Source organism: Alteromonas sp. ASW11-130 (assembly GCF_026183735.1).
Taxonomy (GTDB): domain Bacteria; phylum Pseudomonadota; class Gammaproteobacteria; order Enterobacterales; family Alteromonadaceae; genus Alteromonas.
Genome location: NZ_JAPFRE010000032.1, coordinates 1 through 57456 on the forward strand (window position 1 = coordinate 1; position 57456 = coordinate 57456).

At 42.9% G+C, this 57456-nt stretch carries 61 protein-coding genes and 1 other annotated feature (1 of these 62 only partly in view); of the genes, 40 read left to right on the forward strand and 21 right to left on the reverse strand.

Annotation, left to right across the window (positions count from 1 at the left end):
• Positions 1–219: hypothetical protein (locus OPS28_RS11845; RefSeq protein WP_265609676.1), on the forward strand; the 219-nt coding region annotated here is incomplete at its 5' end.
• A 200-nt stretch (positions 220–419) separates the two neighbouring features.
• Here the strand turns inward: OPS28_RS11845 and OPS28_RS11850 are convergent.
• Together OPS28_RS11850 and OPS28_RS11855 are read right to left on the reverse strand one after the other, a co-directional pair.
• On the reverse strand, positions 420–788 hold the full coding sequence (locus OPS28_RS11850; RefSeq protein ID WP_265609677.1) for a hypothetical protein: 369 nt from the start codon (positions 786–788) through the stop codon (positions 420–422).
• Positions 789–1127: 339 nt separating this feature from the next.
• Positions 1128–1703 (reverse strand): hypothetical protein, encoded by a 576-nt coding sequence (locus OPS28_RS11855; RefSeq protein WP_265609678.1) that lies wholly within the window; start codon positions 1701–1703, stop codon positions 1128–1130.
• Positions 1704–1984: 281 nt separating this feature from the next.
• Here OPS28_RS11855 and OPS28_RS11860 point away from each other — a divergent pair, with 281 nt between their 5' ends.
• The 16 genes from OPS28_RS11860 (at position 1985) to soxR (ending at position 15490) form a co-directional block, all read left to right on the forward strand.
• Positions 1985–2359, forward strand: coding sequence for an HvfA family oxazolone/thioamide-modified RiPP metallophore (locus tag OPS28_RS11860; protein WP_265609679.1), 375 nt, complete (start codon positions 1985–1987; stop codon positions 2357–2359).
• Between the two features lie 39 nt (positions 2360–2398).
• On the forward strand, positions 2399–3247 hold the full coding sequence (locus OPS28_RS11865; RefSeq protein WP_265609680.1) for an HvfB family MNIO-type RiPP peptide maturase: 849 nt from the start codon (positions 2399–2401) through the stop codon (positions 3245–3247).
• A complete protein-coding gene (locus tag OPS28_RS11870) occupies positions 3244–3981 on the forward strand; it encodes an HvfC family RiPP maturation protein (protein WP_265609681.1) in 738 nt (245 codons plus the stop codon). The genes OPS28_RS11865 and OPS28_RS11870 overlap by 4 nt, the downstream gene beginning before the upstream one ends.
• Positions 3982–4116: 135 nt before the next feature.
• Positions 4117–4239 (forward strand): hypothetical protein, encoded by a 123-nt coding sequence (locus OPS28_RS11875; protein WP_265609682.1) that lies wholly within the window; start codon positions 4117–4119, stop codon positions 4237–4239.
• 34 nt (positions 4240–4273) lie between these two features.
• The gene (apt, locus tag OPS28_RS11880) at positions 4274–4810 is read left to right on the forward strand and encodes an adenine phosphoribosyltransferase (protein WP_265609683.1); all 537 of its coding nucleotides are present in this window, start codon (positions 4274–4276) and stop codon (positions 4808–4810) included.
• 15 nt (positions 4811–4825) lie between these two features.
• The gene (gene dnaX / locus OPS28_RS11885; RefSeq protein WP_265609684.1) at positions 4826–7066 is read left to right on the forward strand and encodes a DNA polymerase III subunit gamma/tau; all 2241 of its coding nucleotides are present in this window, start codon (positions 4826–4828) and stop codon (positions 7064–7066) included.
• 37 nt (positions 7067–7103) lie between these two features.
• Positions 7104–7430 (forward strand): YbaB/EbfC family nucleoid-associated protein, encoded by a 327-nt coding sequence (locus OPS28_RS11890; RefSeq protein ID WP_265609685.1) that lies wholly within the window; start codon positions 7104–7106, stop codon positions 7428–7430.
• A 3-nt stretch (positions 7431–7433) separates the two neighbouring features.
• Positions 7434–8033: a recombination mediator RecR gene (recR, locus tag OPS28_RS11895; RefSeq protein WP_265609686.1), complete on the forward strand. Its 600-nt coding sequence runs from the start codon at positions 7434–7436 to the stop codon at positions 8031–8033.
• 430 nt (positions 8034–8463) lie between these two features.
• On the forward strand, positions 8464–9114 hold the full coding sequence (locus OPS28_RS11900; RefSeq protein WP_265609687.1) for a hypothetical protein: 651 nt from the start codon (positions 8464–8466) through the stop codon (positions 9112–9114).
• 155 nt (positions 9115–9269) lie between these two features.
• Positions 9270–9833, forward strand: coding sequence for a S41 family peptidase (locus OPS28_RS11905; protein ID WP_265609688.1), 564 nt, complete (start codon positions 9270–9272; stop codon positions 9831–9833).
• 346 nt (positions 9834–10179) lie between these two features.
• Positions 10180–10311 (forward strand): hypothetical protein, encoded by a 132-nt coding sequence (locus tag OPS28_RS11910; RefSeq protein ID WP_265609689.1) that lies wholly within the window; start codon positions 10180–10182, stop codon positions 10309–10311.
• 110 nt (positions 10312–10421) lie between these two features.
• The gene (gene htpG, locus OPS28_RS11915; RefSeq protein ID WP_265609690.1) at positions 10422–12344 is read left to right on the forward strand and encodes a molecular chaperone HtpG; all 1923 of its coding nucleotides are present in this window, start codon (positions 10422–10424) and stop codon (positions 12342–12344) included.
• Positions 12345–12534: 190 nt separating this feature from the next.
• Positions 12535–13182, forward strand: coding sequence for an adenylate kinase (adk, locus tag OPS28_RS11920; protein WP_265609691.1), 648 nt, complete (start codon positions 12535–12537; stop codon positions 13180–13182).
• A 112-nt stretch (positions 13183–13294) separates the two neighbouring features.
• Positions 13295–13693 (forward strand): MAPEG family protein, encoded by a 399-nt coding sequence (locus OPS28_RS11925; protein WP_265609692.1) that lies wholly within the window; start codon positions 13295–13297, stop codon positions 13691–13693.
• Positions 13693–14823, forward strand: coding sequence for an alanine racemase (locus tag OPS28_RS11930; RefSeq protein WP_265609693.1), 1131 nt, complete (start codon positions 13693–13695; stop codon positions 14821–14823). The genes OPS28_RS11925 and OPS28_RS11930 overlap by 1 nt, the downstream gene beginning before the upstream one ends.
• Positions 14824–15052: 229 nt before the next feature.
• Positions 15053–15490, forward strand: a complete 438-nt coding sequence (soxR, locus tag OPS28_RS11935; RefSeq protein WP_265609694.1) for a redox-sensitive transcriptional activator SoxR — start codon at positions 15053–15055, stop codon at positions 15488–15490.
• Between the two features lie 280 nt (positions 15491–15770).
• Here soxR and lepB read toward each other — a convergent pair whose 3' ends face one another.
• The 9 genes from lepB to hisG form a co-directional block, all read right to left on the reverse strand.
• Positions 15771–16409: a signal peptidase I gene (lepB, locus tag OPS28_RS11940; protein ID WP_265609695.1), complete on the reverse strand. Its 639-nt coding sequence runs from the start codon at positions 16407–16409 to the stop codon at positions 15771–15773.
• 106 nt (positions 16410–16515) lie between these two features.
• A complete protein-coding gene (hisIE, locus tag OPS28_RS11945) occupies positions 16516–17145 on the reverse strand; it encodes a bifunctional phosphoribosyl-AMP cyclohydrolase/phosphoribosyl-ATP diphosphatase HisIE (RefSeq protein WP_265609696.1) in 630 nt (209 codons plus the stop codon).
• Positions 17146–17940: an imidazole glycerol phosphate synthase subunit HisF gene (hisF, locus tag OPS28_RS11950; protein ID WP_265609697.1), complete on the reverse strand. Its 795-nt coding sequence runs from the start codon at positions 17938–17940 to the stop codon at positions 17146–17148.
• Positions 17910–18659 carry a 1-(5-phosphoribosyl)-5-[(5-phosphoribosylamino)methylideneamino]imidazole-4-carboxamide isomerase gene (hisA, locus tag OPS28_RS11955; protein WP_265609698.1) on the reverse strand — a complete coding sequence of 250 codons (750 nt, stop codon included), beginning with the start codon at positions 18657–18659 and terminating at the stop codon, positions 17910–17912. The genes hisF and hisA overlap by 31 nt, the downstream gene beginning before the upstream one ends.
• Positions 18656–19258 carry an imidazole glycerol phosphate synthase subunit HisH gene (hisH, locus tag OPS28_RS11960; RefSeq protein ID WP_265609699.1) on the reverse strand — a complete coding sequence of 201 codons (603 nt, stop codon included), beginning with the start codon at positions 19256–19258 and terminating at the stop codon, positions 18656–18658. The genes hisA and hisH overlap by 4 nt, the downstream gene beginning before the upstream one ends.
• Positions 19258–20328 carry a bifunctional histidinol-phosphatase/imidazoleglycerol-phosphate dehydratase HisB gene (gene hisB, locus OPS28_RS11965; RefSeq protein WP_265609700.1) on the reverse strand — a complete coding sequence of 357 codons (1071 nt, stop codon included), beginning with the start codon at positions 20326–20328 and terminating at the stop codon, positions 19258–19260. Before hisB ends, hisH begins: the two co-directional genes overlap by 1 nt.
• Positions 20325–21407 (reverse strand): histidinol-phosphate transaminase, encoded by a 1083-nt coding sequence (gene hisC / locus OPS28_RS11970; protein ID WP_265609701.1) that lies wholly within the window; start codon positions 21405–21407, stop codon positions 20325–20327. Before hisC ends, hisB begins: the two co-directional genes overlap by 4 nt.
• On the reverse strand, positions 21404–22708 hold the full coding sequence (gene hisD, locus OPS28_RS11975) for a histidinol dehydrogenase (protein WP_265609774.1): 1305 nt from the start codon (positions 22706–22708) through the stop codon (positions 21404–21406). Before hisD ends, hisC begins: the two co-directional genes overlap by 4 nt.
• Positions 22709–22717: 9 nt before the next feature.
• Positions 22718–23620 (reverse strand): ATP phosphoribosyltransferase, encoded by a 903-nt coding sequence (hisG, locus tag OPS28_RS11980; protein WP_265609702.1) that lies wholly within the window; start codon positions 23618–23620, stop codon positions 22718–22720.
• Positions 23621–23654: 34 nt separating this feature from the next.
• Positions 23655–23778, reverse strand: a sequence feature (His leader region).
• Between the two features lie 198 nt (positions 23779–23976).
• On the opposite strand from hisG, the gene OPS28_RS11985 reads away from it, so the two are divergent.
• The 6 genes from OPS28_RS11985 to OPS28_RS12010 all read left to right on the forward strand — a co-directional run bounded on the left by OPS28_RS11985 (position 23977) and on the right by OPS28_RS12010 (position 29971).
• Positions 23977–24309: a hypothetical protein gene (locus OPS28_RS11985; RefSeq protein ID WP_265609703.1), complete on the forward strand. Its 333-nt coding sequence runs from the start codon at positions 23977–23979 to the stop codon at positions 24307–24309.
• Positions 24310–24598: 289 nt separating this feature from the next.
• The gene (locus OPS28_RS11990; RefSeq protein ID WP_265609704.1) at positions 24599–25063 is read left to right on the forward strand and encodes a CreA family protein; all 465 of its coding nucleotides are present in this window, start codon (positions 24599–24601) and stop codon (positions 25061–25063) included.
• 511 nt (positions 25064–25574) lie between these two features.
• Positions 25575–26183 (forward strand): acyl carrier protein phosphodiesterase, encoded by a 609-nt coding sequence (locus OPS28_RS11995; RefSeq protein ID WP_265609705.1) that lies wholly within the window; start codon positions 25575–25577, stop codon positions 26181–26183.
• A gap of 431 nt (positions 26184–26614) precedes the next feature.
• Complete coding sequence (locus OPS28_RS12000) at positions 26615–27088, forward strand: hypothetical protein (protein WP_265609706.1); 474 nt, start codon at positions 26615–26617, stop codon at positions 27086–27088.
• A 388-nt stretch (positions 27089–27476) separates the two neighbouring features.
• Positions 27477–29300, forward strand: a complete 1824-nt coding sequence (locus OPS28_RS12005) for a DUF885 domain-containing protein (protein ID WP_265609707.1) — start codon at positions 27477–27479, stop codon at positions 29298–29300.
• 137 nt (positions 29301–29437) lie between these two features.
• On the forward strand, positions 29438–29971 hold the full coding sequence (locus tag OPS28_RS12010; RefSeq protein WP_265609708.1) for a protein tyrosine phosphatase family protein: 534 nt from the start codon (positions 29438–29440) through the stop codon (positions 29969–29971).
• A gap of 434 nt (positions 29972–30405) precedes the next feature.
• On the opposite strand, the gene OPS28_RS12015 is transcribed toward OPS28_RS12010, so the two are convergent.
• The 5 genes from OPS28_RS12015 to OPS28_RS12035 all read right to left on the reverse strand — a co-directional run bounded on the left by OPS28_RS12015 (position 30406) and on the right by OPS28_RS12035 (position 34849).
• Positions 30406–30885: an AAA family ATPase gene (locus tag OPS28_RS12015; RefSeq protein WP_265609709.1), complete on the reverse strand. Its 480-nt coding sequence runs from the start codon at positions 30883–30885 to the stop codon at positions 30406–30408.
• 361 nt (positions 30886–31246) lie between these two features.
• Positions 31247–31816, reverse strand: coding sequence for a YSC84-related protein (locus OPS28_RS12020; RefSeq protein ID WP_265609710.1), 570 nt, complete (start codon positions 31814–31816; stop codon positions 31247–31249).
• Positions 31817–31957: 141 nt separating this feature from the next.
• A complete protein-coding gene (locus OPS28_RS12025; RefSeq protein ID WP_265609711.1) occupies positions 31958–32824 on the reverse strand; it encodes a TraB/GumN family protein in 867 nt (288 codons plus the stop codon).
• A gap of 248 nt (positions 32825–33072) precedes the next feature.
• Positions 33073–34335, reverse strand: a complete 1263-nt coding sequence (locus OPS28_RS12030; protein ID WP_265609712.1) for a saccharopine dehydrogenase family protein — start codon at positions 34333–34335, stop codon at positions 33073–33075.
• A gap of 19 nt (positions 34336–34354) precedes the next feature.
• Positions 34355–34849, reverse strand: coding sequence for a DUF2244 domain-containing protein (locus tag OPS28_RS12035; RefSeq protein WP_265609713.1), 495 nt, complete (start codon positions 34847–34849; stop codon positions 34355–34357).
• A gap of 125 nt (positions 34850–34974) precedes the next feature.
• Here OPS28_RS12035 and OPS28_RS12040 point away from each other — a divergent pair, with 125 nt between their 5' ends.
• The 13 genes from OPS28_RS12040 (at position 34975) to OPS28_RS12100 (ending at position 47850) form a co-directional block, all read left to right on the forward strand.
• Complete coding sequence (locus OPS28_RS12040; RefSeq protein ID WP_442863994.1) at positions 34975–35868, forward strand: sulfite exporter TauE/SafE family protein; 894 nt, start codon at positions 34975–34977, stop codon at positions 35866–35868.
• A 71-nt stretch (positions 35869–35939) separates the two neighbouring features.
• On the forward strand, positions 35940–37265 hold the full coding sequence (locus tag OPS28_RS12045) for an alpha-amylase family glycosyl hydrolase (RefSeq protein WP_265609715.1): 1326 nt from the start codon (positions 35940–35942) through the stop codon (positions 37263–37265).
• A gap of 62 nt (positions 37266–37327) precedes the next feature.
• A complete protein-coding gene (locus OPS28_RS12050) occupies positions 37328–39241 on the forward strand; it encodes an ATP-dependent DNA helicase (protein WP_265609716.1) in 1914 nt (637 codons plus the stop codon).
• A 20-nt stretch (positions 39242–39261) separates the two neighbouring features.
• On the forward strand, positions 39262–39945 hold the full coding sequence (gene tsaB, locus OPS28_RS12055; RefSeq protein WP_265609717.1) for a tRNA (adenosine(37)-N6)-threonylcarbamoyltransferase complex dimerization subunit type 1 TsaB: 684 nt from the start codon (positions 39262–39264) through the stop codon (positions 39943–39945).
• Between the two features lie 177 nt (positions 39946–40122).
• Positions 40123–40440 carry a hypothetical protein gene (locus tag OPS28_RS12060; RefSeq protein WP_265609718.1) on the forward strand — a complete coding sequence of 106 codons (318 nt, stop codon included), beginning with the start codon at positions 40123–40125 and terminating at the stop codon, positions 40438–40440.
• 91 nt (positions 40441–40531) lie between these two features.
• Positions 40532–41236: a Slp family lipoprotein gene (locus tag OPS28_RS12065; RefSeq protein WP_265609719.1), complete on the forward strand. Its 705-nt coding sequence runs from the start codon at positions 40532–40534 to the stop codon at positions 41234–41236.
• Between the two features lie 67 nt (positions 41237–41303).
• Positions 41304–42143: an alpha/beta fold hydrolase gene (locus OPS28_RS12070; protein ID WP_265609775.1), complete on the forward strand. Its 840-nt coding sequence runs from the start codon at positions 41304–41306 to the stop codon at positions 42141–42143.
• A gap of 159 nt (positions 42144–42302) precedes the next feature.
• Positions 42303–43955, forward strand: coding sequence for a long-chain-fatty-acid--CoA ligase FadD (fadD, locus tag OPS28_RS12075; RefSeq protein WP_265609720.1), 1653 nt, complete (start codon positions 42303–42305; stop codon positions 43953–43955).
• Positions 43956–44157: 202 nt separating this feature from the next.
• The gene (rnd, locus tag OPS28_RS12080; RefSeq protein ID WP_265609721.1) at positions 44158–45348 is read left to right on the forward strand and encodes a ribonuclease D; all 1191 of its coding nucleotides are present in this window, start codon (positions 44158–44160) and stop codon (positions 45346–45348) included.
• 33 nt (positions 45349–45381) lie between these two features.
• On the forward strand, positions 45382–45672 hold the full coding sequence (locus OPS28_RS12085) for a YcgL domain-containing protein (RefSeq protein WP_265609722.1): 291 nt from the start codon (positions 45382–45384) through the stop codon (positions 45670–45672).
• Between the two features lie 11 nt (positions 45673–45683).
• The gene (locus OPS28_RS12090) at positions 45684–46676 is read left to right on the forward strand and encodes a lytic murein transglycosylase (protein ID WP_265609723.1); all 993 of its coding nucleotides are present in this window, start codon (positions 45684–45686) and stop codon (positions 46674–46676) included.
• Positions 46677–46678: 2 nt separating this feature from the next.
• Positions 46679–47356, forward strand: a complete 678-nt coding sequence (locus OPS28_RS12095; RefSeq protein WP_265609776.1) for a fumarylacetoacetate hydrolase family protein — start codon at positions 46679–46681, stop codon at positions 47354–47356.
• Complete coding sequence (locus tag OPS28_RS12100) at positions 47356–47850, forward strand: YcgN family cysteine cluster protein (protein WP_265609724.1); 495 nt, start codon at positions 47356–47358, stop codon at positions 47848–47850. The genes OPS28_RS12095 and OPS28_RS12100 overlap by 1 nt, the downstream gene beginning before the upstream one ends.
• 782 nt (positions 47851–48632) lie before the next feature.
• Here the strand turns inward: OPS28_RS12100 and OPS28_RS12105 are convergent.
• From OPS28_RS12105 to nhaB, 3 genes are read right to left on the reverse strand one after another with little or no spacing between them, the layout of a single operon-like run.
• Positions 48633–49181 (reverse strand): GNAT family N-acetyltransferase, encoded by a 549-nt coding sequence (locus tag OPS28_RS12105; protein WP_265609725.1) that lies wholly within the window; start codon positions 49179–49181, stop codon positions 48633–48635.
• A complete protein-coding gene (gene dsbB, locus OPS28_RS12110; protein WP_265609726.1) occupies positions 49178–49696 on the reverse strand; it encodes a disulfide bond formation protein DsbB in 519 nt (172 codons plus the stop codon). The genes OPS28_RS12105 and dsbB overlap by 4 nt, the downstream gene beginning before the upstream one ends.
• Positions 49697–49712: 16 nt before the next feature.
• A complete protein-coding gene (nhaB, locus tag OPS28_RS12115; protein WP_265609727.1) occupies positions 49713–51299 on the reverse strand; it encodes a sodium/proton antiporter NhaB in 1587 nt (528 codons plus the stop codon).
• Between the two features lie 381 nt (positions 51300–51680).
• On the opposite strand from nhaB, the gene fadR reads away from it, so the two are divergent.
• From fadR to OPS28_RS12135, 4 genes are all read left to right on the forward strand, one after another.
• Positions 51681–52391, forward strand: coding sequence for a fatty acid metabolism transcriptional regulator FadR (gene fadR, locus OPS28_RS12120; RefSeq protein ID WP_265609728.1), 711 nt, complete (start codon positions 51681–51683; stop codon positions 52389–52391).
• A 99-nt stretch (positions 52392–52490) separates the two neighbouring features.
• Complete coding sequence (locus OPS28_RS12125; protein WP_265609729.1) at positions 52491–52871, forward strand: VOC family protein; 381 nt, start codon at positions 52491–52493, stop codon at positions 52869–52871.
• A 91-nt stretch (positions 52872–52962) separates the two neighbouring features.
• Positions 52963–53322: a phasin-related domain-containing protein gene (locus tag OPS28_RS12130; protein WP_265609730.1), complete on the forward strand. Its 360-nt coding sequence runs from the start codon at positions 52963–52965 to the stop codon at positions 53320–53322.
• Between the two features lie 64 nt (positions 53323–53386).
• Positions 53387–54010: a hypothetical protein gene (locus tag OPS28_RS12135; protein WP_265609731.1), complete on the forward strand. Its 624-nt coding sequence runs from the start codon at positions 53387–53389 to the stop codon at positions 54008–54010.
• A gap of 504 nt (positions 54011–54514) precedes the next feature.
• Here the strand turns inward: OPS28_RS12135 and OPS28_RS12140 are convergent.
• Both OPS28_RS12140 and OPS28_RS12145 read right to left on the reverse strand, forming a co-directional pair.
• Entirely contained in the window at positions 54515–55963 is a 1449-nt protein-coding gene (locus tag OPS28_RS12140) for a hypothetical protein (RefSeq protein ID WP_332017853.1), read from the reverse strand.
• A 113-nt stretch (positions 55964–56076) separates the two neighbouring features.
• Positions 56077–57456, reverse strand: the 3' portion of a protein-coding gene (locus OPS28_RS12145; RefSeq protein WP_265609732.1) for a DUF3336 domain-containing protein. It continues 72 nt past the right edge of the window; the window shows 1380 of its 1452 coding nt (coding positions 73–1452); its start codon lies beyond the right edge, outside the window; the stop codon is at positions 56077–56079.

The window sequence follows — 57456 nt, forward strand, 5'->3', positions numbered from 1 at the left end:
TCTCCCCATGTGAGAGTAGCACACCGCCAAACTCCCATTAAGAGAAAAGGCTATCCATATGGATGGCCTTTTTTCGTATTTGTGGGTGATACATCCGAGTATTATCTCGTGCTAGGCGACTCTTGCCGGATTTTTACAATATGCGTTGTGGTCAGACGAATAGATCTTATTTCACGCCGGTTAAAACAACGCACTTTCTTAACACCAATTCGTACTTAATCATAGCCTAAATCTGTACAATTAAGTCCGACGTGTCGTGCAAACTAACTACAGCTTCTAATACCTACAAAAAAAGCGCTAATAGTGAATAAAATAGGTTAGATTCCTGCCTCACACTCACGCTCTTCTAAAGTAGTGAAGCCATAATTACCGACTAAAACTAGCCAAAGATGCGTTCTGTTATGTATCAATCCTACAGATTAATGACCAGACTCGTAATGTGCTCGTGCTTCGACATATTCATAACTACCGTCAGTTTTCAGCACCAACGCGCGGACTTTATTCGGTCCATATGCTCTGATCGTTGTTGAACATGACATTGCACCATCCGGAGCACTACATCCTTCAAGCCACAGGACGTCGTCTATAGCTTCACCTTGAGGAAGGATGTCAAACGTACCGTTGGTTGAATTACGGAAAGAATAATCAAACCCAAAACAACCACCATCCCATGATTGTGAAGAACTCTGACTACCAGTAACTGAAACTTCGCACGTCATAGATGCAGCGTTAGCATTAAACGCAGCGCCAGCGGATAGTAATAAAGCACAAGCTAATAATTTTTTCATACTCTCTTCCTTAATATAGATGGTATTTATGATTGATATGCTAATCATATCGAAAAAAGATTACTAACTAATTAACATAAATTCAACAAGTGAATTAAAAAATATTTAAGCATAAAGAGCGCGTATGGGTTTTACCCATTGCGACTGTTGGAAAGGAGACGTGTCGGGGACAAATGCACTTATCTTTTAAAATACGGACTTAGATGGGGTGTTCGAGGTGCTCAAACTATATGCAAATTTGGAGTAAAGTACTTAAATCAAAATAGCCAGTGATTTTTTCAAAAATGTAAAATATAACTGGCCATTTGACTTAGCATTAAAAGCCTAAATAGTGGGTGTCTAATCAAAAATAACAATACCTTGATTAGGAATCACGGTAAAATCATTTTTACCAAAGCCTTCCAAATGGGGACAATTGTTAACCTGTCCTTCTAACATAATTGTCCCGCTTGTCAGGTTACCGTAGATTCCTGAGGCTGATACAAGGTTAACTTGTTCTTTGACTTGCATAGGTTCACCTGAAGAACAGAATGGGTCCCCAGAAATAGGTATTAACTGATCACCATCGCTGCGTATAACATAGTCTCTATTATCACCAACCATGATATGTCTTGCGGTGAAATCCCGTGGATTGACTAGTCCACGTAATGTACCACGTAAGCGAATGATGTATTTCGAACGCATTTTTTCCTCAGCGGATAAGTTTTTCCAGTTAGCTTTAACCAGCCAAACTGAAAAGCGCCCGATTTGCTCTGGTGATTCTCCTGCAACCGGGTTTGAAACTTCCATCGTTTTTACATGACCATACACTACCTTGTATTCTCCCGTTACGCTCGACTCTGCCGAAAATGCAGTAGAAGTACAAAAAAACGTTGCCAAAAAAGTGGTAGAGCGAACGATCTTTTTTAAACTCATGGAACTGACTCCTTTGTTTACAATTCATTGCTAGCGATTTCACCGAAGCGTTAAATACACGCCTCAGAAGTTAAATGTTACTATTGAATGGTTCGTATAAGATAAATTCACAATCTGAATTTAAGCAAGGTTCTTTTCACAAATTTAATAATGTTATCGCATCAGGCAGCTCACCTAGCCGGTAAATAATAAATTTTTCGAAAAATGAATTATTGTGAAATATAAAAGTCGTCGGAGCGGTCTTTTGATTGACGCCCATAAATTAATTGTCCGGAGAAAGAATGATGAAGCAAAATTCAAAGATAGCTGCAAGCGCGTTTGGTTTAGCGGCATTGACCTCACTAAGTGGTGGCCAGGTTTTAGCGGATGAAAATCCATTTGGTATGGAACATTTGTCCTCAGGTTATGTTCAAGAAGCCCCTGAAGGAAAATGCGGTGAAGGTAAGTGCGGCGGAGACAAAGCGAAACACGAAGGGAAATGTGGTGAAGGCAAGTGCGGCGGAGATAAAGCAAAACATGAAGGGAAGTGTGGTGAAGGTAAATGTGGAGGCGATAAGCATAAGCATGTAGGGAAAGATGGAGAAGGTAAGCACAAACAAAAAAGCAAAGATAAACATGAAGGAAAATGTGGTGAAGGTAAATGTGGCGGGATATAGTCATTTGTTACCCCCGAAACGTTTAATGTTGGAGAAAATGTGAAGCATATTGAAGGGGCTGGATTAGGTTTGCGGCGCGAGATGTTGGATCAGCTATTACCAGAAGTTCCATCTCAAGTAGATTTTTTAGAAGTTGCTCCGGAGAATTGGATCCCCATTGGAGGGCGGTTTAAACAGCAGTTCCAACAATGTGCGTCACAACGACCTATTACTACTCATGGGCTGTCTTTATCTATCGGCAGCCCAGATCCTCTTGATATCGATTTTGTAAAATCAATAAAAGAATTTTTACACACCTATGATATCTCGCTATATAGCGAGCATTTGAGCTACTGTTCGTTAGAAGGTCATCTTTATGACTTAATGCCTATTCCATTCACTGATGATGCCGTCAACTATGTGGCTGAACGAATTAAAGTTGTGCAGGATATTATAGAAAGGCCACTTGTATTAGAAAACGTTTCATACTATCTGGCTCCAGAGCCTCGTTTGTCTGAGCTTGAATTTATCAACGCTGTGATAGCAGAAACAGGTTGTCAGTTATTGTTGGACGTAAACAATGTCTATGTAAACAGTATTAATCATTGCTATGACCCCTATCAGTTTATAGAAGCTTTACCTTCAGAAAAAATTGTATATGGGCATATCGCGGGCCATTATGATGAAGCCGATGATTTAAAGGTCGATACCCATGGGGCGGATGTAATTGAACCAGTGTGGGAGCTTTTACACTTTGCTTATAAAACGCATGGAGTATTTCCCACTTTACTGGAACGGGACTTCAATATTCCACCTTTATCTCAGTTGCTTAGCGAAGTAAACAGAATAAAACTATTACAGGAACGTTTTGTTAAAGCTAAAATGACCAATGAAGTCGATTTGTTATGACGTTAGCCTTTCAGCAGATTCAGCATAAATTCGTATCTTCTGTGCGTTCAGGAGTGCCGATTAAAGGTGATCATGAGCTCTACCGCAGGGTAGGTATCTATCAGTCTCTGTTATTCAACAATATTCTGAATTTTGTCGATAGCGGCTTTCCTGTATTGAAAAGTATTATTGATAACAAAAAGTGGCGAGAGTTGGTAAGGGATTTTTTCCAAACATGGGAATGTAAATCGCCTTATTTTATAGCTATTAGTGAAGCGTTTTTAAATTATCTCATTGAACTTGATTTAGAAAAACACCAATTACCTATTTTTACAGTGAGCTTGGCCCATTATGAGTGGTTAGAGTTAGCTATTAGCATTCGAGATGTTGAAGTTAGATTTGCTAAAAGCAACGAAAAAGTCAGTAGCGTTAAATTATCTCCACTTGCTACTCTGGTAAGTTATCCATTTCCTGTACATCAAATCTCATCAATGAATCAACCGAGGAAATCATCAGAACTTCACTATTATGTAGTGTATCGGGATAAATCTTGTGATGTTCAATTCAGTAAGCTGGCGCCTGCTACGGCTTATGTTTTGCAGATACTAATAGAAAGCGAAACAGGAACAAGCCTGCAATCTTTAAAAAACAAGGCTATTAAAGCAATGCCATCTGTTGATCCAGCGACGATTGCAGCCGGCATGGAGCTAACTATTGCCGACATGCTAGAAAAAGGTATTTTACTTCCGGTTTAAATTGTATTTTTATTCTTCAACTATATCTGTAAATGAAAGGAAAAAGGCACTATCTTTGATAGAAGGGCTGTCAATCCTGTGAGGTTTCGATTACCATTCACAGTCTTTTGTTTTATCAACTTTCGAGTAAATCATATGGCTGATAATATAGAGTTTAACGAACCTTTCAATTGGTGGTATTTCTTCGCCATTGTTGCTGTGCTAGTGGCACTTCCATTAATGCATATCATAACCGGCTGGTTCACTTTCTGGTTTTAGTAAGAAAAATAGTAAAAAGTAATAGGTTTTTATTGTGACAGCTGAATACATTAAGTCAGTCGTTAAGACTGTGCCTGACTATCCCAAAGAAGGCGTTATGTTTAGGGATGTAACCAGTGTTCTTGAGGATCACGAAGCGTTTCATGCTTGCATACAATTATTAAAAGAACAATTCGATGGTATGGGATTTGACAAAGTAGCTGGGACCGAAGCGCGAGGTTTTTTATTTGGCGCGCCATTGGCCCTAGCGATGGAAATTGGCTTTATACCCGTTCGCAAACCAAACAAACTACCTCGTGAAGTAGTGTCTGAAAGTTATGAACTTGAATACGGAATGGATACTTTAGAAATCCATAAAGACGCCGTCAAACCAGGGGAAAAAGTCTTATTAATAGATGATCTTCTTGCTACTGGTGGTACCATGACAGCATCGGCCAATTTAATTCGTGCATTGGGTGGCATTGTCGAACATGCTGGCTTTATCATTGGCTTACCCGATTTGGGTGGGTATGAAAGGCTAAAAGAAACAGGCGTCACCCCGTTCACAATTTGTGAATTTGAAGGCGATTAAGGGTAGCGATAGTCTATGAGTTATCAGGTTCTGGCGCGAAAATGGCGCCCCGGTAAGTTCGGTGAATTAGTAGGGCAGGAACATGTGAAAACTGCCATTATCAATGCGCTCGAAAATAATCGACTGCATCATGCTTATCTATTCACAGGAACTCGAGGTGTAGGTAAAACTACCATTGCCAGAATTTTTTCAAAGAGTTTAAACTGCGAAGAGGGGCAAGGCGCAAATCCGTGTGGTCAATGCCACACTTGCATTGAGATAGAACAAGGAAATTATGTCGATCTTCTCGAAATCGACGCTGCTTCTCGCACTAAAGTGGAAGATACCCGTGAACTTTTGGATAATGTCCAGTATAAGCCCACCCGCGGTCGCTTCAAAGTTTATCTTATTGACGAAGTCCACATGCTTTCCAAGCATAGCTTTAATGCGTTGCTTAAGACGCTTGAAGAACCTCCTCCGCACGTAAAGTTTTTGTTAGCAACCACCGATCCACAAAAACTCCCTATAACAATACTATCGCGTTGTCTTCAGTTTAATTTAAAGTCGCTTTCTAGAGAACAAATAAGCAGTCAGCTTGAGTATATTCTGGATCAAGAAAGTGTAAGCTTTGAAACTAACGCCTTGGGCTTGCTCGCTAGAGCAGCGCAAGGAAGTATGCGTGACGCACTCAGCTTAACCGATCAAGCAATTGCTCAGGGCAACAATCAGGTCTCGGCGAAGGTTGTTAGTGACATGCTAGGTTTAATGGACCGAAATCAAGTGCTCAAGTTATTGGTGGCAATTACCAGTAAAAATGCTGAAGATGTGTTGGCGATTGTCGAAGATATGTCGAGCCAGGCACCTGATTACAACCAAATCTTAGCGGAATTAAGCAGTTTAATTCATCAAATAGCGTTGACTCAATGGGTACCCGAAGCGTGTAAACTGGAAACCACATCCGCCAAGATGATTTATCAGTTAGCCAAGGGCCTCGCACCTGAAGTAGTGCAGTTAATGTATCAGATCACTTTGCAAGGTAAGAAGGATTTACCTTATGCAGTGGACGGTCGCAGTGGCTTGGAAATGACATTGTTGAGAATGATGTCTTTTGCACCGGTTGCAGGACTTGAAAATACCCAGCCAATTATCGAAGCGGCCCAGCCTAACACTTCGGTTGAACAACCTATGAACGAATTGGAATCTCGCCAAAGCGATGGTGGAGAACCTGCATCCATGCTCGATTCCGAAGAAACAGATAATACTGAATCGTTGCATCAACAAGTTGATGCAATCGAAGCACAAGCAGCACAGTTAAGAGAAAGCTCATTGCGGCAAACGGCGGCTTCTGTAGAAGGAATGGCTTTTAATTCTCCGGGTGAAGAAGATGATGCTTTTGAACAAAATGTGGATAAAAATTCTACCCCACCGTCAACCTCTGCTGCTGTAAAGTCGACTGAACCCGCTCAATCATCCCAAAGCTCGCTATCTTCCGTTGAAGAAATGCTCGCGCTTAGAAAGCGTTTAAAAGCAAAGACTGAAGAGGAGAATGCAGCTGCGGTAAAAAAGTCTGAGGCGGCAACGCCTGTTGCCAGTTTAAGTGAGCTAAGAAATTCAGCGAATGTTAAAAATGATGGCGATGAAGAGACTTCTACGCCGCAAACTGAATCTCAAGCAGTAAAGCTTGCCGACTCTGAATTAGTAACCCCAGATAATGACGTGCCACCGTGGGTGACGGAGGATATTTCAGCGAAAGAGCAGTCAGAGCCATTGTCCGATGCGCCAATAGCCGCCGACGAAGACATAAGGCCTCTAATATCGGACGAAGTGGAATTCAAATCCCCAGGCAATTATCAAGGACCATTAACTGCTTATTTAGAAAATGGTGAAAAGCTTTTGCATGCTAGTCAAATTGATAACTGGAGTGCTCAGGTTGAACAGATGGGCATAGCGGGGTTGTTAAAGCAGCTTGCATTGCACGCGTCATTTGAGCGACAAGGAAATATAGTTACCCTTGAAATCGACGAGAGTCAGTCGCATTTAATTAACGAGAGTTCAACGGGACAGTTACAAGAAGCACTCTGTAACGTATTAAATGAAAATGTAAAACTAGTAGTTAATACAGGTAAACCCGCCAGAACACCATTTTCTCTTCAGCAAGACGTTAACGCAATGCGACAAACCCATGCTGAAGCGGTATTTGAAAAAGATGAAGCGATTCAGACATTGCTAAATACATTTTCTGGCAAAGTCTTGCTCGAATCAATCAGAGCCCGATAGCGTTACATCATTACAATTAAATTTAACAGGTGAAATTATGTTTAAAGGTGGAATGGGAAATATCATGAAGCAGGCGCAACAAATGCAAGAGCGCATGCAAAAAGCCCAGGAAGAACTTGCTAATATTGAAGTGACCGGCGAATCCGGTGCAGGAATGGTAAAAGTTACCCTTACCTGCAACCACAATGTACGTCGGGTTGAGATTGATCCAAGCCTGATGGATGACGACAAAGAAATGCTGGAAGATCTGATGGCAGCTGCATTTAATGATGGCGTCAGACGTATACAGGAAACCAGTAAAGAAAAAATGGGGTCAGTTACGGGCGGTATGCAAATGCCTCCTGGCTTCAAAATGCCGTTTTAATCTATGAAGTTCAGTCCCTTATTAAGCGAGTTAATCGACTCGCTTACCTGCCTTCCAGGCGTAGGTAAGAAAAGTGCCCAACGCATGGCTTTTCACTTACTCGAACGAAATCGTGAGGGGGCGCTGAAGCTAAGCGCAATTTTGCACAATGCCATGGAGCATATCCGTCATTGCAGTCAATGCAGAACTTTTACCGAAAAAGAACTTTGTGATATATGCGCGCACCCTCAACGGAGTACAGCCGGTATTTTATGTATCGTTGAAAGCCCTCAGGATGTGCTCGCCGTGGAGCAAACTATGGCTTTTGAAGGGACTTATTTTGTCCTAATGGGTCACCTTTCCCCAATTGACGGAATAGGGCCAGACGAAATAGGACTAACAGTCTTCGAATCTCAGTTGAAAGACAAACCCATTAATGAAGTTATATTAGCCACTAACCCAACAGTTGAAGGGGAGGCTACAGCACATTATATTGCCCAGTTATGTGCCAAGTACAACGTAAAAGCGAGCCGAATAGCTCATGGAGTGCCTGTAGGGGGGGAGCTAGAATATATTGACGGCAACACACTTACCCATGCTTTCTCGGGACGTCGCACTCTCTAAAAGCCGCATCAAGATAGAAAAAGCGGAATGCATTAATATGGATTTGTGTGATTACCAAGGGAAACTGTCGGGCTAATTACCGAGCGACTTTGTCGCAGTCAAGATATCAGTTAGTATTTATTTCTGCAGTTTGTATGACCGTTTTGAGTCTTGCGGAACTTCCAGCTGACGCCCCTATCGTGTGCTTTGCTTATTGCATAGCTGCGGTTCGCTTTACTTTCTACCACGCGATTCGAAAAGCCTTACCGATTCATCTGGTTGCATGATGATAGTGCAGGGTAAGTAACAATCGGGTCATTCGTTGTTTCTATCAATGAGCATAAATAGACTACAGCAACTATAATTGGAGTAGTACTCAAGAGCAATCTGCGCTTGAGATCTGTGATTTTCGATTACTTGTAATTCAAACAGCCCAATTGGGGAAATCATTATGAACAGATGCATCAAAACCATAGCAATTTTGACAGCATTATGGATTACGTTTCCATCCTACACCTTCGCACACATAATCCAAATTGGTAATGCTATTATTGAGTTGGATGTGGAAGACGACTTGAACGACTGGCAATGGAACTTCAAGGTGACGCGGGATGACACTAAGGGTCCGCCAAAGGGAGAGATTCGTAGTCTACATGTCGAGGGACTGCCAGGTGATGTGACTGATCCTTGGGAGTATGAGGATTTCGGTCCCACCACAGGACCTTGGCCAGATCCTGTCATAGACGCAACGAAGTCGAGTTTTGTCTGGTCCGTTTTCGATAACGGGAGGAATCCGCTGCTGCTGGATGGTAATTCGGAAATCTTTTCGTTTGACAGCGACTATGTACTTGCCGATGCCCTTAAAACGGGAAAATTCAGAGTCGGTGTGGATTGGCGACGGAAAGTTGGTGGTGTATTTCGCGATGTAGTCATCTGGTCGGATGTTTTCACGGATATGAACCAGTTTCCGTTCGAGCGAATAGTACAGAAGGTACCTGCGCCCGCCAGCGGGTTAGTCTTCGCGACTGGAATGCTTTGCCTTTGGATAATCCGTCGCAAGCGAAGCTGTCGACTTAAGAACAAGCTTACTTACCAAAGCTAGTACATAGAATTTGAAGTCGCTTTTTTCGAGTCCCCGACCCGGATCCTGTTTTTTTGCTTTGCAATGCATAGACAATCGGGCCGCTAGACAACTCTATAGCATTTGCTATTGGTGCTTTTACCTCATTGTGTAAAGTCGTTAGCCACTATGGGCTAATGTTTGGAGATTCAGATGCTTATCACTTTGAAATATATAGTGGTTCTAAGCGGCGCGAGATTTTGGTTGATGGAGTCTTTGGCGAGAGTGATAAATCTACCTTCACCATAGATGACTTTCTTAGTCGAAAGGTTTTAAATAACAATATTGGCTATTTGCGTATTGATAGATTCTATTATCCTCCTTACCTTGAAGAATCATTTTTTAAGTTTATGGAAGAGACTTGGCTGGCATTTAAACAAGCAAAAGTTCAAGACGTTATTATAGATGTACGTACCAACCCTGGCGGAACGGATCATTACTGGCAAAGAGGTATTTCGCCTTATGTCGCCTCAAAGCCATTTCCATTTATATCTAAATATAAAATTCGCCTCACTGAACGTAATTTAACGTTAGGGCCTGCAAAAGGTGAATTAGGCGCAATAGTCGATGGCCCGTATGAACCGCTTATACCCGTATCAGGGAAAGAAAATCAAAAACTTCCCGGTAAAGCTTATTTATTAATGGGGCCAATGAGTTACTCATCAACAATTTTTGTTTCTAACGGCATTTCAAGATGCTGAACAAGCATTAATTGTAGGTCAACGAACTGGAGTTAGGTCATGTACTACAGGTAGAATTCAACCATTTCTATTGGCTGGCTCAAATCTGGAAGTTACCATACCAACCGCTATATTTACTCGTTCAGCAGGTGCAATGAAATGTCATGACCCGATAGAGCCAGATATAGTTTTACCTGTAAGCTACGCTGAGCCTGAAAATACAATTTTTGAGTTAGAGGAAATAATTTTGGAGAAACGTATTAAAAGTTGACCTTAAGACTATTGTCGCTTAAGTAACAGTTTAATGGCAGACTAAACCCGAACACCGTTTTAAGTGGTAGCATTGTAACCAATAACGAGGTGTTCAATGACAAGACAAAAATGGTCATTTAGTCCGAAATTTAAACATGAAGCAGTCAGCCTGATTCTCGGGCAGGCTACACCAACTTTTCGTTTTATGGATGGCGACGCCTCGATTCCTCTTCTATTTAATCAATAATGATTAAAAGTAGATAAAAAACACAATTTGCTGCTTGAATTGTCAACCTTAGCCCTTATTTCCTAATTCACTAATAGAAACAACCTTATTTAACTAGGAGAATCTGGTTTATGGCTGAAGCAGCCCATCAAGAAACCCATGGTTTCCAAACCGAAGTTAAACAACTTCTCAATTTAATGATCCATTCTTTGTACTCAAACAAGGAAATATTTCTTCGAGAACTCGTATCAAATGCTGCCGACGCGGCTGACAAGCTTCGTTTTAGAGCATTGGAAAATGATGCGTTGTATGAAGATGATGGCGATCTGAATGTCAAAATCAGCGTGGACAAAGAGGCGGGTACCATAACCATTGCCGATAACGGCATTGGTATGACGCGCGATGATGTTATCACCAATTTGGGTACGATTGCCAAATCTGGTACGAAAGATTTCTTCAGCAAGCTTTCTGGCGACTCCGCTAAAGATTCTCAGCTGATTGGCCAATTTGGTGTTGGATTTTATTCTGCATTTATTGTTGCTGATAAGGTAACCGTTCGTACTCGTGCGGCAGGTGAAAAAGCTGATCAAGGTGTAGAGTGGATTTCAGATGGAGAAGGTGAATTCACTGTCGCGGATATTAATAAACCAAGCCGGGGAACAGAGGTTATTCTTCACCTGCGCGAAGATGAGAAAGAATTTGCCGATACATGGCGCTTACGCTCAATTGTAAGTAAATACTCTGATCACATCAGTATTCCAGTGCAAATGTGGAAAGATGAAGTAGCTGAGCGAGATGGTCCAGATGGGGAAAAAATCCCAGCTGAGCCTGGTAAGTGGGAAAGTGTTAACAAGGCGACAGCCTTGTGGACCCGCGATAAATCAGATATCTCTGATGAAGAATATAAAGAGTTTTATAAGCACGTTTCCCATGACTTTGCGGATCCTCTTACTTGGGCGCACAACAAAGTTGAGGGCAAAACTGAGTATACCAGTTTACTCTATATTCCTTCTAAAGCCCCGTTTGATATGTGGAACCGCGAACAAAGCCATGGCTTAAAGTTATATGTCCAACGCGTTTTCATCATGGATGACGCAGAACAATTTATGCCTACCTATCTGCGTTTTGTTAAGGGATTATTAGACTCTAATGATCTTCCACTGAATGTTTCTCGCGAAATTCTGCAAGACAACAAAATAACACAGGCGCTTCGTCAGGGCTGTACTAAACGTGTTTTGCAAATGCTCGAGAAAATGGCGAAGAATGATAAAGAGCAATACCAGTCCTTCTGGAACGAATTTGGTAACGTGCTTAAAGAAGGGCCGGCTGAAGATTTCAGTAATCGTGAGAAGATCGCGGGCCTTTTACGTTTCTCTTCAACTCACAACGATACCGATGCGCAGACCGTTTCATTAGCAGATTACATAGACCGCATGAAAGAAGGTCAGGACAAAATCTACTATGTTACGGCCGACAGTTACCAAGCCGCTAAGACGAGCCCACATTTGGAAATCTTCCGTAAAAAAGGCATCGAAGTGCTATTGCTGGGCGAACGTATCGATGAATGGTTGATGCAACACTTGACCGAATTCAATGAAAAGTCTTTCCAGTCAATTTCTAAAGGTAATTTAGATTTAGGTGAACTGGACGATGAAGATACTAAAAAAGCGCAAGAAGAAGCAGAAAAACAGGTTGAAGGTGTCTTAGAAAGAGCCAAAACTGCGCTAGGCGAGAAAGTTGAAGAAGTCAAATTTACCCACCGATTAACTGACTCCCCTGCATGTATAGTAGCGGATGAGCATGGAATGAGCACACAGATGGTTAAGTTAATGCAGGCGGCGGGTCAGCAAGTGCCAGATGTGAAGTATCACTTTGAACTTAACCCTGAACATCAACTAGTCAAAATGTTGTCTGATGTACAGGATGAGGAAATGTTTAAACAGTGGGTTGAAGTACTGTTCGACCAGGCTGCGCTGTCAGAGCAGGGCAGTTTGAAAGATCCTTCAAGCTTTGTACGCAACATGAACACATTATTAATGAACTTAGTTAAATAATGGGTAAACTGTAAATTTAAGTACATGAAATGGGCCTTTATGGCCCATTTTTAATTGATACACACATAAAGATACTTTTATAGGGCAGGTTGGCACCTAAAAAGGAAGTGAAAAAGCCTTGTTTCGCTTGTCACTTTTGAATGGAGTGTGTAAAGTGCCGACAGAAATATTAAAAGTGGAGAATGCACTCATGCGAATGATACTTCTCGGCGCACCAGGAGCCGGAAAAGGAACGCAAGCACAGTTTTTGATGAACAAGTTTAGTATTCCGCAAATTTCAACCGGCGATATGCTTCGCTCAGCCATAAAAGCTGGTACCGAACTTGGGCTGAAAGCCAAGCAAGTGATGGATGAAGGTAAACTGGTTTCCGATGACATCATTATTGGTCTGGTAAAAGAGCGCATCGCGCAGGATGATTGTAAAGACGGGTTTCTTCTTGATGGGTTTCCGCGCACTATTCCACAAGCTGATGCTATGAAAGATGCTGGTATTACCATCGATCATGTTATTGAATTTGATGTTCCAGATGACGTGATAGTCGAACGCATGGCGGGGCGTAGAGTTCATCCTGCATCAGGCCGTGTATATCATGTCGTGTTTAACCCTCCACAAAATGAGGGCAAGGATGACATTACTGGCGAAGACTTGATCGTACGAGACGATGATCAGGAAAGTACGGTACGTAAACGTCTGGGTGTCTATCATGAGCAAACTGAGCCTCTGGTTGATTACTATCAAGCAGAAGCAGAAGCAGGCAACTGCGTCTATCACAAAATTGATGGAACGCAGCCGGTTGCAAAAGTAAAAGAAAAATTAGCAGCTGAATTAACTGCTTAATCGAAAAAGTCGCGTAGGCGGCTTTTTTTGTTTCACATTGTATCTAATTGACTGAAAACGCCGTAGAAGTTACCGTTAGCATTACATCAATAGCGCACCGGGAGATGTGCCAATGAGTTTACCCATCACCGCATTTTACGCAAGTTTGCTCGGACTGTGTTACCTGTACCTTTCGCTGGCTGTTATTGCGATAAGACGAAAGGCGCGGATAGGTATCGGAGATGGCGGTAATCATGATTTGATGCGTATTACTCGTGTTCACGCCAATTTCAATGAATATGTTCCAATTACTCTAATTATGTTGGCATGTTTAGAAAGCATCAGCCATTGGGATACGGTGATGCACATAGGCGCAATGGCGCTGTTATTTGGCAGAGTATTGCATGCCTATGGACTGCGTCATCATGACGGCGCTAGTTGGCAGCGCTTTGCTGGTATGATTATGACGTTTTTATCTATGCTGTTACTGGCCGCTACAAATCTATTCCAACTTCATTTTTTGGTGGTGTAGTGACCGCACTTGATCAAATCATTACCCCCGCGTGTGTAATTCAACTGAACAAACTTGAACAAAATGCGAAACGTGTATTCGATATCTGTGAAAAACAGCAACTAACATTACGTCCGCATGTAAAAACACTTAAGAGTTTGGAAGCAGCACGTATTTATGCTCCCGCACCTATGCCCATTACCGTTTCTACGCTGGCGGAAGCAACGTGTTTCGCAGAAGCAGGATATACTGACATTCTTTATGCTGTGACCCTTACGCCAAATAAGCTTACGAGAGTCGAGACTTTACTCAATAGCGCCGTTAACCTAACTGTAATTGTAGATTCAGTTGCGGCGGTAAAAGCAATGTCCCGGTCACTAACGCACGCTGATAGCCTCATTCCCGTTGCCATCGAAATTGATTGCGATAGTCATCGAGCGGGTGTGAAACCTGATTCTCAGGAACTCCTAGATATCGCTGACGAAATATCCGCCGTTAAATCACTTCGATTTGCGGGGCTAATGACTCATGCCGGCGCTTCGTATGCCGCACTCACAGTTGAGGAACAGTGTAGTATCGCCGAGGCCGAACGTAATGCTGTGTTATATGCGGCTGACCGTTTGCGGGCGCAGGGAATAGAGTGTGAAATGCTTTCCGTCGGTTCCACTCCCACAATACTTGCACCCATATCTCACACAGGCGTCACGGAATTGCGTGCTGGCGTCTATGCTACCTTTGATTGTGTTATGGCCGGTTTGAACCTATGCGCCTACAATGATATCGCGATGAGTGTGTTAACGACGGTTATCGGCTTTCATTGTGATGAAAACGGGGTTTTAATTGACGCGGGTTGGATGGCTTTATCGAGAGATAACGGAACGAGTGGGCAAGCGTATAATTGTGGCTACGGCTTAGTATGTAACAAAAGTGGGGAATTATTAAAGGGATGGTTTGTCGAATCAACTAACCAAGAGCATGGTATCATAAGGCATAAAGAAAACCTCGATCCCCAAGCGGTCTTCTCGTTCGGTGATGTATTGAGAATATTACCTATACACGCCTGTGCTACTGCAGCGCAATACTCTCATTATTACGTAACATCTGACGACCAAACCATCGACGCTACATGGCAACGAATCAATGGCTGGTAGTCGAAAACTGCACATCATTTAAATGTCATTGCTGCGATATAAAATTTAAAAATTTTCATCCTCCAATTCTGCTTTTCATCGGGTCTTATTTTAGTGGGGTGCGCGATACTATTTTTAGTCTGATTTCTATGCATTTTCATTTTCCGTTTTCGAATATTTAAGTTAGCCACTTTTCTACAGTGCAAAAGCATGCTAAAACCTTAACTAAGGTTTAGGTCAATGGTGTTTTATGGAAAATTTATCGGTAGGTGATATAGCGAAAAGGTGCGGGGTGAATGTATCGGCCCTTCACTTTTACGAGCGTAAAGGGTTAATAAGTAGTACTCGAAACACTGGAAACCAGCGTCGTTATGGGCGCGATACAATTCGCCGTGTCAGTTTGATTAGAGTTGCTCAACAATTAGGGATTTCACTGGAAGAGGTTAAGTCAGTATTTCAGTCTTTGCCAAAGTTTGGCGCCCCAAATCACGCTCAATGGGAGAAGCTGGCCAAGCACTGGCAAAAACAACTGAATGAGAGAATTACAATGTTGGAAAAACTACGAGATTCGCTTACGGGCTGTATAGGATGTGGCTGCTTGTCGATGCAACGGTGTCCGTTATACAACCCAGAAGACCAAGCCGCGAAAAAAGGCAGTGGCCCGGTTTTCTTATTACAAGATGAATAATTAATCGTGCGCCGCATCAATGAGGCTCACTTAAATAATCGTTTACCATTTTTAATAGCGAGCTAAATAGGGGGAGGTTGCTTGGCCTTAATCGGGCGAAAATGGCGCAGGTCAAAAGTGGATAAAGCTGCGCCTATGTGCAAAAAGAGTAAAACTTCTACTTTTCGTCACATCAATAAGAAACGCTATTGCATTCTTTCATCGCTGTACTGCATTGAATATATTCTCCTTTCCCAAAGGTAATCAATCATTATGGCGAAATAAAATACCACGAGCGGCACTAAATTAATGGTTTAAGCCAGCGGTCTTTCCGTGGTAGCCAGTAATTCGTTTTATCTAACGATGCCACTATCCGTAATGCCTTACCCTGCAACTCTTCGATTGGGACAAAGCCGTGGACCCGGGAATCGGCACTTTTATTTCGATTGTCTCCTAGAACCAGAACGTGGCCTTTAGGCACTGTGACTGGGGCAAAAGTGGAAAGTGGGTGAGTGTCTGCACTGACCTTTATAGTGTGCGTTAACGGGTCAAGGTTTTCATTGCGCATTGCTCCCGACAACCTTTCGTATCGAACCGGCTGATCGTTAATGTAAAGCCTGTTGTCAATCATGCCGATATTATCGCCGGGCACGCCAATAACTCGTTTAACCAAGTGCTCATCAGCCGCCGAACTGTTTATAGTGACAATATCGCCCCGCTGAACCTTACCGGTGGTAAAAATCTTTATATCAGTGAAAGGTACTTCCAGCGCGTAGGCGGTTTTGTCTACAAAGATGCGGTCTCCAGCTATCAGGTTAGGCTCCATTGAGCCTGAGGGCACGTGATACCAGTCGGCGATACTGCTTCTGAATACAAACATTAATCCAATGAACAGAATAAACGACCAGTTAGCTTGCCATAACCTATTAATTGAACGCATTTGTCCATCCTTTAGCTTTAAAAGTGTCTAATATAAAATAGGCCGTCAAAGCGTTAAATCTACAATTTTGCGACCACAGGTATAAATACAAAGATTAAATGTCCCGTTAGGCATTCGTGTCAGCATGCCGCTTTCTTAACACATCAATCACATCTGCCATAGAACAATCAGATGCATGCAGGAGTACCATTAAGTGGTAAAGCAAATCAGCGGCTTCGTTTTTCAACTCGTCAATATCGCCTGTGGCGGCCGCTAAAGCAGTTTCAACACCTTCCTCTCCCACTTTTTGAGCTATTCTTTTTATCCCTTGCTGGTAAAGTGAGGCGGTGTAACTGGTTTCATCACCATCGCTTTTCCGCGCTGTAATAAGCTGCTCTAATTCAGATAAGAACGAATAGTCAGGTAACGAGCTATTAAACCAACAACTTTTTGCACCGGTATGACAGGTGGGGCCGTTAGGTTTTGCTAATATTAGTATGGCATCATTATCGCAATCTGCATTGGCTTCAATAAGATCCAGGGTATGCCCAGATATCTCTCCTTTCATCCATAAACGGTTTTTCGAACGGCTGAAGAAGGTTACCTTACCCGACCTTAGCGTATGTCGAAGTGCTTCTTCGTTCATATAACCTTGCATGAGTAGTTGAGCAGAATTACCGTTTTGCACAATAACGGGGAGTAAACCATCCATCTTTTTCCACGCTAACTTATCGATGTCATCAATATTGAGTGTCATTTAACTCTCCGTCTTAATATAGGGGGTGCGCATAACTACTCCCGCCTCGGCTAATGCCTGTTTTAATTCGCTTATTTGAATTATATCTTTATGAAACACAGATGCAGCTAGCGCGCCATCGACGTCAGCTTGATTAAATACCTCTTCGAAATGCGAAACATTCCCCGCGCCACCTGACGCTATTAAAGGGACAGCGCATACTTTACGTACCGCTTTTAGCTGTGTTATGTCATAACCTTGGCGCACCCCGTCCTGGTTCATGCAATTTAGTACAATTTCGCCTGCTCCGCGCAGTTGCACCTCTTGAACCCACTCAAGTGTGTGCCAATGGGTTTGCTGTGTGCGGGTTGCATCGCCGGTAAATTTGTAAACTTCGTACTTCTGCGTATTTTCATTGAAAAAGCTGTCTATACCAATCACAATGCATTGCTGCCCGAATTCGTCATGCAGTTGATTTATAAGTTCTGGGTTAGTAAGAGCAGGGGAGTTGATAGAAATTTTATCGGCACCCATTGCTAAAATATGGCCGGCCTCCTGTACAGATTTGATGCCTCCCGCCACACAAAACGGAATATCGATGACTTCAGCGATACGACTTACCCAGCTTTTGTCGACCGTACGGGCGTCAGAGCTGGCGGTTATATCATAGAAGACCAGTTCATCCGCCCCCGCTGAAGCATAAAGTTCAGCCAGCGGAACGATATCACCCATTATTTCGTGATTACGAAACTGAACACCTTTTACTACTTTGCCATCACGAACATCTAAGCAAGGGATGATGCGTTTTGCCAACATTCAATAGCCTCCTTAACCGCAAAATTACCTTCTAATAACGCCTTTCCAAGGATAACGCCAGCTACCTTCGCTGGTTTTAATGCCTCAATATCCTGCAACGAGCCTATACCACCTGAAGCTTGCCATTCAATGCTCGGATATTGCCGAGATAATTGGGTGTAGAGCTCAATATTTGAACCTGAGAGTGTGCCATCCCGGCTTATATCGGTACATAAAACATGTTTGATGCCAGCGTCTAAGTAGCTATTAAGCAAAGACTCCAGGTGAATTCCAGAATTTTTTTCCCAACCGTTTACTGCCAGCCATTTTCGGTTTTGTTCATCTATATTGATATCAAGGGCTAACACAATTTGCTCACTGCCGTATCGCTTCAACCAACTTTTAACTTTTTCTGGTTGTTTAACGGCTAACGATCCGATTACTACCCGATCCACTCCACTTTGTAATAGTTGTTCTACATCATACTGAGTCCTAACTCCCCCACCTGCCTGAAATTTCATGCGATTCGTTGCCGTCATTTGCTTTATCAAAGACAGTTGACGTTTGGTGGTATCTTTCGCTCCTGTTAAATCAACAATATGTAACCACTGAGCACCGTCATCCGCATAGCGATTAAGCGCTTCCAAGGGGGACATCCTGTAGGCGGTTTTTTGTTGGTAATCTCCTTGATAGAGCCTTACAACTTCACCTTCAATTAAATCGATTGCTGGAATAATCATAGGGTTAAAAAGTTCCTTAGTAATTGCGCGCCCGCTTCACCAGATCGCTCAGGGTGAAATTGCACTCCATAAAAGTTATCTTTCATTAGTGCGGCTGAAAACGGGCGCGCATACTCGCAGCAGGCCACGGTGAAAGAGGACAACTGTACACAAAAGCTATGTACAAAATAAAAATACGTTTTATCGGGTATACCTTGAAATAATGCATTAGATGCCGCGGTAGAAACGGTATTCCATCCCATGTGAGGAAGGCGTTGCTCGTTAACTTGCATGCGCACCACTTCTCCAGGGATAAGATTTAAACAAGCAACGGAACCCGTTTTGCTTTCGTGTGAGTGTTCAACCATTAATTGCATCCCAAGACATACACCCAGGACAGGCTGCGAAAGTTGCTGAACGGTGTGGATTAAATCTTTTTGCCCGATACTTCGCATTGCAGCGCCAGCGCTCCCCACTCCGGGTAATAGCACTTTGTCTGCGCGCTGAATTAGGTTTGCATCGTCGGTCACCAATACGCTACTGCCTAATCGCTCAAGAGCTATACGGACTGATGAAATATTGGCACACCCGGTATTAATAATAACTACCTTTTGCTGCATTATAAGGCTCCCTTACTACTAGGTAAGTCGTTGCCTTGACGGGTGATGGCCTGTCGCAGTGCCCGTCCAAACACCTTAAACAAGCTCTCAACTTGATGATGCGCATTACCCTCGGTAGTGCTGAGGTGAAGCGATAATCCCATACTCTGGGCAAGAGAGTAGAAGAAGTGCTCTACCATCTCTGTTGCCATGCTACCCACTTGATCCCGGGTGAAGCTCGCGTTGAACTTGAGGTAAGGACGGCTTGAAATATCCATGACGCATTCAGCGCGACATTCATCCATAGGTAAGGCAAAACCAAAGCGTCCTATGCCTCGTTTATTCCCCAATGCTTTTCTTAGCGCCTCGCCTAAAGCTAAAGCAGTGTCTTCGACACTATGGTGATCGTCAATATGCAAATCTCCTTTCACAGATAATTGCATAGCAAAACCGCCGTGGGTAGCAATCTGATCCAGCATGTGATCAAAAAAGCCTACGCCAGTATCAATAGATGACTTTTCAGTGCTATCTAAGTTAACTTCCACTTGAATATCTGTTTCGCTGGTGGATCGGCGAACCAGCGCTATTCGTTCTGAAGTAAGCAGCTGCTTTTGAATTGCCAGCCAGTTATTGTGCTTTCTATCATACCGTATACCCTTGATTCCCATATTTCCGGCAAGCTGAATATCAGTGTCACGATCACCGATGACATAAGAGCGAGAAAAGTCTACGCGGCCCTGCTGCAGATAGTCTTTCAGTAAACCCAAGCGAGGCTTTCTGCAACTACAATTGTCTTCTTCGAAATGCGGGCAAATTAATATGTCATCGAAAACAACACCCTGGCTTGTAAAAAATTGCATCATCATGTCATGCGGGGCGTCGAAGTCGGGTTTTGGAAAGCTCGACGTGCCTAGCCCATCTTGATTACTCACCATTACCAGTCTGAACCCCTCACTTTGTAGTTTAAGCAGCGCCGGAATAACATGAGGTTCGAATACCAGTTTGTCCAGCCGATCAAGTTGCTTATCTCCAGGGGGCTCCTCTACTAACGTGCCATCTCTATCAATAAAAAGTATGGGTTGCTGACTCATGCGACTTCTCCAGAATCATTAAGGTAGTTATCAATTAATAATAGAAAACGGTCGTTTTGTTCGCGGCTTCCAATTGTCATACGTAAACAATCTGTTAGGCCACATTGCTTCGACTGATCACGTATTAGCATGCCATTAGCTACAAGGTATTGCATAAGTTGGGTGCGATAGGTGTACTGAAACAAGATGAAATTTGCTTCGGTTCCTCCCTTTAAGGAAAAACCAGCCTTGTTCGAAAGTATATGTCGAACCCTAGTTTGCTCCTCGGCCAGGTAATTAACTTGCTCCCGCATCAGTGCTACGCCTTCTACCGACAATGCTTTTTGCGCAATCTGGGCTACCGGAGCTGAGATAGGGTAAGGTGCAATAGTCTTGAGTAGCGATTGAATGATTGCTGGATTGGCCAAAGTAAATCCACAGCGGAGGCCTGCCAAAGCGAAAGCTTTTGATAGTGTTCGCAATACCACTAAGTTGGGAAAGGTTTCAAGTAAGGTGGCCCAGTTCTGTTGAGGAGAAAACTCAACATACGCCTCGTCTAATACCACTAAGGCTGAATCTGCAAAATGCGTCAGTAACTGAGTTATATCGTTTTTATCTAGCAAGGTTCCGGTTGGGTTGTTCGGAGAACACAAAAAAACAATATTAACCTTATCAATTGCTTTGATCCCTTCAATATCGAGGGAAAAATCTTCCTTTAAAGGCACCTCTACTGTGTTGATTCCACTCGTTTGAGCGCTAATTTTGTACATACCGTATGTAGGCGGGCAGATAAGAATGGAATCTTTGTTGTATTCACAGAAAGTGCGAATTAGAAGCTCTATACCTTCGTCCGCGCCGCGTGTGGCTAACACGTTATCCGCTTTAACTTGGGCATAATTCGCATAGGCGTCGATCAACCCTTGTGGCTGACAATCCGGATATCGGTTGTACGCAGTAACCTCCACCTCCAGTTCATTACAGAACGGCGATTCATTGGCGTTTAGCCAGTCAGTTCCTCCACTGAATAAACGACGTGCAGATTCATAGGGCGTGAGAGTTTTTAAATTAGGGTTTAATAGCTTCGAGGTAAGTGAACTCATTTACAGGTCTCCTCAATGGCTTTTAGTCTTATCAAAACTGCTTGTTCGTGCGCATCTAACCCTTCAACTGCCGCCAAAACACTGACTGCGTGTCCAATCTGCTGCAAACCTTGTTTTGATATTTCCTGTACCGTATAGCGTCTGACGAAGTCGCTTAAACCTAAGCTGGAATAGGTTCTTGAAAATCCGTAGGTAGGTAATACATGATTAGTCCCCGATGCATAATCGCCTGCTGATTCCGGTGACCAGGCTCCTAAAAAGATTGAACCTGCATTTTTGATGATGGGGAGCAAATCACGCGCATTGTCAGTTTGAAGAATAAGGTGTTCAGGCGCATATAGATTACTCACGTTAACCGATTCAGTTACCGAGTTAGTTACAATATAGCGTGCATTATTCATTGCGGCTTTCGCGATCGATTGGCGGGAAAGCGTTTGCAATTGTTTATTAATTTCAGCACGTACTTGCGCAACTATCTTTCTACTTGAGCATACCAAAATGGCTTGGGAGTCCTCACCGTGTTCGGCTTGAGAAAGTAGATCCGCGGCGATAAAAGCCGGATTGGCATTCTCATCCGCTAAAACCAAGACCTCTGATGGGCCTGCGGGCATATCGATTGCTGCGCCGTCGCCCATCTGACTGACTTGTTGTTTAGCCTCTGTCACAAAGCGATTACCGGGGCCGAAAATCTTACCTGCTTTACTAATCACCTTAGTGCCGAACGCCATGGCAGCGATAGCCTGCGCGCCACCACACAGGTAAATATTTTCAATACCACAACGTTTAGCCGCATAAGCAATTTCTGGAGCAATTAAGCCTTTAGCGTTTGGAGGGGTGCACAGGGAAATTGTATTGCACCCAGCTATTCTTGCTGGGATGCCTAACATGAGTACTGTCGAGGGAAGTGGCGCACTACCACCAGGAATATAGAATCCCACTGACTCAATAGGATCGGTTCGCTGCTCACAAATTACTCCGGGACGAGTTTCGACTGTAATTGTGTTTTGCTTCTGGGCAATATGAAAGCGTTCGATATTTTCGTATGCCATTTCAATAGCTTTTTGTATTTTTTCGGGAACAAGATCGGCGAGTTTGGTCAGTTGTTCTGCATCAAGCTTAAGCGTTGTGGACGAGCTGCAATCAAATTGACGTGTAAATTCAAGTACCGCCTCATCACCACGTTCTTTTACTGAACTTATTATGTTCTTTACTTTTTCACTCACGGAGGCCGCTGTAGTTGAAGCGGGGCGCATCAATATTTGTGTTTGTTGTTCAGCTGTAAGCGTATTCCAGTTAATCATCATTGACCCTTATCCCATCATCTTCTCAATAGGCATAACCAGAATAGAGCTACACCCTAAAGACTTAAGTTTTTCCATCGTTTCCCAAAACAAATTCTCAGAGCTCACAACGTGAACGGCGACGAGTTCCTCATTCCCAGCCAGGGGTAGGATAGTTGGATTTTCTGAGCCAGGCAGCAAGCTTTTCACTTGCTCTATATATGTTTTAGGGGCATGCAGCATGATGTACTTACTTTCTTTTGCTTGCATTACGCCATCTATTCGTGGAATTAACCGGTTGATTAGGCTAACTTTTTCATCGCAAAATTCACTGTCGGCCCGTTGAATTAATACTGCTTTTGAACGGAAGATGACTTCTTTTTCTATTAAACCGTTTGCTTCAAGTGTTGCACCAGTAGAAACAAGGTCACATATTGCATCAGCGACGCCCGCCCGCGGGGCGACTTCGACAGAGCCAGTTAGCATAACCGCTTTGGCATTAACCTTTTGTTCAACAAAATAGCGTTCCAGCAAATAAGGGTAGGTAGTAGCGACGCGCTTTTTCTCTAACGATCCGATTCCGGTGTAGCTGGCTTCCTTCGGTACGGCAATCGATAAGCGGCATCCTCCATAATCTAGCCGTCTGAGCACCTCAAAATCGCTTGGCTTATTTGCCGCTTTTCGCTCAAGCATTTTTTCTTCCAGCTCGTTTTCACCTATAAAACCTAGATCAACCACTCCGTCCATCACTAGGCCAGGGATGTCATCATCGCGTACACGCAACAAATCAATAGGTTGATTGGTAGAATGAGCAATGAGCAAACGATCTCTGATATTAAGCTTAATTCCTATGGCTTTAAGCAATGCAATGCTTTCGTCGCTCAGTCGCCCAGATTTTTGTACAGCAATACGTAATCTTCCACTTTCACTCATTGTCGTCTTCCTCATTTCACGTTTTTGAAGCACAAAAACAAAACCCCCAGAAGTTTCCTTCTAGGGGCTTAATAAAATGAGTGTTCTGCGCCGCTGGAAGGAAACAATAGACCTTCCAGCACAAACCGAAAGGTTATGCTAAATGATGGTGGTGATGATTAGTTGCGCAAAAATTCATGTATAAAAATAAATAATTTAGTAAATCTGTCGATAACATAAACCAGAAGGGGATAACTTGACAAGCGATAATTCGAATTCTTTATCCTCTTTTGCGAAACTATTGAGTCTAATTTAGTTCAAAATGATATGAGTACTGCTTTTTTACGTATAAAAGGCGAGTAGCTAAAGGTGTAGCCATGAGCGATGATTTATTGTTTTCTGTGATCCCCCGCCAGGGTAGGGCGGTGATTAAACCTGATGAAAAGGTTAAGCAAGTCAGTGCAGAAGCACGGACGGAAGCGTTGAGTCAGCAGGAAAAAGAAGTGCACGAGAATGAGCGTAAAGTATCCGAGCGCGAGCAATATAAGCGTATAGAAGAGCATCTTCCCGACCGCAGACAAGGGAATAAAAATCAGAGCGAACAGCCGTCCGATCTCGATAATGAAAGCGATGAGAAAGCCAGGGCTGATAAAGATGCTGAAGATAACGAACAGGGTAATAGAAAACACCGATTAGATATTTACGTTTAAATATTATCGTGAATTAAACCGACCCACGATAATAGCTGCATACCCAGTGAAAACGTTGAAAAAAAACGCTCTCGAAAAGTGAACAAAGAGTGCAGCCAGTTGGTGTACTAGCGCGTTGATAGTCCATTGCCTTTCTCTTTCTCTGAACTGTTTACACTTTTTTCTCGAATGAGGTTCATGTGACTTGGGAGTGTCCTTAACTAGATATTCCTTATTTGCGGGAAAATAATACGATTGTTCCGCTTCCGATGTGGCAGAATTGAAATCATTCAAATACTGAGGGATGACTATGCGTTTAATTTTGAGCATTGCATTAACGTTCGCGCTTGCAGGCTGTGATAATAACGAAGTGGGGGACGTATCGCTGGGCGTTTTTACCACCAAAGATATTAAATTGGATGCGTTTACCGACCCGATAGTGACAGGGGTCACTTGTCACGTATCGAGTATAGAAGCGAACCTCGATTTATCTGACCCCTCTGACAGCTCAATTGCGTGTCGACAGACGGGTCCCATTACCATCGAAATGGTTAGTCGCATTGATAAAAGCAAAAACGGCGAAGTGCTATTTACTAAGTCAAAAAGCATTTTTTTTAAGAGTATGAAGATTAGACGTATATTAGACTCTGACAATCAGACCTTAATGTATCTGGCTTATTCCACCAAAGAAACATCCGGTAGTTTCAAACACAGTCTTTCCACGGTACCTTTATGGGGCACTAATGCTCATAGCACTGCCGGTACAAATAATTGAGACTACACATTTGAACAGTCCTTACGTCCGCTCGATAAGCCAAGTGGGTAAGCGTATAGAGCTTGAACAATTGGGGTGAATTTGGTCCCCCTGTGCTTTCTTACAATTGGCCGTTTTTGTGATTAATACTCTATTACGTGTTGCGAGTACCTTACTTTGAAACGAAGTACAGGAGACCTCTATTCAAACGCGCGAGCCAATAAATCTACGTGCTACTATCAACGATCTTTAGCGGCGTATCGTAAAAGAAGCGCTTTTAAGCCCCCAAGGCCATGGCTTTTTTGCTGCTAAGTAACTAGGGGGTGACCGTGCAAACTTAATTCGCTTGGCAAAAAGAATAGATGCCAATATAGAAAAAAGATGGTTTGGGAGCAGTTGTTTGGTGAAACCCTGTAGAATAGGCGTGAAATTCTGTTTGGCGATACTAGTCCGTAGGTAGAGTTAGATTGGTGCAGAACTTGTTCGCACAATACTGTAAATTATTGACCTTTTATGGGTGGTAAGCACGGCGATGAACTATCTGGCACATCTCTATTTCGCCCAGCGCAATGCCGATTCTCATTTTGGAAATTTGCTGGGTGACTTTGGTGGGACGAAGTTTGTTGAAGAAGTACCAACGGCGGTTAGGAATGGGCTGGAAAACCACTATCTAGTTGATAAGTTTACTGACAATCATTCAGCTATTAAAGAGGCTAAGCGACTCTTTGCGGCACAAAGGAGGCGATTTGCTGGTATCGCTATCGACGTGGTGTTCGACCATTTTCTCATACAACACTGGGACTCATTTCACACTGAGCCGTTAGCTAAGTTTAAACACCACAGTTTTGCGCTACTTAGGGAGCGTATTCCTTGTATGCCCCCACGGATGCAACATGTGATCTCTCATCTAACGACAAACGACTGGTTCAAAGAATATGAATCAATAGCTGGCGTTGGGTTAGCGCTTGATAATATCGCCAAGCGTATTCGATTTAGCAATAATTTTGAAGGCAGTGTAGAAGACATTTCCCGTCACTATCAAGAGTTAGAAGCTATATTTCTGGCGTTTTTCCCCCAACTTTCCCAGCATGTCAGAAATCATGCTCTCGAACGTAATAATAAATGCATTAAAAACAAATAAGCCTGTTAGCCAATTTACTATCAGGTGGCATTCGCTAATTGAATACGTATGCGTGGATCGTCGTTACACGAAATGTAGCTAGTAAAAGAGGGGCGTAGTCGGTTGATCGCGTGGGTTTAACCTTTATTTCAGACAGCGTAAGGGCGGGCTAGATACAGGTTTGTCTTGATTTACAGAGGTGTTATTTACTAATCTCGACGAGGGCATACTATGCTAATTACGTATAACTATACTAATTGAAATACCCTACTATCAACCTGACATACTTCGCTAAGACATCAGTCGATAAGCAGATAAGTCTACTGATTAGTTCGATATGACGGTTTTTTTCAGCTCCACATGCTTTTATTAAAATACCTAGCCAACCCTCCACCCTCTGCGCTTTTTAGCAATTGAAAATAAATAATTTATGTAACCTGCTAAGATTAAGCATGGCAAAAGACAGCCTTCGTTGTGGACCAAACGCTCGCGCAAGGTCCGTCCTCAAAATTATGTCGCCTCGGCTTATGAATGACTTAGACATCGCTTACAAATTGCATTCTGAAATAGTCACATTCTGGCAGTTCTATGTGGCTGGTATTTCCGCAATAGTAGGCTGGGTGTTTTCGAGAAGTACGGCATGGTCATTAAATAAACGGCTTGGTATTTCGGTCACTACTCTTGTATTTATGGTATTCAGTATATCTGGGTTGTATCGAAGTTCTTCTGCGCTTCACGACATTGTTGCTCTAATGCGGTCTGACACATATGCTATACCAGAAGGTATCTCATCATCGGTGTTTTATTCAGTTGTAAACCGGCTGAACGTAGGCGATTGGTATTTGAATATCGGCGCTCATGTAGTCGTCGATGTCATCATCCTCTATTTTATAATTGTCGTAGCTGGGCAGAAACCTAAAGCCTGATAATACTTTTCAGTGAGTATTTGACTACGATGGCATCACGTCGATGGGAATTGCAACGAAAGTTATTGTAATGTTTTGACTTATTGATGTACGTAGGGAGAATATTTACCAGAGTATCCCCCCAAACTTCTTCACTTTAATAAATCAGATGTTAATGCATTAATGCCCTCTACCTCTTATGCAAAAATCGAAGTAAACAATCTAGTTTCGCAAAATCAAGGCGGCCCAGATCTGTCTCGCGGTAGTGAAATCACGCAGTTAATTGGAATTTATACATATTTTTTAAAGCGAATAAACTAACTAGGGGAGGATTCAGTCGACACATCTGCATGCGTGGACTAACATAAGTTTTCAATGTACTTCAATCACCTATAAGTGGAATGCAAAAGTGAGCCTGATTCGAACGTTAATTTTAAGCACTGCAGTGGTCGCCCAAGTAGCCCTCCCTGTGATGGCGGATACACAAAAAAAGACATCAAAAACCGTAGCTGAAAAGGCCCATAGCGAGCATGAACGGTTGTTTAATTTGTTTGCCGATGCTGACGAGCGCCAAATCGCGTTAAATCCGATTATGGGATTGTTCCGTGGAGATATGCGCAGAGCCGATCAGTTAGGGGATTATTTAACCGATGCTCACTACATCGCAATGCGTACTAATACCCTATTGAATCTGGCAAAACTTGAACAAATTGATAGAAGTCAGCTAAATCAGACTGATAAGTTAGCGTACGACGTATTTAAATATGACCAACAAAATGATCTCAAGGGGGCCACAGCAGAGATTAGAGCATTAACAGAAGTCCGTCCTATCAATCACTTTAGCGGGTTCCACACTTTTTATCCGACCTTCGCGAGTGGGAAGGGCGCGGCCCCTTTTAACACAATAGAAGATTACGAAAATAACCTTTCTCGACACCAAGATTATATTGATATTAGTGAACGTGCGATAGAAAGATTTCGCGAAGGGATGGAAAGCGGCGTGTTAGAGACCCGCTTAACTATTGATCGCGTTATAAAGCAACTGGATACCCAATTAGAGATTCCAATTAAAGAATCTCAATTTTGGGGGCCCATCAAAATGCTACCAGATAATTTTTCCCAGAAAGACAAAGATCGCTTAACTAAAGAGTATGAAGTTGCTACACAGGCGATTTATGACTCGACCGAACGTATGCGTGATTTCTTACGTGATGAGTATTTACCTGTTGCTCGAGAGACGATTGGTTTAAGCGATATGAAAGGTGGAAAAAAACTGTATCTTCAATTGATAGAGGATACAACCACACTGCCGCTCACACCAGATTATTTGCACGAGTTGGGTTTGAAAGAAGTTAAACGGATCAAAAGCGAAATGTTGGCGATCATGGATGAAGTGAAATTTGATGGCACCTTAAATGAATTTTTTGATTATGTCCGTAATAATCCGCAGTTTAAGCCAGAAAGCCGTGAAGCACTTACTGAAGATTATTACCGCATTGGTCGCGAAGTCGATGAAAAAATTAATGATTATTTCTCACTTTTGCCCAAAACGTCGTTGGAAATAAAACCCTATGATCCCGCTATTGAACAATTCAGCGCGGGGGGCTCTTACCAACAAGGCACACCAGATGGTTCACGCCCCGGTACGTTTTATTTTAATGCTTATGATTTACCAAGCAGGTTAACCACAGGAAATGTCACTTTATATTTGCATGAGGGAGCCCCAGGCCACCACTTCCAAATCAGTCTCGCCCAAGAAAATGAAGCGTTACCAGCTTTTATGCGTTTTGGTGGTAATACTGCCTATATAGAAGGGTGGGCGTTGTATTCGGAAACGCTTGGTTATGAAATGGGCTTTTTCGATGACCCCTGGAACCGATACGGTACATTGCAAGACGAGCAAATGAGAGCAATGCGTTTAGTCGTAGATACGGGCATTCATGCAAAAGGTTGGTCGCGTGAGCAGGCTATTAACTTTATGCTTGAAAACTCTGGAATGACACGCACTGAAGTCGTGGCAGAAGTGGAACGCTATATTGCTATTCCATCACAAGCTTTGGCCTACAAGGTAGGAGCACTTAAAATTCAAGAATTACGGGAAAAAGCAGAAGAAGCTCTGGGAAATAAGTTCGATATAAAAGCATTTCATGCTGAAGTATTAGAAACAGGAGCGCTACCGTTACCTATTTTAGAAGAAAAAATTAATCGGTGGATTGAATCTTTAAAAAGCTAAGCGATCTGCTAGTACAGGGGAGGGCGGTGGCAATGGGAATGCCACCGGTTTTTGTATTGGGAGGTAAAACGGTAAACCGTAAAAGAGCGTATACAAATATAAATTTTTCTTTATTAAAGTATGCTGGGGATATAGCAATGTTAAAAGCATTTCATAAAATATTACTGATAGCGTTATTGCAGCTTAGTTTTATTGTCAGTACGCATGCCACTGACACTAATAAAAATGCAATCTTGGCGTCCGACATTTCGAACATCACCAATCCTGTTCCTCAAGTTTATTCTTCTGGCCAGCCAAACAAAGAACAGCTTAAATTAATGAAAGAATTGGGCGTTAAACATATCATTAATTTACGTCCTACCGCTGAACAGCATTGGGATGAACAAGCGTTTGTCGAGTCAATGGGAATGAGCTATTACAATATACCGGTTGAAGGTGCAGAAGACATCAATCTTGATAATGCAGGTAAATTGGAGATGTTATTAGCAAAGCATAGTGGAGAGTCTATCTTGGTTCATTGTGCTAGCGGTAACCGTGTAGGCGCGTTGGTTGCACTCAATGAAGGTGATGAACACAAGGATATAGAAGCAGCTATCGCCACAGGAAAACAGTGGGGATTAACTCGACTAGAACCCGTGGTGAGGGAAAAGTTAGAGACATCGAAAGATTAGGTGAGTTGATTTATAACCTTAGCCTACAACGTCTTATCGTGTCTGCGAAAGCGTTTACTCCCAACTTCTTATGGAAGTTAATAGAAGCGTGTTTTTCCACGATATGACGGGGGTTAACATCAGCCTATGCGAAGAATAACGGCTCTGGTCTGGGAAGCTAGCGAGCCCCAACTATGCGAAGAATAACGGCTCTGGTCTGGGAAGCTAGCGAGCCCCAAATCACGTTCTTTCGCTAAAATAATTTGCGATAGCATAGAAAGTTATGGCCTTACTTTCAAATTGTTCGGGTAAAATAGAGGGCTGTTTCCCACGGATTCTCAAACCTTTTAAGTTGCCACCGTAACCAATTAGCAATAATTTTTTGTGCTATTGTCAGAAATGAATTTGTGTAGTTCTCGGGAGATAGCCGTTGCTTGGTAAAGTGCCGCCAATGCTTACGTGTTACACGTAAGCATTTTCTTGTTCCCTACATAATTACGGTACAACAACAGGTGGGAATGCTTTGAAAAAGTATCTGTCCGTGTTTCATATTGTTTGATCCAATCGATCAGCATGGGTAAATTCGCGTCCTGGGCTTGTTTAGAACCATACTTATGCGGTTCCCAGGGACGCTTTCGTGCGTTTTCAACGCATTGCTGGATTGATAAGTTCAAGTAAATCATTTCATCACAATGAAGTGCAATTTGCGATAATAAGTCGCTGTAACATCCCTCTACAACCCAGTCTTCATTCTTTTTTAAAAAATTTCCTATCTTCTCCATTGAATCAATCAAGGGCATTCTTGTCGGTGGCGTTTTAGGTAACCATGCGACCTGATCCAAGTCGAAGTGTGCTAGGTTCTTTTTAACAGCTAGTTGCTTGGCCAAAGTAGACTTTCCCGAGCCTGAGTTGCCAAATATTAATACTTTAGGCATATCTATCCCTTCTGAAAAATGCAATCTCCTAACAAGCAGTCCGACTATTTTGAAGCGAGATTAGAATTTTTTTAATTTATTATTTTTGTAACTGCAATAAAAACATTACCTTCCTCTTGTCCGATGAGCGAGTAGCGTAAGAAACAAGGGGCCTTAGCGTATACATGTTAGATTCAGAGGTAGAGCATGGCGCGTCTCATCATTAAGTCTAGATCACGGTATGGTGGAGTATAAGATATACGGAAGTAAATGAGTAAATATGAAAATCTAAAAATAATCGGGTAAAAAACACCCTGCATAATTGATCGTCGATAGAATAATTATGCAGGGATGTAATTATAATTTAAACGTATTGAGCGAGTTAATTGAGCTCATTGTCTACCCAAAATTTGGTTCCTTTTACCATAGCTTGAAGGGCAATGCCTGAATCTGTCATTGTATAAACTGTCACTCCCCCAAGATAGGCTTCTTTAGATGCAGACACTCCTCTCTTATTTGCTTTTGCGGTTGCATCAGCATTTCCGCCTGCTGTCCAACCATTCTCCACAAAGTGCGTTAGCGCATGTTGAGAGTGAAAAATAATGACGATGCGATAGTCTTTTGCGCCGATTCCAAGACCAACACCACCTTCGGCCATATTCATAAAGGTTTTTTCGCCTGTGGCATTATTGTTTACTACGCCATAACCGGTTCCTGCAGCAACTACCAGTAGGTTGATGTTCGCGTTTGAGAAGGTCGCATAACCCGCCGCATTAGTAACTTGTGCTTGGGTATCGGGCTTTTCTCTATATAAACGCTCGATAGTATCTTGTTGCATATCTAAAATAGCCTGACGTTTTTCCGTTACTGTGCCATCGCCCATTGACGCGCAACCCGTAAGAAGGAGAAGTCCTGCCAGTAAACCACTAAATAATCTAAATTGTTCGCACATAAATAGTCCAGTTTGTAAAAATCGAATTTAATACGCCATAAAGCAAAGAAAGTATTAATGCAATATCAAAACTTGGGCGCGTGAGAGGATATAAGGTAAGAGAATAGGGCGCGAGATACCGCGCCCTAAATGTATGACTAATTATTGAGGCTCTGCAACCTGCGTAACAGTGTACCCTTTTGCTTCAAGTAGTTTGAGTAGTCCAGTCTCACCAGGTAAATGCAACGTTCCTACCAATACAAACTCTACCTCAGGGGTGGTGAGCATTTCTTCAATATCAGGCATCCATTCAGCATTACGTTCGGTTAACAATGTATGATAAATATCAGGGTAGCTTTCCTTAAACTCTAACAAGTGATACTTATTGAGCGCTTCGACATCACCCGCTCGCCAGTCACCGCGAAGCTGTTCGAGCATAGAAGGAATTTTTTTTACATCTTCGATGGAGTAACGAACAAAAGCATCGTCATCTCCTTCACCCATGTTGGCGATAAAATCCAATTGCTCTTCAGGGGTTTCAAACCAGTCCATTAGTTTTCCGTCTCCCATAGCAATGGTGTAGTAATAACTGTCAACGCCTTGGCTTGTGAGTCCCAATCGCTGAAGCTCTAACATGCTAATGGTAACACCCACTAATGAGGGTTTAAGTTTTTGCATATTCGCAATAGGTACCCCACGCGATTCTAAATGTGACTTTAGCGCTGCAAAAGTCTCAGGCTGCAATGTCGATTGCAATGTTCGACCATCTTGATAAGTAAGCTTTTGCATGGAAAGCTGGGAAAATTCAGGGGTTGTCAGCGCCGCAATATCTGTTTCAAAAATAAGCTTATCAGATTCTTTATACGCAAATTTATAACTGGGGGGTAAAGGGTAATCCTGAGGGCTGAGAATGTGTATGGTTCCGCCAATGTATAAACTATGTGAATTGTTTGACACTTTCCACACAGATGCAGCTTGTACGTTCAATGCAAAAAACAGTGATATGGCTGCGATAAGTCCTTTTTTCATGAATTGCTCCGGTAAGGCAGTAGGTACACAGGCTAAATGTACGGCCTTTCTGAAGCACAAACAACTGTTTTAACGTACAGCTTACAACATAAAAAAAGCTGTACAAAAGACAATATAGTTGATTAACAGAGCCTGAGTCTAATGCAACTGCATGTGATTCTTACTTCCCCTCGAAGCACGAACGGCAGTAGAGCGAGCTGTTTCTCGAAGGTCAACGCCTGCACATCAATAATAGTCTCGAGGGAAGGTCAGGTCGACTTAACCTTCGTTTTAGCCACGGTATGGGTAACTTCTTCGAATGTTAAGCCCGCATGTTCTTGCAACGGACCAAATAAAGCGTCTTTAAAACAACTGGCAGGGGTATAAAAACCTCCAGGTAGTGCCTGCAACTTTTCAGATTTTGCGAGTTTAATAGCCGCTTCTGCAATCATTTGGGCCGTAGAGCCATAACCCGGATCTTTATCGCCTGTGACTCGTACGGTAAGCGTGTCTCCCTCATCGGTTTTTCCGTAAAAATAGATATCGAAAAAACCCTCCTGTTGTGCTTTTTCGGAAGGACCTTCTCCTGGCTTTGGTAGCCAGTATTTTTCCATTAACCCCCGTAACGGTTTAACCGACGCCGCTACCATAAACCCGCCTAAACCAAATGTTGTCATCCAGCCCGTCATTGCCCCTTTGGTATCCTTACCTGTGACTAACGCTTCTTCGTACGTGAAATGATCTGTATATGCGTTGCCGAGTAACGCGTTGCTACGATGCACAATACGTGTGTTTATAGCTGCCATAATAAAAGGCGCTATCCATCGCTGAGTATGATCATCGAAACACGCTTTTTTAATATTTGGCTGTCTAACCGACATTCTATGATTATTTGGACAGAGGACATAAGGGTTAGCTAATTTTTTGCGGAGAGACTTGTCTCGCCCCATCTCTTCAACCAATTGCAACATACTTGCGATAGTCCCGCCGGACGCGCCACCACGAATGCGTCTAACGCGCATGGCGACATTGGTACAGGGTTTGTTAAACCGCAGCTGACTTTGCTGCTGCAAAAAATAGACACCTAAATCTGAAGGGATAGAGTCAAAACCACAACTGTTAACTAATTTTGCCTGACTCTCACTTGCAGCTTTGCTATAGAGGTCCAACATAGCTTTTATCCACTGTGGCTCACCTGTTAAGTCAACATAGCTCGTATCACACTCGATACACGCCCTGACCACAGGTTCGCCAAACTGTGCGTACGGACCTACGGTAGATAACACCACTTTAGCACGTTTGCATAAGGCGATTAGCGAGGCATTGTCGTTCACATCCGCGATAATCAGACTTGGTTTCGTATTATGTTTTGACGGCAGCGCCTTGACTATGTTCTGGAGCTTATCCTGATTGCGACCTGCCAAAGCCCATTTGACGTTATCCTGATGGCTATAGTGCGTTGCAAGGTAACGCGCTATTATTTGCCCTACAAAGGACGTTGCCCCAAACACGATAACATCAAAATCTCTCATGGTTCTATCCTTAATTGCCTTAGTCGCGCCACCAATGCGGGCGGCAAATTATCAAGCCCGCACGTTGTAATTCATTTTTTAACAACTGCCGGTCGGTTAAATTCAAAAACTGGCCAACAGTTATTTCTACTTCGTCAGAAATAATCCTGATAACCGGAAGTTGCCAATCATTCTCAGTTTCACTATACAGCACATAGCAGGTGTTACGAGATAAGCAACGCTTATTTTTTTGCCTAAAACCGGTTTCGATACTAACAATATCTCTATTGATGACAATGATTTGCTCAAGATAAGTCTGATGATTTACTTTGAACATTAAAAATGCAAGCAGGCTAATTTCTAATCCTGCAAAGGGAAGAATAATCCACCCTCCGACAAGACTCCAAGCTAATGCAATGGCCAAAACAGGTACAGCTAAGACTCCAATAAATATCTTTGATTGCGCCCAGCTAGCAGAACGATTAGGCCTTAAGACTATTCGCCAATGATTTGAGCACTGTTTACTGGTGATCATTTTTTGCGGGCTATTAACTAACAAATTAGAATTTTCAATTAATCAGCTTAGCATAGAGATTTATTTTTCTGACTTAATCTGGCAAAGTGCGCGCTGGGTCAAAACTATTAAACAATAGCTAAAATATCTTGTTCTCCCGAAAAGCAGTCCTCTTAATCATTATTGTGTGTTGGTGTGCATTAATAAGCATACAGCCAAAACCTTTCGAGTTGATAACAGCCTATTCTCCCTTCACTCTATTAGGTGTATTAGGCGCTGTATTCGCCAATGCGACAGGTGCTGGTGGGGGAGTAGTGTTTGTCCCCTTTTTTAATCAATTGGCATTTTCGCCGGTTTCTATCGTTGCTACCAGTTTTGCGATCCAGTGCTGCGGTATGACCGCGGGGGCTTTGACATGGTGGCATCATTACTGTAAAGAGAAAGCGCCTAATGCAGAATGGAAAGCGTTACCAAGAAGCTTAACGGTGGCGGTGCCGGCCTCTTTGGGTGGTATATGGCTTACCCAGTTTGGTACGCGCGCATTTGAACAACTATCATTTCTGCAAGGTAAGGTGGAAGATATCCATCTAGGCTTTGGTATTTTTTCGATCGTACTGTCGCTGGCATTGTTCGCAACGAGTATGATGAAAGCCCACCCGATATATAGAAATAAATTACAAGCGTTTGACGCAATATGCCTTGTAGGGATTGGATGTGCAGGGGGCGTGCTGACGGCATGGTTATCGGTCGGGGTAGGTGAACTGGTAGCGGTTTATTTAATCCTCCGAGGGTTTAATATCGCTATGTCTATTGCAGTAGCGGTAATTTTAACTGCATTTACTGTTTGGGGAGCTATCCCCCATCACATTATCAACACCATGGCAATAAATTGGCCAGTGGTAATGTTCGCCGGTATGGGAGCAATTATTGGAGGTATGGTGGCTAAGTACGTTGTGCTGGCATTCTCGCCAATCAAACTAAAACTGTTCTTTGCTGGCTGGGTAATGATCATGGGGCTTGCTGGCTTACCCATTTTCTAAGTTCGTGAACGATCAATCCCTTTCTAGCTGGTAAACGTACCCGCCGTCATGGTTATGAAAAAAGGTGCGTTATGTCCGCCTCAAAGATTATTGAAACACCCCTTTATTCTGTAGAACAACCCGAATGGTCAAAATGTGCTGTTATATACCAGGTAAATACTCGTCAATTTAGTAAAGCTGGAAACTTCAAAGGGGTGGAGCAGGGGCTTGATCATATAAAATCCCTTGGCGTAGATATCATCTGGCTTATGCCTGTTCACCCTATCGGTGAGGTCAATCGAAAAGGGAGGTTAGGGAGTCCCTATGCTGTAAAAGATTATCACGCGATAAACGCTGAGTTTGGTAGCGAAGACGACCTTTTGTCACTTGTTAGACATGCCCATATTCTTGGCCTGAAAGTGATTTTAGATTGGGTGCCTAATCACAGTGCATGGGACAATTATCTTGTTAAGACTCATCCACAGTGGTATGCAAAAGATCATCACGGTAACTTTAGACCGTCTCCATGGTGGGATTGGGATGACATTATTGAATTCGACTATGCGCAGCAGTCTTTGCGTGATTACATGATTGAAGCCATGTGCTATTGGGTGGAGAGGTTCGACGTAGATGGATTTCGCTGTGATGTGGCCGGTTACGTGCCAAAAGATTTCTGGGAGCAGGCTCGTCTCAAACTGGATACCATAAAACCTGTCTTCCTGCTGGCTGAGTGGGAAAGCCGGGATCTGCACGAAAAAGCATTTAATATGACCTATGCCTGGAGTTGGAACGAAACGGTCCATGGAATTGCGAGGCAGGGGTGGCCTTTGGACAAGCTACGAAAATACTATTCATGGAATGAGAGAGCGTGGCCTAAAAACGCTTACCGTATGACCTTTGTATCTAATCACGATAAAAATGCCTGGGAAGGTACACAGCGCGAGCAATTCGGGCACGTACTTGAAGCTGCAATTATTTTGTCAGTGTTGGGGGAGGGAGTGCCATTGATTTACAATGGTCAGGAAGCTGGCGAATCGAAAAGGCTAGCCTTTTTTGAGCGGGATCCCATTGAGTGGCAAGAGCACGCCATCGGTGACTTATACCGAAGACTAATTAAATGGAAACATAAGGTGTCAGCCTTATGGAACGGAGCCTATGGCGCGACAATGATTCAAATTCCTAATACCCAGATGGATAGTGTATTCAGTTTTATCCGAGCACAAAATAATGAAAGAGTACTGGTAATAATCAATTTTTCTAAAGTCAGAGTAAACGTAAAACTAAAGGATGCCTTTTGTGAAGGTGATTACGTAAACATGCTGAGTAGCACAAGGCATACTGTTGATACTCGGCAATCTTTCAGCTTAGCCGCCGGAGAGCCTCTTGCCTTATTTTCAGAAGACCTAAAAGAGGCGTAAATTTTCCGCCCATTTACACTGGTTTTTTGGCATAATGCACGTTTTGCCAGATTTGTAGTTGCATGCCTACCATATCAGATGTATTCGAAAAAAACGGATTACTCGCCTTTGCGATTAAAGGATTTGTCCCTCGTACAGCGCAAACCGATATGGCTGAAGCCGTTCATAAAGCGATTCAACACAAACAGTCGCTGATCGTTGAGGCAGGAACAGGTACAGGAAAAACATTTGCCTATCTGGCCCCGGTTTTTCTGAGCAAAGGTAAAGCAATTATTTCTACCGGCACAAAAAACCTGCAAGAACAACTTTTTCATCGTGATTTACCATTGGTTAAAAAGGCACTTTCCAGTAACCGTAAAACGGCGTTACTTAAAGGCCGAGCTAATTACCTGTGTACCCATAGATTAGGGCAGCATGGCGGTAATTCCACTCTTGTTGAAAAAGAAGTACTCAATCAGTTAACTGCGGTACGCGCCTGGGCGAATACGACGAAGTCTGGGGATATCGGTGAGCTTAAAACGCTACCAGAAGATGCCAAAGTGATTCCGCTGGTTACATCTTCGGTGGATAATTGTCTTGGCCGCGATTGTCCCGATTACGAAGATTGCTATCTGGTTAAGGCCAGACGGAAAGCGCTCGATGCTGATATTGTGGTCGTTAACCACCACTTATTTTTTGCTGACCTAGCCTTAAAAGACACGGGATTCGGTGAACTTATTCCCGATGCCGATGCGATAATCTTTGATGAAGCACATCAGATCCCGGAAATAGCCAGTGACTATTTCGGCGAATCTCTATCCACAAGACAATTGCAGGATATGGCAAAAGATCTCACTTTACTTTATCGCACGGTATTAAAAGATGCGGAACAACTGGATAAAGCTGCTGAGAAATGTCGCCTGATAACCGCAGACTTACGCCTACTGTTTCCAGCCAATCCTCAACGAGGTAACTGGGCTGAAGCCCTGCAACGCGATGACGTGCAACTGCAAATAGAAAAACTAGCTGCGGCCCTGGAAGTGCTGCATGACGTATGTAAATTACATATTGGGCGAGACAAGGATTTAGATCATATCTATGAACGTGTAGTGGCGTCACGTGAAAAGCTGGATGCACTGCGCGATTATGAGCAGACAGGGGTGAGTTTGTGGTATGAAACCACTAATCGTCATCTGGTAATGCATTTAACTCCGTTATCAATTGCGGCAAAATTTAGACGATTTGTGTCAGAACCGCCACGCGGTTGGATTTTCACATCAGCTACTTTAATGGTGGATGATGGCTTTACGCATTTTCAGAAAAGAATGGGCCTAGAGGAGGCTAATACGTTGGGTTTAGATAGTCCCTTCGATTACCAACGCCAAGCTCTTTTATGTGTGCCGCGCTACTTACCAGAACCAAACAGTTTGGCTTTGCAAGACAAACTGTTTGACGTAGCAAAGCGTTTAATCAAAGCCAGTAAAGGACGTTGTTTTTTGCTGTTCACCAGCCACGCGATGCTCAAAAAAATGGCTTTAAGACTTGAAGATGCAGTGGATAATCCTTTATTGGTCCAAGGTACCACTACCAAACAGGCTTTGTTGCGCGATTATCTAGCTGACGAAAGTGCCGTGTTATTAGGGACTGGCGCATTTTGGGAGGGGGTAGATGTTCGTGGCAACGATCTGGTTTGCGTTTTAATAGATAAGCTTCCATTTGCATCTCCTGATGACCCTTTGTTGCAAGCGCGTATAGACGACGTGAGAAAGAAAGGAGGTAATCCGTTTTCGGCTATTCAGATTCCGCAAGCAGTAATAACGTTAAAGCAAGGCGCCGGAAGACTCATTCGAGATCCCAGCGATAAAGGGGTGTTAGTTATATGCGATAATCGACTGGTCACTAAGCCTTATGCGAAAACATTTGTCGCCAGTTTGCCCGACATGCGCCGAACACGAAATTTAGATACTGTTGATGCCTTTTTGGCAGAAATTGATTAGGTTGAAAAGTAAAAATTGATATGAATATACTCGCCATTGATACGGCTACTGAAGCCTGTTCGGTTGCTTTACTTAAAGATAATAAGGTGCAGGCTAAATTTGAGTTGTGCCCGCAACAACATAGCCAGCGCTTATTGCCTATGGTAGATGAGATCCTTGCGCAAGCGGCTATTAAATTAGATAAGTTAGATGCGTTAGCATTTGGTCGTGGTCCTGGTAGCTTTACTGGCGTCCGCATTGCGACAGGAATGGTACAAGGGTTAGCGTTTGGCGCAACTTTACCCGTAGTGGGAGTAAGTACGTTAGCGGCTATGGCCCAGCAGTGTTTCACGCAAACTGATGCTACCACGTGTGCGTGTGCTATTGATGCTCGAATGAGTGAAGTATATTTTGCTGTATATCAACAGCGTGAAGAAGGTTTGGTTGAGCTCATTAAAGAGCAGGTTTGTTCTCCAGCAACAGCCGCAGCACATCTGGAGGGGCTAACCTATACCGCAGTAGGAACAGGTTGGAATGCGTATCCTGAGTTACAACAAAAGCGGGTTACTGGTATTGCGGTAGATATTCTGTATCCTGCCGCTGAATTTATGCTACCCCTTGCTATTAAAGCTATTTCAAACCAAGAAGCCGTCACTGCGGAAAAAGTATCGCCCGTTTACCTACGAGATAAAGTTACGTGGAAAAAACTACCCGGCCGAGAGTAACGATATTCGGTTGGCCCGGTATTTGCCTTAGCAACAATAATTGTGAAAAGAGTTAGTTTTAGTCAGAAAAATGACGTTTAGACCCTAAACGTCATATAAGTGCTAAAACTTTCGTAAAAATAGACGGATTAGCACAAGCAAATCTAAAATTGGAATATCTGAGACGTAAGTAGTTAAATGAGTCGAATGGACATAGAATCCACTCTGATCATCCCTCGTCCTGACGCGGCACCAGAACGTGCGGCGGTTCCGCCTGCGCGCCAAATTCCTATCGAGCAAGAGTCGCCGTCTCACAAAGTTAATCAACGTAGTGATTTAGTCCGTTATACAGCTACAGAAGATGTGCTGGATGAAGCCAGTAAGTTTCAAAAACAATCGGGTTATGACCAGCCCGCAGGCAAAGGCAAACAGGCTGTAGAGTCGTACTTAAGTTTGGAACGCGAGTCGCGTAGAGAGGATATTCACAAACTTCTCGGCGTCGATATTTATGCTTAGTTCCCTGTCTTAATTCTTTAATTCAGGTTTTATTCAGCTTCAATTCCGATACTATAGAAAAGGAACATTCTGTATTTTGAAAGGTAACGCTATGATCCGTCACGCTGTCGCGTTGTTTGCATTATTATTATCCGGCTGTGCTATGGTGCCAAACCAAATTAAGGTGCCGGATGACACGCCTTTAATAAGCTATTCTCGCTCTGTTACGGGGGGAGAAACAGTAAAAGGAAGTATGGCACGATGGGGCGGTATAATTGTCAATGTGGAAAATAAATCACAAAAAACGTTTGTAGAAGTAGCACATTTTCCTTTAAATCACTATGGTAAACCTGTAACGAATGAAAATACGGTAGGCCGATTTAAAGCACGTATTAACGGGTTTGTCGATCCCATTATGTTTGAAGAGGGGCGAACCGTAACATTTGTGGGACGTTTAGATGTACCGATGTCGGGAATGGTGGGGGAACAGCCATACATCTACCCCACACTTGCTGTAGATGATTTTTACATCTGGCGTAAAGAATCCGAATATGACGTTTCCACCGTATATTTTAGCTATGGTTTAGGCTGGTATTCTCCCTTTTACTACACGTTCCATCGGCCATATTGGGGAATACATCATTCCAGATATAGAATTATTGAACGAAGGAATAGAGCGCCGGCAGTTTCTACAAGACCGGTCCTAAAAAGGAAAAGTACAACGAAAAGCCGGCCTAGCCCAGACACAATCCGCTCCCGAGTAGAGGAACGGGAATATAAACGCTCGTCAATGCGAAACAGAAGAGACGAGCCCTAACGGCAACCTCATGCTTCAATAGGCAAGAGATTGCCGCTGAAATTGGCAAGGAGTGACCGCATTGAGTATGTTTGAAACTGAATTTCACGCTGGCCGAATGGTGTTAGGTGGGCTTGAAAATCGCGGACAGGGTAAAACAATAATTGGCTTGCATGGCTATCTTGATAACGCTGCAAGCCTGTCTGTATTAGCTCCCTTTCTACATGATTATCAATTTATTTCTCTCGATATGGCCGGGCATGGCCGCTCTTCCCATCGCCCGCATGGTGCCCACTATAACCAAATCGATTATGTTCAAGATTTACACGCTTTTTTTGCTGACAATGATTTCGGTCAGGTTATTTTGATGGGCCATTCCCTGGGTGGGATCGTCGCCACTATTTACGCAGCGTTGTTTCCAGAGAAAATAGACGCGGTGATCAGTTTGGATGCTTGCGGCCCATTAACGAAACCTGAAGAAACTACTACAGAACAATTACGCGAATCTGTGTTAAGCAGATTTGAGAAAACCCGTAATCGATTGCGTGTGGTAGATTTTGAGAAGGCCGTTAACGCCCGCTGTAAAATTTCCGATATATCTGCAGACAATGCCAGACTGATTATTAGACGTAACTTAACCCAGGATGCCAGTGGACACTGTTTTTGGGCGAGTGATCCTAGGCTCAGAACTAAATCTTCTCTACGCATGACTGAAAAGCAGGCAGAAAACCTGATGAAAAATATTCGCTGCCCAGTGTGGTTTGGTGCCGCTTCGAAAAGCTTTAAAGAATTAAGACGCATGTATGAAAAGCGAGAACCTTGGTTTTCGCAAAGTCAGTTAGTGGAATATGAAGGCGGACATCATATACACATGGAGCAAACTGAGGCGGTAGCCACCGGAATTAAGCAATTTGTAGAACAATTGTAAATAGGATCGTTTATCTTTGCTTGTTCATCCTATACTATACGCAAGAAATCAGACCAGTGGCCTTCAATGTGTGGTATCGCCGATAAAAATCTACACTTGAATCTCTCATAAAAATAACGGCCTAGCGTACACAAAATAAGAAAAATGGAAGGAGGTTTCGTGGAGAAGACCTGGCTTAAGTATTATGACGAAAGAGTATCAGCAGAAATAAATCCTGACAGATACAGCTCAATAGTTGATATTTTTGAGCAGTCAATTCAAAACTATGGTGACCAGACGGCCTATATTAACATGGGGCATTCCATTTCGTTTAATGAGCTGGATAGCTTGTCGGCCAGTTTTGCTGCCTATCTACAAAATAGCGGATTTGAACGTGGCGATGCTGTGGCAGTAATGATGCCCAATCTCCTTCAATATCCAGTCGCCATGTTTGGAATATTACGAGCCGGGTTAGTCGTTGTTAATGTCAATCCTCTTTATACCGCAAGAGAGCTAAAACATCAGCTTAACGACGCGAATGTGAAAGCTATTGTCATTGTCGAAAACTTTGCCAGTACGCTCGAGGAGGTGGTAAAGGATACCAAAGTAGAGCAAATCTTACTGACCTCGCTTGGTGATATGTTACCGGCACCTAAGCGCTGGATTGTTAATGCGGTAGTTAAACATGTTAAAAAAATGGTGCCGTCGTTTTCGTTACCGGCGGCTAAGTCGTTTAAATCAGCACTCAAAGAAGGCGAAGGAAAAAGCTATTCCAAGCCTGAAATCACGGGAGATGATTTAGCGTTTTTACAATATACTGGCGGTACGACGGGTGTCTCAAAAGGCGCGATGCTGACGCATCGTAATATGATTGCCAACCTGGAACAGGTGTCAGGTATACTGGAAACAGCGATTGAGCCGGGTAAAGATTTAGTCGTTACCGCGCTACCGCTTTACCATATATTTGCGTTACTAGCGAACTGCCTGTTGTTCCTAAAATGTGGTTGTCCGAACCTGTTGATTACGAATCCACGTGATATGCCAGGTTTTGTCAAAGAACTCGAAAAGTATCCGTTTGCTATTCTGCCGGGTGTAAATACGCTGTTTAATGGTTTGTTAAATACACCTGGGTTCAATGAACTAGATTTCTCGAAGTTCAAATTTGGATTAGGTGGGGGTATGGCTGTACAACGACCCGTCGCCGAGAAATGGCAAAAAGTAACGGGAACAGTTTTGTTAGAAGGGTATGGTTTAACCGAGTGTTCACCTGTAGTCACTGTTAATCCGCCGCAAATAGAAGCGTATAAAGGCTCCATCGGTTTACCAGTGCCATCCACTGACATTATGTTGGTTGATGAAGATGGCAATGAAGTAGCAATGGGCGAACCCGGCGAAATGTGGGTCAAAGGCCCACAAGTAATGCGCGGCTATTTAAATAGACAAGCGGCTACAGATGAAATTTTAAAAGACGGTTGGTTAGCCACTGGGGATATTGCTACTGTCGACGAGCAGGGGTATTTCTACATAGTTGATCGGAAGAAAGATATGATTCTGGTATCCGGTTTTAATGTCTTCCCTAACGAAATTGAAGAAGTAGCGGCTATGCATGAAGACGTGGTAGAAGCGGCGGCAGTGGGGGAACCCCATGAAGCCAGCGGGGAGATTGTGAAGCTGTTCGTGGTGAAAAAAAATCCTAATCTAACAGAAGAAGATATCATTGCCCATTGTAAGTCGCATTTGACAGGATACAAAGTCCCTAAAAAAGTCTTGTTCAAAGACGAGTTGCCAAAAACAAACGTCGGAAAAATTTTGCGAAGAGAACTTCGCGATTAATACCAGTAGAGTGATGCGGTGAATTCCGCATCACGTTTCATCATATCGATGGTTGTAATTCAATACTCGTTAAGGTATTAAGTCATGGTATTACTTTTTACTTTTTACTTTTTACTTTTTACTTTTTGCTTTTTACTTTTTACTTTTTACGCTTAGCGGGTCCCGTTTGAGCTCACATAATTCTCATAGCCAGTAATTTACTATGCATTATCAACTTATTAGTGATGATCGGTCGTTAGCCGATGTATGCCGCCGAGCATCAAACCACCGTAATATTGCGCTGGATACAGAATTTGTTAGAACCCGCACGTTAACTCCACAGCTAGGTTTAATTCAATTGTATGATGGCGAGCAACTGGTCCTCATTGATCCCTTGCCTATCAACGATTTTACACCGTTCGTGGACCTGATCCGAAATCAGGAGATTACTAAAATATTGCACTCCTGCTCAGAAGATATAGAAGCTTTTTTAACCTTCTTCGGAGTAGCACCTAGCCCTATATTTGATACGCAGTTTGCTGCGAATATTCTGGGTTTGGGAGCAACGATTGGCTATGGCAGATTAATTGACGAACTCTTAGGGATACAGCTTGATAAAGGCGAAGCACGTACTGACTGGCTTGCAAGACCATTAAGCGAAAAGCAGTTACATTACGCGGCGAACGATGTTCTCTATTTATTGCCAGCCTATGACAAACTAGCCACCCAAGTAGATGAATTAAACAAGCGTGACTGGGTCGTAGAGGAAATTTCTTATCTTACGACCAAAAAGAAGGCTCAACTTCCTTCCGAGTGGGCGTATTTACAAGTAAAAAATAATTGGAAGCTGAACCAAAAACAGATTTATGTATTAAAAAATCTTGCTTCATGGCGACTCGAGCGTGCCCGCGAAAAAGATATGGCATTAAATTTTGTTATTAAAGAAACATCACTAATCGATTTGGTACAAATTCTGCCTACTGATAAATTGCAACTAGCCAAAATACCTGGTATCGCACCGCAAGTAGTGCGTAAACAGGGGGATACGTTGCTCGCAGTAATAAAAACTGCGGTAGAAAAATTTGATCAGCTTGAAGATAACGAAAAGCCCGATCGAATAAAGCGTTTAATTGATGTTCACGCATACAAAAAATACGCTGCAGATCTGAAAGCTCTTGCACTTAATATAGCTGAGAGCAAAAATGTCCAGGTTGAAGTGCTTGCATCAAAAAAACAGATAAACCAACTGCTCAAGTGGTGGTGGTTCGATGAAGATGAGACCTCTGCTCAAGGTCTCGCCCCCGATTTGCTCAGTGGATGGAGAGGTAAACTTTTTTCAGCCGGAGTTATTGAGTTGCTCGGTGATATTCCTGATAACAAACGTCACCTGTTGGATACGTCAGTGTTGGTGTAATATATCTATTAATCCCTTCTGAGAGTGAATTCTATGCTATGTGCGGTCTATAAAACCCTACGAAAAGAGGGTATGTATTTATATCTACCTAAAAAAGATAACTTTAATGATGTGCCTGAATCACTAATGAAAAGCTTTGGTAAGCCTCAATTTGTTATGTTAGTGGCTGTAGAAAAACATGCAAAAGTCGCAGGTGTGCACGCTGATACGTTGAAAAAAGCATTGGCTGAAGAAGGATACTATCTGCAGATGCCAGCGCAGTTAGAAAATTGGTTGGGCGAACACCGAGAGAGCCTGGGCTTACCACGAAAAGTTGAAGAGTAAAGTTGATCTATATGCGCCACCTTAAGTTCGTATGCAGTTTCCTGTCACTTTGCTGTTTGTTTTCCGTTGCTTGGGCAGCGGATACAAAGTCAGAAGCGGGTTTTAATGAGTATGTGAAAGGTCTGAAGGACGAAGCTTTAACACAAGGTTTCGACCAACAGTTGGTCAACGATGCTCTGAGCCATATCCAGTATCGACCTACGGTTATTAAAGCTGACAAAAACCAGCCCGAACGAAAAATTACACTCGACTCTTATCTGGCAACGCGCGTACCAGATTGGAAAGTTAAACAAGCCGTTGAATTATATGAGTCTCATCATGCGCTGCTTACAGAAATTGGCACTAAGTACGGTGTTCAGCCCCGCTTCATTGTGGCTTTATGGGGGAACGAGTCAAATTTTGGTAAAATTCAAGGCAGCCATGATGTACTGTCCGCGTTGGCGTCGCTAGCGTACGAGGGCCGTCGCGAAACATTGTTTAAGAAACAGTTTTTTGCTGCACTAACTATTTTAGCGGAAGGACACACTTCGCTGGAGGTATTTAAGGGCTCCTGGGCGGGCGCGATGGGGCAAAGTCAGTTCATGCCCACCTCTTTTTTAACCTACGCAGTGGATTACGATGGTGATGGTCGAAAAGATATTTGGAATAGCTATGCTGACGTATTCGCTTCAATTGCTAATTATCTTTCGTCTGAGGGATGGAACGAAAAATATACATGGGGCAGACAGGTTAAACTTATGGATGAGAAGGCACTTCAGTACGCAGGATTAGATAAAAACAACTTCATGCCTCTGTCTACCTGGCAACGACGTGGTGTACGCCGATATGATGAACAAAACTTGCCAGCTGTGCCCATCAATGCATCGCTCATTATGCCAGATGGCGAGGAGGGGCGTATTTATCTGGTCTACAATAATTTTCATACCTTGATGCGGTGGAACCGTTCCTCTTACTTCGGAGTGGCAGTAGGTTATCTGTCAGATCGCATCAAACGGGGATACTAGTGATGTACCAACATAGGAATAGTGCGGGTGGGGTGATTGACCTTCCTGCTAATAAAGTTGTCTGCGTGGGCAAAAATTATCAGGATCATATCGACGAAATGAACAAGCATTTCCGTTCATCTGATTCTGCTGAACCTTTGTTATTTATGAAGCCGCTAAATTCGCTCTGTGCTTTAGAGCAGACTGTCAAAATTCCTGATGATAAAGGCGCATGTCATAATGAGGTAGAGGTAGCAATACTATTACAGCGTAGGCTTTGTCGTTGTGACGACGCCAAGGAAGCTGAGCAAGCTATTTGGGGCCTTGGTGTAGCACTCGATCTGACGTTACGAGATATTCAGCTAAAACTTAAAAAAGCCGGTCATCCGTGGGAACGATCTAAATCATTTGATGGTAGCTGTCCAATTTCCTCTTTCGCACCTAAGTCTCAGTTTCAATGTCTCAATAATATCGACTTTAGTCTTGAGGTAAACGAATCTATTCGGCAGAAGGGCAATACTAAAGATATGTTAGTGGGTATCGTTGAATTGCTCATGAAGATGTCTCATGCCTTTACTCTGGATGTTGGTGACATCATTTTGACGGGGACACCAAGTGGAGTAGGTCCTTTACTTAAAGGAGACACATTACGTGTTAAAATGGCTCACCATTTCGATATCCAAACTCAAGTGATCTGCTAATGACTAAGCCATTCTGGGAAACTAAAAAACTAGAGGACATGACAGAAACAGAGTGGGAGTCTCTGTGTGACGGATGTGCAAAGTGCTGTTTGCATAAATTCATCGATGATGACTCTGTAGAGGAGGCTACACCAACTGGTCAAATTGAGTCTCACGAAAAGGTGCATTACACTAATATAGTATGCGATTTACTTAACACTAAAAGCTGTAGTTGTACTCAATACGCAGAGCGAACCCGACTGGTCCCCGATTGCGTTAAACTTACCAAAGAAAATCTTAAAGACATCTTTTTTATGCCTACCAGTTGTAGCTATCGCAGGCTCTATGAGGGCAGGGGTCTACCGTCTTGGCATCCTCTTCTAAATGCAGGAAGAAAGTCTGCTATGCACAAGCAAGGTATGTCGGTAAGGGGTAAAACAGTATTCGAACATCAAGTAGATTTAGAGCAGTTCGAGGATTATATTGCCTTGTGGCCATTGGAAGATTTGGACTAATGTATAACCATGTTCATCCCTACTGGTCTTTAAAATCTAGATAGATAATAAACTGACGTTTTTCCGGCCACATTATTTCTAAATGTAACTCGCCTAATTGCAGCGTTAGCTCCTGTTATACGTAAACGGATGGTCTCGATGGCCTCAAGTGCGCAGCAGCGTCTGTGGCTGACAGTTATAGTAGGGTATGCTCCAACCGACAACGACAAATGTGGGGGGGGGGGGGGCGATAGCTACGATTCTAACTTATCCCCTTTTTTCTGCGTACACATCAAGCCTCACTCACTATACATACCTTTCAACGCACAATCAGTAGTGTTTTCACTTTTTAATGATTACCCCGTTTGTGAAGATGAGCTTGTGCTTTACATCTAGGACACTTTCTTTCAATACATTGGGGACACTGATTCAAATGCAGCGCAAATAACGATATGGGGTCCCCCTTAGGATGCCCCATTAAGTTACGCTATCGGAACGATAGACTGGTGATGTAGAGGCAACTTACACTTTATCCCCATGGGGGCCTATTGTGAACGTGGACGCGACGAGGCCTTATACTCCGCATTCCGCTATATTTGATAATATTCAAACTGTGACGCTTGATTGGAAAGAATTGGTCAAAAAACATCTGGAGATGTTGAGCACTCCTGACACAGTTAGGGGATAGGGCGTACAGTGTTAAACTTTTAAAATGATTAAAGTGTATCTGCTGCAAAAGCATCGAATGGTAAGCCCGATGCTTTTATCAATATATTTGCAGAAAGAGATGGTTATAAATTTTGCTAGGCTGTTAATCGAAATAAAAAAGCATCACGGCCGAATACGCGTTTTTGACACAGTCCTTCTTTTTCGGCGTTAAGCTTTTGAGCTACACGTATACTGGCCTTGTTAGTTGGTTCGACTAATATTTCAAGTCTCACTAATTTCATCTGTTCAAAAGCGAGTTTGATCAGTCGTTGGTTCAAGGCCACTGCTAATCCCCTACCGGTAGCGTCAGGTCTGATCCAAAAACCTAAATTTGCGTTAAGGTGAATGGGATGTATGTAGTTAATTACGCCCATCCCGAAACATATGGGGCCGTTCATTAGTACGTAGGCTAAACCATAATTTTGTTTACGGCTTAGTTCTAGTGCTGCCACGCACTGTCTTGCTGCAGGCAGCGTTACGGGGCACAAACTTGTACCAAGCCATGGACGAATAGATTCAACAGATTTTTGGCCTGCTTCACATAATGGGTCCACATGTTTTGAAGCTATGCGCTCAATTGTTAGCGGGCCTTCAATCGTCTGTATAGCGGGAAGTCTGCTAGGTAGGATTGAAAGGTCTATCAAAACCGACGACTACCAACCAATCTGACTAGCAAAAAGGTTATACAAAGAACGAAGTAAACTGCAAAAATAATCACCATCCACTCTGCCATACCTATGTTCATAAAACGCCAACCATCTTCCAGGCAATCACCTTTAGCTTCAAAGATAGCCGGTAGCCATTCATGTAGAGGGGCCCATTCTGGATAATTCGGGACGATTTCACAGGTTGTGAAGAAAGGGTTGGGAGCATTCAGAATATCGACATGTTCACGTGCGATTAACCAGCCCCAACCCGACGAAACGCCCCATCCGACGAAACTTATAAAACGAGTCGGGGCGGTGTTAATTAATACCACCAACAAACCTGATAGCATTATGCCAATCATAGCTGTACGTTGATAGATGCACATAATGCATGGCTTTAGACCCATTCCATATTGGAAGTAAAGCGCTGCACCTACCAATGCGCACGCGCTTAAAAAAAGTAACAGCCATGAAGATGTATGGCCGGGCCAACGGCTTATTCCATTTAACATCTGCTCCCCCCAACAACTAGTGGCTCGAGTCACCCGAGACGGTATCCGCTGTGTGGTGCTCTATCAAGTTCATCTCATATAGTACAGCTGTCATATCAAGGAGATTAAAGTATGTAGCGGCTAAGCCAACGAGCGTCAATACGACCGTGTAAGGCAATGCCATGTAGACCATTTTGCCATAGGATAAGCGTAACAGCGGGGCAATTGCTGAAGTCAGTAAGAAGAGAAACGCTGCTTGCCCGTTTGGCGTGGCCACGCTAGGTAAATTCGTGCCTGTATTAATCGCTACTGCAAGCATATCGAATTGATCGCGGGTAATGGTGCCTTCCTTCAACGCAGACGCTACCTCTGTGATATAAACCGAACCCACGAAAACGTTGTCGCTAACCATAGATAAGAAACCATTTGCAAGATAGAACATAACTAACTGCGTTTTACCTTCGAAGGAGAGCGCCCAGCTTATGACCGGGTAAAACAAGCCCTGATCGATAATGACCGCTACTATTCCGAAAAATACGCACAATAACGAGGTGAAAGGTAAGGCTTCTTCGAATGCTTTGCCCAATGCATGTTCTTCGATAACACCACTCATTGAGGTTGCCAAAACGATTATCGATAAGCCGATTAAACCAACTGAGGCCATGTGCAACGCCAAGCCAACAATTAGCCAAATACCGATAATTGCTTGAACAATTAATTTCGCAGTGTCTCTAGGGGTTCTTGTTTCATCGTTATGTTTGTCGTAGTTAACTAAAATAGCACGAACGTTTTCAGGCATTTGGGCGCCATAAGAGAACCATTTTACTTTCTCTAGTAACATGGTTGTTAAGACACCAAAAATAAATACTGGGATTGTTATGGGACTCATACGAAGGAAAAATTCGATAAAATCCCAACCGGCTTTGTCGGCAATGATCAAATTTTGCGGCTCGCCTACCATCGTCATTACACCGCCAAGCGCCGTCCCTACTGCTGAATGCATTAAAAGATTGCGCAAAAATGCGCGAAAATCATCTAAATCTGTGCGGCCCAACTCAGGTACAGTATCATCTGTTGTATGGTCATGGTCGTGCTCGGACTGAAACTCTTTACCTGAGGCAACCTTATGGTAAATAGTATAAAAGCCTAAGCCGACACTAATAATGACCGCAATTACGGTCAAAGCATCGAGAAATGCAGATAAAAATGCCGAAGCAGCAATAAAGGCCACGGATAGTATCAGTTTATTTCTTACTTGAATTACTAATTTGGTGAATAAAAACATTAGTAAATCTTTCATGAAGTAGATACCAGCGACCATAAAGACCAACAATAGAACTACTTCCAAATTGAGTTGAATTTCATGCAGCATGTGATCAGGGGAGGTCATCCCGATGAATAACGCTTCAATCAACAACAGTCCGCCTGGTTGTAAAGGGTAGCATTTCAACGCCATGGCGAGGGTAAAAATGAACTGTAATACTAGCGCCCAGCCTGCAACATAAGGGTTTAACATAAACAAGAAAGGGTTGACGATTAAAAACGCGATAATGGTTTTTTTGTACCAGTCGGGCGCATGCCCTAAAAAGTTACGGTAGAGTGCCACTGGCATTGACATTTGCATATTAAGTATCCCTTAACGTCGAGACGCTGATTTATTTTGTTTCAGCTTTCTGTCTACAGTGTAGACCCGAATAGCATCATTGTTGTTAAATGCATGATTTAGTGTAATCACTTGCCCTGTCAAGATAACCTAAAAACTGTATGGGAGGAAGTCAAAAGCTTTCAAAAACCTAGGCTTAAGCCATAATTTAATCAATTGTTATACATAATAATCAAACTTTTAAGCTTATAAGAAATTTATGGGTTTATAACGGCATATTTAGAATAAAAATGGGATGAACAAGAGGCGTATTGAATAATGAGTAATATTTGATTGTGACATTAAAAACGCATCTGGTACAATCAGTTTTACAAAAACAAAAAATGTGCATATGAGACCGTTATGATTTACAAAGCTCAAAGCCCAGCAGGATTTGCTGAAGAATACATCGTCGAATCAATCTGGAGCGGGCGTTTCCCACCGGGGACAATACTTCCTGCTGAGAGAGAGCTATCAGAATTAATTGGCGTTACTCGCACCACACTGCGCGAAGTATTGCAGCGCTTAGCTCGTGATGGCTGGTTAACTATTCAGCATGGTAAGCCCACGAAAGTAAATAACTTCTGGGAAACCTGCGGGCTTAACATTCTTGAAACCCTCGCTCGATTAGATCAAGAGGGTATTCCAGAATTAGTAGATAATCTGTTGGCTGCTCGTACCAACCTAAGTGCCGTTTTTATTCGCGGTGCTATTCGACATAATGCCGAAAAATCGGTAGAAATTATTTCCCAATATAAAGATTGTGAAGAAGATGGTTTAGCGTTTGCACAACTAGACTATCAAATAAACCACGATCTTGCATTGGCGTCTAACAACAACGTTTTTGTTCTGATGATGAATGGTTTCAGAGGATTATATTCTCGCATAGGTGGCTATTTCTTTTCTCATCAAAGTGCACGGGACGTGGCGCGTAAGTATTATTCTGAATTGCTTGCAGTAGCTGAAAAAGGCGACCACGATGCAGTGCCGATCGTCGTACGAAACTACGGCATTGAAAGTGGCAAGGTGTGGCAAGATGTGCGAGAACAGATGCCAAAAGACCTGGTCGACTGATTTAAAAAAAGTGCTGAAAAGCACTTTTTTCTTATATGTGGTATGAAAAAACATGTGCTATATCTTGATACTTAACTAAGAAAAATTTAGGAAAAGTGCATGCAAGGTAATCCAGTAGGTTGGTTCGAAATATATGTTGATGACATGGAGCGAGCAAAAGCCTTTTATCAGCGCGTGTTTGATATTGAGTTTGAACAAATTTCAGTTCCTTCCGAGGAAGGGCTCATAATGCAATCATTCCCTTCAAAGATGGAAAACTACGGCGCTGGAGGAGCATTAGTCAAAATGCCCGAGTATCCAGCGGGGAACAATAGCATTCTCGTTTATTTTTCTTGTGAAGATTGTGCTGTGGAAGAAAGCCGGGTAGATGGCGCGGGTGGAGAAGTGCTACGTTCCAAGATGTCTATTGGTGAATATGGGTTTATTGCGTTATTTAAAGACACTGAAGGCAACATGCTTGGCCTGCATTCCCAGCAATAAAAAAAGGTAAACTATTTTTGTTTTTAGTATGCGGTTTCTAATTGTAATGGTTATTCTTTAGTCAACTTGGTTAATGAATGAGGAAATTTCCATGGTTAAGACTGACACTATTAAAGGTAAATTCAACGAAGCTGAAGACTTCGCTCGTAAGATCTGGTTGGCGGGTTTAGGCGCATACGGTAAGAGTGTTGAACAAGCACAAGGTCGTTATGAGAAGCTTAGCGAAGAAGCTAGCAAGATGTTCGATGATCTGGTAGAGAAAGGTGAAACACTTGAAGATGATGCGCGTAGCAAGTTCAAGGCGACTACTAACGACGTTGAGTCTCGTGTAAGTGAAGTAAGAAAAAAACTAGGCCTGGACGTTGAACAATCAGACCAAAGAATTGAAGAATTATCTGCCAAGATTGATGCGCTGACAGAAGCTGTAGCTAAACTTGCAGCGAATAAATAATTTTACAGCCCCGGCCACGTCGGGGCTTTTTACGTATTTTATTCACCCTAGCTTCGGAGCATGTATGAGAAATTCAGAACAACGTCCATCCCCTATCCTTGGCTGGTTTGAGGCGGGTGCAGACTTACTAGCTGCGCAGTTGTCAAAGGTAACGGCCAAAGTAAACCACAAAATTGACGAATCGCATCAAATGTTCGACGAACTTCAACATAAAGGTGAAGATATTGAGGCAAAAATGCGTGCCACGTTGAACCCGCAGTCGATGCTAAGTGCATTGCAAGATGTGGTTGTTCATAACCCTTTTGTAACAGCGATAACACCAGGCCGCACTCAAAAACGTGTGCGTGAAGCACAACTAGACGTATTGTCTGCTAAAGTTGATGTATTGGTAGAAAATGTAGCGTTGTTGGCAGCTAAGCAAGCCACCGCCAAAGCTAAAGCTGCTGAAGAAGCGAAGGCGAAAGCGGAAGTAAAAAAAGAAAAGCAAAATACAGCAAAAGCAGTGCCTGTACAAAAATCTGAAAAAGAAGCCGTTGAAGCTAAGCAAAAAAACGCTGGCGAAGAAAAGCAGATCGAGACTGCTACTAAGAAAGAAACAGCTACAACGAAGCAAAAAACTGTTGCGAGTAGACGTAAACCAACGCCTGGTAATCGAGGCAGTACATCAAAACCAGCGACAAAAAAATAGCATAGCAATAAGCCAGCAATAAGCTAATTCGCTGGCTTTCTAGTATGTAGCACGTAAATTCTTCTAAGACCCTCGTTTTATTTATACTAACCGGCTCTTCTATTGAATCCGCCGATTAGCGATTCCCTTCATCTTCACGAATACGGAAATCTTCCAGCTTGTCTTCGTGAATAGAATAAAAGCGAATCTAAGGCATCGCCGTGGCATTACGAAAATTCCTGCTCAAGGCAGGAATGACAGTGTGGATTACGAAGATTCCTGCCCGCAGCAGGAATGACGGTGTGAATTACGAAGATTCCTGCTCAGGGCGGGAATGACAGTGTGGATTACGAAGATTCCTGCTCAAGGCTGGAATGACGGTGTGGATTACGAAGATTCCTGCTCAAGGCAGGAATGACAGTGTGGATTACGAAGATTCCTGCTCAGGGCGGGAATGACAGTGTGGCTATTGAACCCGTTCTAATAATAGATGTTTTTCACTCAGCACGAGAAAAAGGTGTTTACCTAGCCCTTGTTCCACATATTCTGATTCTTTTTAAACGAAAAGAAATCGTTAGGCTCCCAAAAAGGGGGAACTAATTGGTCTACATCTTCGGGATCAAAATCCTTCGATAACTGGCTCATTATTTCAATTAATCTGTCCTTACCAATGCGCATCAACTTTTTTTGATTAGCGGCAAAAAACAGATTTCTAGCACGAGTGACCACTTCATCACTTCCTGAAGCAATGTAGGTTAAATTCCGTGTGGCGACGCGGCACTTAGGTTCAGCAGGATGCTTCGGATTAAGCCGATTTACAATCGCGCATTCATATTGATTTTTTTCTTCTCCTCGCTCGTTAACGGGTATAAAGGTAATACCAAAACCCTGCGGGAAGTAACCTACAATTTTGATAAACGCCTCAGCTAATTTTTCGTTAAGCACACCTTTTCTAGCTAATTGCTCTATCAGTAGATAGCCTTTAGGAAGTTCTTTGCGAGAATAGTCGGGCTTGGTCGATAAAACAATAGAGGTGTATATCTGTGGAATTTTAAGTAATTCACCTAACCCTGATTTACTTACGAAAGCATCTTTTGCGATGACTTGAACGAATTGACTGGCTGCTTTATGAAATGTAACAAATTCATCTCGCTCATCTTTATCATTGCCAATGTATTTAGGAATACCCAGCCCTTTCTTAAGATAATCCATAGTATACTGATAGTTGTATTTCAAAAGTGCTTTGCGTTTTTCAGCTTCGAGTACTCTGAATTCGTCTAGCTCTTTATCTTCTCCCCGCAACAATACCAACGCCTCTATACTCTGTAGGCCAATATCTTGAAGGATAGAAGCACAAATAAGGGGAACGGCCAATCCAGCTCGCCATTTTTCAAGCACCTCGCGATTACCATCGAATCGACTTAATGCATCTTTGTGCTTGAGTAAATAGGGGTTTTTTACCGTTTGCTCCTGAAACATTTTATCTGTTAAACGAAGCGTGAGTACGGCTTTGTAAAGCGGCTTTAAACGTTGGTGAAGACGTTGAAATCCTGTAACTTTACCCCGGGTTTGCAGCATGATGGTCCCCAGAAATTTAGCGCTTAATAGTTGTGTTTCTTCGTAACTATCTCCCTCACATAAGTTCAGTAGTTTGTACGCGACATCATGCACTCGGCTAACTCGGTTTAACCGTTCTTCCTCAAGTTTTAATTGCGCTTTCTTTAACTTTTGCTTCAACTGTTCGACTTTCTCGGGGGCCTTTTGAGTTTGACGAAGACTGTTGATTTGCATTTTGAGATCGTGAGCATGATCTTCTAACGAAGGGGTGACCGAGAAGAAATGACGGGCATCCTCATAAACAGAGCCTAAGCCCGCATCCTGGGGATAAACAAGGTCAACGAGATTCTTAACCTGCTGAGTGTATATGTTATCCGGACTCTCTACTTTTTTACTCACCGTATTTTTTTTACTCACCGTAATTTTTATTCCTCAACGTACTACTCTAGCTCATTCACTTTACGCTATTGCTTATGTTACTAGCTTTAGGTCTCGATTATTCAATAAAAGTAGTCAGCCAATGCTGTTTGTCAATGACCTAATAATTCAGCCTCACGGCGTTTCAACAACGTTAGATAATATCGAAGCGTTTCACTGATTTTAGTATTGCGGGCAATAACATCCAGTTGTGACCAAGTAGCGCGTTCGCCACTGTCAATAAGTTGTTTGATACTCTTCAAACTTGGATTAGCAAGCACTTGCGCAATATTACGAATTTGCTTTTCGGGTAAAATATTAATATTACCGACGTACTGCTGATCGATGATTGAGCGAACTTTGTGAATAGCTAATTTCGCCCCCTTATGGTCCACGAAACGTTCCATAACATCGAACGCGAAAATACTGTTATCTTTTGCTAATTGGCCTATGTGGCGCCATGCAAGATCAAAAACAGAACTTGCATGGGTGCGATTAGACGATAAGAAAGGTACGGCCAGTGGATTAGTCTGGCTCACAATACTGTGATTAACACCATATAAACGAGAAAGCCGCTCATAAGGTAAGTCCGCCATCAGGGAGCCATCTGCAAAGCGTCTGTTCGGAATGTAGGGTACGATATCGCCTTTCGTTGTTTTGGCTCGTAGTTGTACCGGACTAAATAGAACGGGAACTGCACACGATGCGCGAATTGCTTGGGTAATTAGTGCATTAGGTGAAGTCTTGGCGTTGAGTAAACGTGAGTGCTGGTGTAAATCGGAAGGAGAAACCGATACTGTAATGTGGCGCCCGGTTTTCTTCAATGCTTCCTCAAATGTCATTACATCAAAAAGGGTAATTAATGCATTTTCCAGCGCGCGACTATCGAGAAGACTTTTTTCACCAAATCCGGCCCAGTGACGCCACTTTTGAAAGTGCTCGTGTATGTATTCTGCACTCAATGCTTCAAGTAGCTCGTCATGGCTTCGGGTGCCAATCATCCCAGCAATAATAGAGCCAGCACTTGCACCCGATATTACGGTAGGTAATAAATTTCGTTCATTAAGGGATTTTACAACGCCAGCATGGAAGAATCCTAATCCCGCTCCGCCGGACAACATCAAGCAACTGCGGCCAAACGCGTGCGCGGTTTCTTCAAAAAACGAGAGCTTATAGTAAAAGTCTATTTCCTCTTCATCAGCATCAAAGATACTGTCTAACGCCGTGACGACTTCATGTAAGAATGTTTCGATAAGGGTTTTAGTGCCAATTTTACAGCGGCCATACAGCGCCGGATTCGCAATGTTGCCTAAATTGCCATGTAAGCCTTCATGCAAAATTGACATCAGGGCAACGTTGTCGCCTTTACCGCGAGCCAATTGCATTCGTTGAACCCGTTTGCGGATCAGTCGATAGTCGTATTCGCGACACGGGTCCTTCGCTTTCCATTCATCTGCACCAGAAAGCGCGTCATGAGCACGACATGCCTCTTC

What these genes read in the sequence shown, in the direction of transcription:
- OPS28_RS11850 (WP_265609677.1), bottom strand. Translation starts at nt 788, where the DNA reads ATGAAAAAATTATTAGCTTGTGCTTTATTACTATCCGCTGGCGCTGCG.
- OPS28_RS11855 (WP_265609678.1), bottom strand. Translation starts at nt 1,703, where the DNA reads ATGAGTTTAAAAAAGATCGTTCGCTCTACCACTTTTTTGGCAACGTTT.
- OPS28_RS11860 (WP_265609679.1), top strand. Translation starts at nt 1,985, where the DNA reads ATGATGAAGCAAAATTCAAAGATAGCTGCAAGCGCGTTTGGTTTAGCG.
- OPS28_RS11870 (WP_265609681.1), top strand. Translation starts at nt 3,244, where the DNA reads ATGACGTTAGCCTTTCAGCAGATTCAGCATAAATTCGTATCTTCTGTG.
- OPS28_RS11875 (WP_265609682.1), top strand. Translation starts at nt 4,117, where the DNA reads ATGGCTGATAATATAGAGTTTAACGAACCTTTCAATTGGTGGTATTTC.
- dnaX (WP_265609684.1), top strand. Translation starts at nt 4,826, where the DNA reads ATGAGTTATCAGGTTCTGGCGCGAAAATGGCGCCCCGGTAAGTTCGGT.
- OPS28_RS11890 (WP_265609685.1), top strand. Translation starts at nt 7,104, where the DNA reads ATGTTTAAAGGTGGAATGGGAAATATCATGAAGCAGGCGCAACAAATG.
- recR (WP_265609686.1), top strand. Translation starts at nt 7,434, where the DNA reads ATGAAGTTCAGTCCCTTATTAAGCGAGTTAATCGACTCGCTTACCTGC.
- OPS28_RS11900 (WP_265609687.1), top strand. Translation starts at nt 8,464, where the DNA reads ATGAACAGATGCATCAAAACCATAGCAATTTTGACAGCATTATGGATT.
- OPS28_RS11905 (WP_265609688.1), top strand. Translation starts at nt 9,270, where the DNA reads ATGTTTGGAGATTCAGATGCTTATCACTTTGAAATATATAGTGGTTCT.
- OPS28_RS11910 (WP_265609689.1), top strand. Translation starts at nt 10,180, where the DNA reads ATGACAAGACAAAAATGGTCATTTAGTCCGAAATTTAAACATGAAGCA.
- htpG (WP_265609690.1), top strand. Translation starts at nt 10,422, where the DNA reads ATGGCTGAAGCAGCCCATCAAGAAACCCATGGTTTCCAAACCGAAGTT.
- adk (WP_265609691.1), top strand. Translation starts at nt 12,535, where the DNA reads ATGCGAATGATACTTCTCGGCGCACCAGGAGCCGGAAAAGGAACGCAA.
- OPS28_RS11925 (WP_265609692.1), top strand. Translation starts at nt 13,295, where the DNA reads ATGAGTTTACCCATCACCGCATTTTACGCAAGTTTGCTCGGACTGTGT.
- soxR (WP_265609694.1), top strand. Translation starts at nt 15,053, where the DNA reads ATGGAAAATTTATCGGTAGGTGATATAGCGAAAAGGTGCGGGGTGAAT.
- lepB (WP_265609695.1), bottom strand. Translation starts at nt 16,409, where the DNA reads ATGCGTTCAATTAATAGGTTATGGCAAGCTAACTGGTCGTTTATTCTG.
- hisIE (WP_265609696.1), bottom strand. Translation starts at nt 17,145, where the DNA reads ATGACACTCAATATTGATGACATCGATAAGTTAGCGTGGAAAAAGATG.
- hisF (WP_265609697.1), bottom strand. Translation starts at nt 17,940, where the DNA reads ATGTTGGCAAAACGCATCATCCCTTGCTTAGATGTTCGTGATGGCAAA.
- hisA (WP_265609698.1), bottom strand. Translation starts at nt 18,659, where the DNA reads ATGATTATTCCAGCAATCGATTTAATTGAAGGTGAAGTTGTAAGGCTC.
- hisH (WP_265609699.1), bottom strand. Translation starts at nt 19,258, where the DNA reads ATGCAGCAAAAGGTAGTTATTATTAATACCGGGTGTGCCAATATTTCA.
- hisB (WP_265609700.1), bottom strand. Translation starts at nt 20,328, where the DNA reads ATGAGTCAGCAACCCATACTTTTTATTGATAGAGATGGCACGTTAGTA.
- hisC (WP_265609701.1), bottom strand. Translation starts at nt 21,407, where the DNA reads ATGAGTTCACTTACCTCGAAGCTATTAAACCCTAATTTAAAAACTCTC.
- hisD (WP_265609774.1), bottom strand. Translation starts at nt 22,708, where the DNA reads ATGATTAACTGGAATACGCTTACAGCTGAACAACAAACACAAATATTG.
- hisG (WP_265609702.1), bottom strand. Translation starts at nt 23,620, where the DNA reads ATGAGTGAAAGTGGAAGATTACGTATTGCTGTACAAAAATCTGGGCGA.
- OPS28_RS11985 (WP_265609703.1), top strand. Translation starts at nt 23,977, where the DNA reads ATGAGCGATGATTTATTGTTTTCTGTGATCCCCCGCCAGGGTAGGGCG.
- OPS28_RS11990 (WP_265609704.1), top strand. Translation starts at nt 24,599, where the DNA reads ATGCGTTTAATTTTGAGCATTGCATTAACGTTCGCGCTTGCAGGCTGT.
- OPS28_RS11995 (WP_265609705.1), top strand. Translation starts at nt 25,575, where the DNA reads ATGAACTATCTGGCACATCTCTATTTCGCCCAGCGCAATGCCGATTCT.
- OPS28_RS12000 (WP_265609706.1), top strand. Translation starts at nt 26,615, where the DNA reads ATGGCAAAAGACAGCCTTCGTTGTGGACCAAACGCTCGCGCAAGGTCC.
- OPS28_RS12010 (WP_265609708.1), top strand. Translation starts at nt 29,438, where the DNA reads ATGTTAAAAGCATTTCATAAAATATTACTGATAGCGTTATTGCAGCTT.
- OPS28_RS12015 (WP_265609709.1), bottom strand. Translation starts at nt 30,885, where the DNA reads ATGCCTAAAGTATTAATATTTGGCAACTCAGGCTCGGGAAAGTCTACT.
- OPS28_RS12020 (WP_265609710.1), bottom strand. Translation starts at nt 31,816, where the DNA reads ATGTGCGAACAATTTAGATTATTTAGTGGTTTACTGGCAGGACTTCTC.
- OPS28_RS12025 (WP_265609711.1), bottom strand. Translation starts at nt 32,824, where the DNA reads ATGAAAAAAGGACTTATCGCAGCCATATCACTGTTTTTTGCATTGAAC.
- OPS28_RS12030 (WP_265609712.1), bottom strand. Translation starts at nt 34,335, where the DNA reads ATGAGAGATTTTGATGTTATCGTGTTTGGGGCAACGTCCTTTGTAGGG.
- OPS28_RS12035 (WP_265609713.1), bottom strand. Translation starts at nt 34,849, where the DNA reads ATGATCACCAGTAAACAGTGCTCAAATCATTGGCGAATAGTCTTAAGG.
- OPS28_RS12045 (WP_265609715.1), top strand. Translation starts at nt 35,940, where the DNA reads ATGTCCGCCTCAAAGATTATTGAAACACCCCTTTATTCTGTAGAACAA.
- OPS28_RS12050 (WP_265609716.1), top strand. Translation starts at nt 37,328, where the DNA reads ATGCCTACCATATCAGATGTATTCGAAAAAAACGGATTACTCGCCTTT.
- tsaB (WP_265609717.1), top strand. Translation starts at nt 39,262, where the DNA reads ATGAATATACTCGCCATTGATACGGCTACTGAAGCCTGTTCGGTTGCT.
- OPS28_RS12060 (WP_265609718.1), top strand. Translation starts at nt 40,123, where the DNA reads ATGAGTCGAATGGACATAGAATCCACTCTGATCATCCCTCGTCCTGAC.
- OPS28_RS12065 (WP_265609719.1), top strand. Translation starts at nt 40,532, where the DNA reads ATGATCCGTCACGCTGTCGCGTTGTTTGCATTATTATTATCCGGCTGT.
- OPS28_RS12070 (WP_265609775.1), top strand. Translation starts at nt 41,304, where the DNA reads ATGTTTGAAACTGAATTTCACGCTGGCCGAATGGTGTTAGGTGGGCTT.
- rnd (WP_265609721.1), top strand. Translation starts at nt 44,158, where the DNA reads ATGCATTATCAACTTATTAGTGATGATCGGTCGTTAGCCGATGTATGC.
- OPS28_RS12085 (WP_265609722.1), top strand. Translation starts at nt 45,382, where the DNA reads ATGCTATGTGCGGTCTATAAAACCCTACGAAAAGAGGGTATGTATTTA.
- OPS28_RS12090 (WP_265609723.1), top strand. Translation starts at nt 45,684, where the DNA reads ATGCGCCACCTTAAGTTCGTATGCAGTTTCCTGTCACTTTGCTGTTTG.
- OPS28_RS12095 (WP_265609776.1), top strand. Translation starts at nt 46,679, where the DNA reads ATGTACCAACATAGGAATAGTGCGGGTGGGGTGATTGACCTTCCTGCT.
- OPS28_RS12100 (WP_265609724.1), top strand. Translation starts at nt 47,356, where the DNA reads ATGACTAAGCCATTCTGGGAAACTAAAAAACTAGAGGACATGACAGAA.
- dsbB (WP_265609726.1), bottom strand. Translation starts at nt 49,696, where the DNA reads ATGTTAAATGGAATAAGCCGTTGGCCCGGCCATACATCTTCATGGCTG.
- nhaB (WP_265609727.1), bottom strand. Translation starts at nt 51,299, where the DNA reads ATGCAAATGTCAATGCCAGTGGCACTCTACCGTAACTTTTTAGGGCAT.
- fadR (WP_265609728.1), top strand. Translation starts at nt 51,681, where the DNA reads ATGATTTACAAAGCTCAAAGCCCAGCAGGATTTGCTGAAGAATACATC.
- OPS28_RS12125 (WP_265609729.1), top strand. Translation starts at nt 52,491, where the DNA reads ATGCAAGGTAATCCAGTAGGTTGGTTCGAAATATATGTTGATGACATG.
- OPS28_RS12130 (WP_265609730.1), top strand. Translation starts at nt 52,963, where the DNA reads ATGGTTAAGACTGACACTATTAAAGGTAAATTCAACGAAGCTGAAGAC.
- OPS28_RS12135 (WP_265609731.1), top strand. Translation starts at nt 53,387, where the DNA reads ATGAGAAATTCAGAACAACGTCCATCCCCTATCCTTGGCTGGTTTGAG.